This is a genomic window from Phycisphaerales bacterium, from assembly GCA_029268515.1.
Lineage (GTDB): Bacteria > Planctomycetota > Phycisphaerae > Phycisphaerales > SM1A02 > JAQWNP01.
Map to the genome: position 1 here is coordinate 115344 of JAQWNP010000010.1, position 57671 is coordinate 173014.

Annotated in this window: 50 protein-coding genes (2 of these 50 cut by a window edge); 17 read left to right on the forward strand and 33 right to left on the reverse strand. The window is 48.2% G+C overall.

Translation table 11 applies throughout. The annotated features are described in order from the left end of the window. On the forward strand, window positions 1-159 hold the final stretch of the coding sequence (msrB, locus tag P8J86_07035; protein MDG2054443.1) for a peptide-methionine (R)-S-oxide reductase MsrB. The gene continues 255 nt to the left of window position 1, outside the view; only the last 159 of its 414 coding nucleotides appear in the window; its start codon lies beyond the left edge, outside the window; the stop codon is at window positions 157-159. A 126-nt stretch (window positions 160-285) separates the two neighbouring features. Here the strand turns inward: msrB and P8J86_07040 are convergent, their stop codons facing one another. Both P8J86_07040 and P8J86_07045 read right to left on the reverse strand, forming a co-directional pair. Continuing rightward, window positions 286-891, reverse strand: coding sequence for an Hsp20/alpha crystallin family protein (locus P8J86_07040; GenBank protein ID MDG2054444.1), 606 nt, complete (start codon window positions 889-891; stop codon window positions 286-288). Between the two features lie 73 nt (window positions 892-964). Beyond that, the gene (locus tag P8J86_07045; GenBank protein ID MDG2054445.1) at window positions 965-1423 is read right to left on the reverse strand and encodes an Hsp20/alpha crystallin family protein; all 459 of its coding nucleotides are present in this window, start codon (window positions 1421-1423) and stop codon (window positions 965-967) included. A 377-nt stretch (window positions 1424-1800) separates the two neighbouring features. Between P8J86_07045 and P8J86_07050 the strand changes: the two genes are divergently transcribed. Continuing rightward, the gene (locus tag P8J86_07050; GenBank protein MDG2054446.1) at window positions 1801-2664 is read left to right on the forward strand and encodes an ABC transporter permease; all 864 of its coding nucleotides are present in this window, start codon (window positions 1801-1803) and stop codon (window positions 2662-2664) included. Window positions 2665-2694: 30 nt separating this feature from the next. After that, window positions 2695-3948, forward strand: a complete 1254-nt coding sequence (locus P8J86_07055) for an ABC transporter ATP-binding protein (protein MDG2054447.1) — start codon at window positions 2695-2697, stop codon at window positions 3946-3948. Window positions 3949-4217: 269 nt separating this feature from the next. Here P8J86_07055 and P8J86_07060 read toward each other — a convergent pair whose 3' ends face one another. The 7 genes from P8J86_07060 to P8J86_07090 form a co-directional block, all read right to left on the reverse strand. Then, complete coding sequence (locus tag P8J86_07060; protein MDG2054448.1) at window positions 4218-4712, reverse strand: Hsp20/alpha crystallin family protein; 495 nt, start codon at window positions 4710-4712, stop codon at window positions 4218-4220. Between the two features lie 49 nt (window positions 4713-4761). Beyond that, complete coding sequence (locus tag P8J86_07065; GenBank protein MDG2054449.1) at window positions 4762-5229, reverse strand: Hsp20/alpha crystallin family protein; 468 nt, start codon at window positions 5227-5229, stop codon at window positions 4762-4764. Window positions 5230-5530: 301 nt separating this feature from the next. Next, window positions 5531-8500: a serine protease gene (locus P8J86_07070; GenBank protein ID MDG2054450.1), complete on the reverse strand. Its 2970-nt coding sequence runs from the start codon at window positions 8498-8500 to the stop codon at window positions 5531-5533. 36 nt (window positions 8501-8536) lie between these two features. Then, window positions 8537-8956: a DUF1425 domain-containing protein gene (locus P8J86_07075; protein MDG2054451.1), complete on the reverse strand. Its 420-nt coding sequence runs from the start codon at window positions 8954-8956 to the stop codon at window positions 8537-8539. A gap of 62 nt (window positions 8957-9018) precedes the next feature. After that, window positions 9019-10776 carry a hypothetical protein gene (locus P8J86_07080; protein MDG2054452.1) on the reverse strand — a complete coding sequence of 586 codons (1758 nt, stop codon included), beginning with the start codon at window positions 10774-10776 and terminating at the stop codon, window positions 9019-9021. A 41-nt stretch (window positions 10777-10817) separates the two neighbouring features. Continuing rightward, window positions 10818-11390 (reverse strand): hypothetical protein, encoded by a 573-nt coding sequence (locus tag P8J86_07085; GenBank protein MDG2054453.1) that lies wholly within the window; start codon window positions 11388-11390, stop codon window positions 10818-10820. 18 nt (window positions 11391-11408) lie between these two features. Then, window positions 11409-12023, reverse strand: a complete 615-nt coding sequence (locus P8J86_07090; protein ID MDG2054454.1) for a hypothetical protein — start codon at window positions 12021-12023, stop codon at window positions 11409-11411. Between the two features lie 239 nt (window positions 12024-12262). Between P8J86_07090 and P8J86_07095 the strand changes: the two genes are divergently transcribed. Further along, on the forward strand, window positions 12263-13657 hold the full coding sequence (locus P8J86_07095) for a hypothetical protein (protein MDG2054455.1): 1395 nt from the start codon (window positions 12263-12265) through the stop codon (window positions 13655-13657). Window positions 13658-13787: 130 nt separating this feature from the next. Here P8J86_07095 and P8J86_07100 read toward each other — a convergent pair whose 3' ends face one another. The 8 genes from P8J86_07100 to ppk1 all read right to left on the reverse strand — a co-directional run bounded on the left by P8J86_07100 (window position 13788) and on the right by ppk1 (window position 23972). After that, on the reverse strand, window positions 13788-14231 hold the full coding sequence (locus P8J86_07100) for an Hsp20/alpha crystallin family protein (protein ID MDG2054456.1): 444 nt from the start codon (window positions 14229-14231) through the stop codon (window positions 13788-13790). A gap of 56 nt (window positions 14232-14287) precedes the next feature. Beyond that, entirely contained in the window at window positions 14288-14971 is a 684-nt protein-coding gene (locus P8J86_07105) for an Hsp20/alpha crystallin family protein (protein MDG2054457.1), read from the reverse strand. Window positions 14972-15243: 272 nt separating this feature from the next. After that, window positions 15244-15909: an exonuclease domain-containing protein gene (locus tag P8J86_07110; GenBank protein ID MDG2054458.1), complete on the reverse strand. Its 666-nt coding sequence runs from the start codon at window positions 15907-15909 to the stop codon at window positions 15244-15246. 23 nt (window positions 15910-15932) lie between these two features. Next, complete coding sequence (locus tag P8J86_07115; GenBank protein ID MDG2054459.1) at window positions 15933-16496, reverse strand: hypothetical protein; 564 nt, start codon at window positions 16494-16496, stop codon at window positions 15933-15935. 19 nt (window positions 16497-16515) lie between these two features. Beyond that, window positions 16516-17250: an SDR family NAD(P)-dependent oxidoreductase gene (locus tag P8J86_07120; GenBank protein ID MDG2054460.1), complete on the reverse strand. Its 735-nt coding sequence runs from the start codon at window positions 17248-17250 to the stop codon at window positions 16516-16518. 88 nt (window positions 17251-17338) lie between these two features. Beyond that, a complete protein-coding gene (locus tag P8J86_07125) occupies window positions 17339-19978 on the reverse strand; it encodes a hypothetical protein (protein MDG2054461.1) in 2640 nt (879 codons plus the stop codon). A gap of 152 nt (window positions 19979-20130) precedes the next feature. Further along, window positions 20131-21669, reverse strand: a complete 1539-nt coding sequence (locus P8J86_07130) for an MFS transporter (protein ID MDG2054462.1) — start codon at window positions 21667-21669, stop codon at window positions 20131-20133. A gap of 53 nt (window positions 21670-21722) precedes the next feature. After that, window positions 21723-23972, reverse strand: a complete 2250-nt coding sequence (ppk1, locus tag P8J86_07135) for a polyphosphate kinase 1 (protein MDG2054463.1) — start codon at window positions 23970-23972, stop codon at window positions 21723-21725. Between the two features lie 105 nt (window positions 23973-24077). Between ppk1 and P8J86_07140 the strand changes: the two genes are divergently transcribed. The 3 genes from P8J86_07140 to P8J86_07150 are packed head-to-tail and all read left to right on the forward strand — an operon-like array spanning window position 24078 to window position 27372. Further along, entirely contained in the window at window positions 24078-25463 is a 1386-nt protein-coding gene (locus tag P8J86_07140; GenBank protein ID MDG2054464.1) for an MFS transporter, read from the forward strand. A 57-nt stretch (window positions 25464-25520) separates the two neighbouring features. Next, window positions 25521-26309, forward strand: coding sequence for a sulfite exporter TauE/SafE family protein (locus tag P8J86_07145; GenBank protein MDG2054465.1), 789 nt, complete (start codon window positions 25521-25523; stop codon window positions 26307-26309). 34 nt (window positions 26310-26343) lie between these two features. Continuing rightward, complete coding sequence (locus tag P8J86_07150; GenBank protein ID MDG2054466.1) at window positions 26344-27372, forward strand: FUSC family protein; 1029 nt, start codon at window positions 26344-26346, stop codon at window positions 27370-27372. A 232-nt stretch (window positions 27373-27604) separates the two neighbouring features. Here the strand turns inward: P8J86_07150 and P8J86_07155 are convergent, their stop codons facing one another. Beyond that, a complete protein-coding gene (locus tag P8J86_07155) occupies window positions 27605-30331 on the reverse strand; it encodes a hypothetical protein (protein ID MDG2054467.1) in 2727 nt (908 codons plus the stop codon). Window positions 30332-30961: 630 nt separating this feature from the next. Beyond that, the gene (locus tag P8J86_07160; protein MDG2054468.1) at window positions 30962-31348 is read right to left on the reverse strand and encodes a hypothetical protein; all 387 of its coding nucleotides are present in this window, start codon (window positions 31346-31348) and stop codon (window positions 30962-30964) included. Window positions 31349-31488: 140 nt separating this feature from the next. On the opposite strand from P8J86_07160, the gene P8J86_07165 reads away from it, so the two are divergent. Beyond that, window positions 31489-31716 (forward strand): hypothetical protein, encoded by a 228-nt coding sequence (locus P8J86_07165; protein ID MDG2054469.1) that lies wholly within the window; start codon window positions 31489-31491, stop codon window positions 31714-31716. A gap of 72 nt (window positions 31717-31788) precedes the next feature. On the opposite strand, the gene P8J86_07170 is transcribed toward P8J86_07165, so the two are convergent. Genes P8J86_07170 through P8J86_07180 form a run of 3 tightly spaced genes read right to left on the reverse strand, consistent with a single transcriptional unit; the run spans window position 31789 to window position 34345 of the window. After that, the gene (locus P8J86_07170) at window positions 31789-32400 is read right to left on the reverse strand and encodes a hypothetical protein (protein ID MDG2054470.1); all 612 of its coding nucleotides are present in this window, start codon (window positions 32398-32400) and stop codon (window positions 31789-31791) included. Continuing rightward, entirely contained in the window at window positions 32397-33896 is a 1500-nt protein-coding gene (locus P8J86_07175; GenBank protein ID MDG2054471.1) for a WcaF family extracellular polysaccharide biosynthesis acetyltransferase, read from the reverse strand. Before P8J86_07175 ends, P8J86_07170 begins: the two co-directional genes overlap by 4 nt. Beyond that, window positions 33893-34345, reverse strand: coding sequence for a hypothetical protein (locus P8J86_07180; GenBank protein ID MDG2054472.1), 453 nt, complete (start codon window positions 34343-34345; stop codon window positions 33893-33895). The genes P8J86_07175 and P8J86_07180 overlap by 4 nt, the downstream gene beginning before the upstream one ends. 376 nt (window positions 34346-34721) lie before the next feature. Here P8J86_07180 and P8J86_07185 point away from each other — a divergent pair, with 376 nt between their 5' ends. Then, the gene (locus tag P8J86_07185) at window positions 34722-35561 is read left to right on the forward strand and encodes a hypothetical protein (GenBank protein MDG2054473.1); all 840 of its coding nucleotides are present in this window, start codon (window positions 34722-34724) and stop codon (window positions 35559-35561) included. A 14-nt stretch (window positions 35562-35575) separates the two neighbouring features. Then, window positions 35576-36481, forward strand: a complete 906-nt coding sequence (locus P8J86_07190; protein ID MDG2054474.1) for a N(4)-(beta-N-acetylglucosaminyl)-L-asparaginase — start codon at window positions 35576-35578, stop codon at window positions 36479-36481. On the opposite strand, the gene P8J86_07195 is transcribed toward P8J86_07190, so the two are convergent. Continuing rightward, window positions 36476-37561, reverse strand: a complete 1086-nt coding sequence (locus tag P8J86_07195; GenBank protein ID MDG2054475.1) for an alpha-hydroxy acid oxidase — start codon at window positions 37559-37561, stop codon at window positions 36476-36478. The two genes, P8J86_07190 and P8J86_07195, sit on opposite strands and share 6 nt — an antisense overlap. A 102-nt stretch (window positions 37562-37663) precedes the next feature. Here P8J86_07195 and P8J86_07200 point away from each other — a divergent pair, with 102 nt between their 5' ends. Continuing rightward, on the forward strand, window positions 37664-37882 hold the full coding sequence (locus P8J86_07200) for a heavy metal-associated domain-containing protein (protein MDG2054476.1): 219 nt from the start codon (window positions 37664-37666) through the stop codon (window positions 37880-37882). Between the two features lie 36 nt (window positions 37883-37918). Here the strand turns inward: P8J86_07200 and P8J86_07205 are convergent, their stop codons facing one another. Next, window positions 37919-39688: a M12 family metallo-peptidase gene (locus P8J86_07205; GenBank protein MDG2054477.1), complete on the reverse strand. Its 1770-nt coding sequence runs from the start codon at window positions 39686-39688 to the stop codon at window positions 37919-37921. A 369-nt stretch (window positions 39689-40057) separates the two neighbouring features. After that, the gene (locus P8J86_07210; protein MDG2054478.1) at window positions 40058-42010 is read right to left on the reverse strand and encodes an acetoacetate--CoA ligase; all 1953 of its coding nucleotides are present in this window, start codon (window positions 42008-42010) and stop codon (window positions 40058-40060) included. A 220-nt stretch (window positions 42011-42230) separates the two neighbouring features. On the opposite strand from P8J86_07210, the gene P8J86_07215 reads away from it, so the two are divergent. Beyond that, complete coding sequence (locus tag P8J86_07215) at window positions 42231-42815, forward strand: hypothetical protein (GenBank protein ID MDG2054479.1); 585 nt, start codon at window positions 42231-42233, stop codon at window positions 42813-42815. Between the two features lie 94 nt (window positions 42816-42909). Then, a complete protein-coding gene (locus tag P8J86_07220) occupies window positions 42910-43911 on the forward strand; it encodes an arginase family protein (protein MDG2054480.1) in 1002 nt (333 codons plus the stop codon). A 71-nt stretch (window positions 43912-43982) separates the two neighbouring features. Here the strand turns inward: P8J86_07220 and P8J86_07225 are convergent, their stop codons facing one another. The 4 genes from P8J86_07225 to P8J86_07240 all read right to left on the reverse strand — a co-directional run bounded on the left by P8J86_07225 (window position 43983) and on the right by P8J86_07240 (window position 49043). Next, window positions 43983-45110, reverse strand: coding sequence for a glycosyltransferase family 2 protein (locus tag P8J86_07225; GenBank protein ID MDG2054481.1), 1128 nt, complete (start codon window positions 45108-45110; stop codon window positions 43983-43985). Next, entirely contained in the window at window positions 45107-45865 is a 759-nt protein-coding gene (locus P8J86_07230; GenBank protein ID MDG2054482.1) for a lysophospholipid acyltransferase family protein, read from the reverse strand. The genes P8J86_07225 and P8J86_07230 overlap by 4 nt, the downstream gene beginning before the upstream one ends. Before the next feature lie 77 nt (window positions 45866-45942). Then, window positions 45943-47541, reverse strand: coding sequence for a phytoene desaturase family protein (gene crtI / locus P8J86_07235; GenBank protein ID MDG2054483.1), 1599 nt, complete (start codon window positions 47539-47541; stop codon window positions 45943-45945). After that, the gene (locus P8J86_07240; GenBank protein MDG2054484.1) at window positions 47538-49043 is read right to left on the reverse strand and encodes an aldehyde dehydrogenase family protein; all 1506 of its coding nucleotides are present in this window, start codon (window positions 49041-49043) and stop codon (window positions 47538-47540) included. Before P8J86_07240 ends, crtI (P8J86_07235) begins: the two co-directional genes overlap by 4 nt. Window positions 49044-49168: 125 nt before the next feature. Between P8J86_07240 and crtI (P8J86_07245) the strand changes: the two genes are divergently transcribed. The 3 genes from crtI (P8J86_07245) (at window position 49169) to P8J86_07255 (ending at window position 52715) form a co-directional block, all read left to right on the forward strand. Further along, a complete protein-coding gene (crtI, locus tag P8J86_07245; protein MDG2054485.1) occupies window positions 49169-50743 on the forward strand; it encodes a phytoene desaturase family protein in 1575 nt (524 codons plus the stop codon). Window positions 50744-50812: 69 nt separating this feature from the next. Continuing rightward, window positions 50813-52117, forward strand: a complete 1305-nt coding sequence (locus P8J86_07250; GenBank protein MDG2054486.1) for an MFS transporter — start codon at window positions 50813-50815, stop codon at window positions 52115-52117. Between the two features lie 19 nt (window positions 52118-52136). After that, on the forward strand, window positions 52137-52715 hold the full coding sequence (locus P8J86_07255) for an HD domain-containing protein (protein ID MDG2054487.1): 579 nt from the start codon (window positions 52137-52139) through the stop codon (window positions 52713-52715). A gap of 22 nt (window positions 52716-52737) precedes the next feature. On the opposite strand, the gene P8J86_07260 is transcribed toward P8J86_07255, so the two are convergent. Genes P8J86_07260 through gmd form a run of 3 tightly spaced genes read right to left on the reverse strand, consistent with a single transcriptional unit; the run spans window position 52738 to window position 55801 of the window. Then, window positions 52738-53493, reverse strand: coding sequence for a glycosyltransferase family 2 protein (locus P8J86_07260; protein MDG2054488.1), 756 nt, complete (start codon window positions 53491-53493; stop codon window positions 52738-52740). A 23-nt stretch (window positions 53494-53516) separates the two neighbouring features. Next, window positions 53517-54461 carry a GDP-L-fucose synthase gene (locus tag P8J86_07265; GenBank protein ID MDG2054489.1) on the reverse strand — a complete coding sequence of 315 codons (945 nt, stop codon included), beginning with the start codon at window positions 54459-54461 and terminating at the stop codon, window positions 53517-53519. A 38-nt stretch (window positions 54462-54499) separates the two neighbouring features. After that, a complete protein-coding gene (gene gmd, locus P8J86_07270; protein ID MDG2054490.1) occupies window positions 54500-55801 on the reverse strand; it encodes a GDP-mannose 4,6-dehydratase in 1302 nt (433 codons plus the stop codon). 163 nt (window positions 55802-55964) lie between these two features. Here gmd and P8J86_07275 point away from each other — a divergent pair, with 163 nt between their 5' ends. Further along, on the forward strand, window positions 55965-57113 hold the full coding sequence (locus tag P8J86_07275; GenBank protein ID MDG2054491.1) for a glycoside hydrolase family 18 protein: 1149 nt from the start codon (window positions 55965-55967) through the stop codon (window positions 57111-57113). 14 nt (window positions 57114-57127) lie between these two features. Here P8J86_07275 and P8J86_07280 read toward each other — a convergent pair whose 3' ends face one another. Next, a protein-coding gene (locus tag P8J86_07280; protein MDG2054492.1) for a metal-dependent hydrolase crosses the window boundary here: on the reverse strand, window positions 57128-57671 show its 3' portion. 167 nt of this gene lie beyond the right edge of the window; 544 of the gene's 711 nt are visible here — the last part of the coding sequence; the start codon falls outside the window, past its right edge; its stop codon occupies window positions 57128-57130.

The following is a 57671-nucleotide window of genomic DNA, read 5'->3' on the forward strand; positions in this document are numbered from 1 at the left end:
CTCTCTCATGGACAATTACGAGTAGAGGTGCTTTGCCGTGGTTGTGGGGCGCACCTAGGCCATGTATTTGAGGATGGTCCAACATCTACAGGGAAGCGCTATTGTATTAATTCGGCATCGCTAGATCTTCACGAACACGATGAAGACACTTCGTCATAGAGATCGTTCCAAAATAACAGGCTCGCTTCTCTGAACGAGAAGCGAGCCATTTGTGAGTCTTTATGACTCATGTCCTAGGTATTTCAGGACCCTGCGCCGATCCCTGATCTATTCCTAGGCTTTTCCTTACGCAACGGTGACGCTCGTCGCTTTTGTTGTCGAGCAGTCTTGCTTAGGCAGATTGATCATCAACAGGCCATTGCGAAAGTCTGCCTTGATGTCACTTGTTGCGATCTTGTGGCTAAAGTTTAACTCTCGGTAGTAGTCTGCAACGCGGTACTCTGTAAGTATTTGGCGGGCAGATTCTGGGTATTCCAGTGTGTTTACTGTTCCTTTGAGTATGAGTTGGCCGTTCTCGTAGACTAACTCGATCGAGGTTGCTGAGCATCCAGGTAGTTCGACAGTCACCTGATAATGGGCCTCGGTTTCGAAGACATTGACTGGAGCCTGAAATCTCATTGGCGATTTTTCGGGAGCTGTCACACGGTTGCTGAGTGTATTTGAGACACTACTCAGGCCTGCGCTCAGTGGTAGATGGCTCCAGCGTTGTGTGGCGTTCATCATTTGGGGACGGACTCTGCTTCGGTTTTGATTTGCATCCCAATGAGTTGTTACAGGCGTGTTCCAGTTATTGCGAGTACGGGCTGATCTATTCCAGTCAACATATGGGGTATTCCAACCTAGCCAAGTGCTTAATGGATTACGTACGGTGTTAAAATTTTGGATGGTCATTGTTCTAGTCCTTTGTTTATCCGGCAACTAGGATCTTCTGCCGTTGGTGATTCAAGTCAGACGTGTCGTTTGATTAAGCAGTGGAAACAACGTCGACATTAATAGTGTCAGGCACATTTCGTTTATAAGCGGTTATGTAAAGGATGCCATTTAGTAATATTGCTCGCATATTGTCTGGATCAACAAGATGGTTTAAATGAATGCATCGTTGGTACCGGTTGGGTAAGAGCTCTGACTGCAGACAAATTGCATCTGGGGCATCGACCTGCATGCGTGTTGCTCTTACATAGAGGTCTGTTCCAATGAGTGTGACTTCTACATTGTCAGCACAGGCGCCTGGCATCCTGACTTCACATTGAAACATTTCTTCGTTTTCATGTAAGCGTACAGGTGGATGTATGATTGAGTCAGTAGATGTGGAGCTCATGTTTGAGTGTCCTGTTTCTTGTCCTGCATCAAGCCAGGGGAGGCGTTCAAGCATTGCGGCAGTTGACGAACCTTGGCGAGCTTTTTCTTCTTTAGTCCATTCCATTGGTCTACTCCTTATAGCTGTGGGCCCCACTGGAATTCTGGGGCCGTTCTGCCATAGGCAGTCGCAACGGGTGTGCCTGGCAATAGAGGCCTCAAAAACGGTTTTATTGATGATTGCTCTGCCACTCATGCAGGGCCTATGGCAGGGGTGGTGTCAAATTGGCTGTCGACGGGCCTCTGGTGGCGGGGAGGCTCTATAAGCTCACGCTGAGTGCCCTGTATGGGACGAATAATGAGGGTTGCTCAAGGTCGGTGGATGGATCGCCGACATACCATTCAGTTGGGCAGAAGTGGCCTTCAGCTCATTTTGAGCCCGATTTATGGTTCATGAGGGATCTAAAGGAGGACATCCCAGAGGGATGTGAACATGGAATAGGTATGAGACAGCATTCTCAGGGCGAAGATGCGAGCCCAGCCATACCACTGCAAGAAATAGTGATCAAGCCCCAGAAAGGCTGGATCGGTATCAACTGGGGTGAGATGTTTCGGCAGCATGAGCTGCTTTTTTTCCTGGTAGGAAGAGATATCAAAGTTCGGTACAAGCAGACCATTTTTGGTGTGCTTTGGGCTGTCATCCAGCCACTCCTGACAATGTTGATCTTCACGGTCATCTTTAACAAGGTCGCTGGAATCAATTCAGATAGTGAGATTCCTTATCCGGTTTTCGTCTACGCAGGCTTGTTGCCGTGGCAATTTTTTAGTGCTGCTCTTACTTCAGGTTCGACAAGTTTGATTGGCCAGCAGAATCTACTGACAAAAGTCTATCTTCCACGTATGTTTCTGCCTGCGGCATCACTTGGTAGTGCCTTTGTCGATTTCTGTATCGCATTCATTATTCTTATAATTCTGATGCTCATATATGACGTGCATCCAAGTTGGTCTACTTTTGCTATTCCACTTTTGGTTCTACTGGTAATTTTGACATCTCTCGGTATCACACTGATATTCTCAGCTTTATGTGTTAGTTACCGTGATGTGCGTTACGTTGTGCCATTTGCCGTCCAGATTCTTATGTATCTCAGTCCAGTGATTTATCCAGTCAGTATTGTTCCTAAGCAGTATCAGTGGATTCTGGCATTGAATCCTATGACAGGTATCATTGATGGATTCAGGAGTAGTCTTCTGGGGGCACCCTGGAATTTTATGGCCATAGGTGTTTCGACTCTTATCGCGATTTTGCTCTTGTTATTTGGATTGTTCTTCTTCCGGCGAACAGAAAGACGATTCGCAGACATTGCTTGATTCCTGCCGCAAGGACTTGGTTGCCAGAAAATGAACAATCAGATCATCAACGTTGAAAACCTCGGCAAGATGTACCGTATTGGCGGTGAATCTGGACACCCTAGGCAGTTTCGAGAACTCATCGTCGGCATGCTGAGCGCACCTTTGCGTCGTTTACGCCGACTCAGTGAGCATGGTGGCGACCAGAGAGAGTTCTGGGCGCTTCGGAACGTGAGTTTTAAGGTCAATCAGGGCGAAGTCGTGGGCGTTGTTGGTAGCAATGGTGCTGGCAAATCCACGCTCTTAAAACTGCTCAGTCGTATCACCATGCCAACAGAAGGCGAGATTACTTATCGGGGCCGTGTTGCTTCTCTACTCGAGGTGGGCACGGGATTTCATCCTGAGCTTACGGGGCGAGAAAATATTTTCCTAAACGGCTCAATTCTTGGAATGCGCCGCGCAGAGATCAAAGATAGATTTGATGAGATTGTTAGTTTTTCAGGTGTTGAGCAATTTCTAGATACACCTGTGAAACGCTACTCATCAGGAATGTATGTGAGGTTAGCTTTCTCAGTCGCTGCCCATCTGGAGCCGGAAATTCTACTTATTGATGAGGTGCTCGCGGTTGGCGACATTGCTTTTCAGCAGCGTTGTTTGAAAAAGATGAACCAAGTATCAACAGAGGATGGGCGTACAGTCTTTTTTGTTAGTCATAATCTTGCAGCAGTTAAACAATTGTGTAGCCGCGCGATCCTACTAGAGGGTGGGAAGGTGACAATGGATGGCTCTACGCAGGATGTACTGAAAAAGTACCTGACAAGCTTAGCGGAGGGCTCCAACTCCGCATTCACCGATAATCCTAATCGTTCTGGTGCAGGTGATATTCGACTTGTTGGCGGGCGGTTACTGAATAGTGATGGAGAATCAAAGAGTCAGTTCTTAGGTGGCGATAAATTGACTATTGAATGCGATTTTCAAAATGATAATCTGCATGGTGATATGCATGTCAGTATGGAGATTTCTGACCAAACTGGTGGTGTTATCACTGAAGTATCGACGGTCTACACAGGTACGCCACTTATCAATCTAAGCAAGTCAGGCTCATTTCGTTGCATAATAGCCAAGCTTCCATTGGTTCCAGGTCAATATAGAGTCGCTATTAATGTCTGGGGTAATCAGAGGTGTCAGGACCTGGTGCCTAATGCATTCCTCTTTGATGTCATTGGTTCTCATTTTTATTCATCTTCTCGCTCACCAGATGCGGGTGTTTGCATGGTAGATCATGAGTGGATTGCGTCTAAATAAAGCGGCAGTCGTGCAGCATAAACTGAAGGAACAAGCCGCTCATTTTTATGACAGAGAACATAAATGTTGAAGATACAAAACGCACAAAGGCCTGGGTCGGACGATACCCAGGCCTTTGTATTTTTGAGTCCCCAGAAGAGTCTTGGGGACAGATGGAGGAACGCATAAGGAGAGAGAGGCTTGCGTTTTGTATTCCGTCCAGGTGAGGAAGCAGAGAAGTAAGAAGAGCTAACTCCACCAGGCCCACTTAAGGGCCTAGCAGTTTGAGGTCAAGCAACCTCTACCGTAACGTTCTTGCGGCTGAACGTTTTAAGTTTTGGTAGATGTATTGTCATGATGCCTTGGCTTGTATGAGCTTCGATTTGTTCAATCTCAATTTCCCCGCCAAGCCTAATTCGGCGACAGAATTCACCATCTTCAAACTCCTGTACTCGTGATTTCATTCCCGCGACTTTGCTTGCTGAAGAATGTTTGATTTGTCCGTGTACATGGAGCGTGTCGCCTTCGACAGTCACTTGAATGTCTTCGTCGTGAGCACCAGCAACGTCTACGAGGACGATAAAGGATGTTGCTTCTTCAAAAACATCGACTGGTGTGGCTAAGTTTATGTGCCGCTTCTGATGACGAGGATGTAGTGAGTCGGAGAGCTTATGGCAAGCATCCTTGATAACTGCAAATGTTCCATGTCGCGTGCTTTTGTGCTCGCCGCTATTGTTTTGGACGCCCTTGCATAATTCACTTTGTTTTCGCATTTCAGTAGTCATGGCGCACCTCCTTAGGCAATTTGTAGATGGTGTGCTCTTTTGTATTTGTTTAGTTAGAGCAGACTTCAATCATGTTGGAACGAGCGTTCATTTTTGGAAGCGTAATATCTAATCGCCCATTGCTCATTCGAGCAGTAACACGTTTTCGGCTGATGCAATCAGGGATTAGGATGGCACGTTCAAATGAGATATTTGCTCGTGTGTATTTTGGAGTACGAGTTTCTTCTGTATTGTCACAAGTGATCTCAATATCTAGGTTTCCTGTGATAATCAGTTCACTTTGGGTCACTTCTACACTGAGGTTTGGGTTGGCGGTGTTAGGTAGAAGAGCTTCTACATAGTAGTTTTGGGCGTCCTCGGAAACTTCAAGCACTGGAGGAGCAGCGAGTTCGCTTAGGCACCTGTCGTCTGAGGTAACGACCCGATAGCCTGGAGCCATTGCTTTGATCATTTCATCAAGATTGTGTTGGATGGTTCGGCAGCAGTTTGTTTGTTCTGTAGTCATTGTGTTTTTCATGGCAGTCGTCCTTACTTATGTTTTTCTAAAATGCCGTCTTTAGCGTTCCTGCCAGGCACTCGGTGCTTGGCTCTAGATATCCCATCCGCAAGCGGTGTGCCGTTGTGTCTGCATGATTGAGATGAAGCCAAATCGCCAGCAAAAGCCCCTAAAACGAGCTGTGTACTTGGTGGATCTGCCACTGTGGTGGTTTGGGGGATGCGGAGCCTGCCATTGTGGCTCCTGCAGCGGACGATTGGTCTAAACGCCATTTAGGCGTCTCTAAGAGCCATATATTGTGAAGTGGGGGCTCGGAAGCTGTTTAGGGCTCGGTTGTGGCGGTCGGGATTTGCCCGAGATCGCTCAGGATGGCATCCATGCTGATTGCTCCATTGATGCTCTCAAGCTGATTGGATGGGTCATCTGGATCGAAAGCACGGACTGACATGACACCAATGACTTCACCGGCTTGATTCACCATTGGGCCACCACTATTGCCGGGATACACAGTGGCATTGCATTGGATCAAACGCCCAAATGGTCCATGGGTGTCATGGATGGCACTGATGTTTCCACTGGTCACATTGAGCACCCGATGGTGCCTGGACATTTCGGAAGATGGGGCAGTGGAATCTGTCAGATCTACAGCTGCAGCCCAATACCCAGCGGCGGATGGGAATCCATACACGAATATTGGCTCACCAGGATTAACTTGGGTTGAGGTAGATAGTGGTTCGATGCCATCAAGTCCAACATCTAGAATTGCATAGTCAAGATCTTCGCTGATATGGGTGACTGTAGCTTGGGCGCTGATTCCACCGTCAAACAGGACGTCGTAGCGATAGTCGGTTGATCCATCGTTCGTGACCACGTGGCGGCTGGTGATCATTTGGCCGTTATCAAGAACCATAAACGCTGTGCCGAGACTCAAAATATCATCGGTGGCAATAACTGACGGTGAATCTGCAGGGCGTACGACGACCATCCCAACTGCATTTTGCATACGGCCATAATCCGGGACCGCCAGAAAATTAGACTGTGGCGTTGCAAAATCCGGAATTGTTGTGTTGTTGTTATTGACAATAAGTCCGTTTGAAGAATCTGCTTCTCGGATGGAAAAGACAAGCCTGCCGGGAGCCGCCGCCAGAACATTGATCTCATCGCCGGTTTCATTTTCTAGTGCACGGAGGATGGCATCTCTGACAGTCGCAAGGCTTCCAGTACAAGAGAGTGTAAGTTCTAAGCGATCTCCAGCATCAAAGGTATCTTCTCGAAAAACCTGAACAGAATCAGGTTCTACGCCTGGGCATAATGCAATTGCTTGTGTCAGTGCTTGAGCAGCTCCAGCGATGGACTGACCCAAAATTTGCACTCGCAAATAGTCTCCATCTGGAATCTGGTCAACTAAGAGGGTGAGTAGTTCCCGGTCTGAACTGACGACAATAGTGGGCTGATCTGTAAAACGGCTCACGGCAGCGAGCATCTTATCTCGGACTTGGATCAGATCTGATTCGTACGCAAGCTCAATAACCAAGACTGGTTGGCCCTCAGTCATACGCTCTTCGAGCATCCGCACAGACGCTGGTTGCACGCCTTGGATATGTGTGACATCGTCACGCAAAGTCCCAAGTGGTTTTGAGCCAAGAGGGCCTTGCAGAAGCACAACTAATCTTTCTAAAGCAGGCGCAGAGCTGATGCCCAGTACCATTCCTTCGGGGTTGACGGAGTAAACCACAATTGGTTCATTTGTTTCGTCCTGTACAAGTTGATTGATCGATTCGCGCAGATCAATTAACGTGCCAAAATATTGAAAGGTGATCGTGCGAGATGGAGGCATTCCGCTCGTTACGACTTCGTCTGTGAGTTTTACAGAAGCCTTCTCGATGCCATTCAGTTGGCTAATCTTATTGACAAGTCTAGCCAGCCCCCCCTCTGCCAAGGCGCCATGAATTGTTAGAGAAAAAGGCTCGAGTAGTGGTGCTTTCAAAAACCGAACATGTAACCGACTGTTCGTTGCTGATATCACAGTGACGCTGTCTTCAGTCAGTCGATTAAGAATCTCAACAATTTCATTCCTTAGTGTTAAAAGACTTCCACGGAATACAAAATTCATGATGTACTGAGACTGATCTTGATTTTGAGACTCTTGGGCGAGGTCAATTGAGTTGGCATCGGTTCCGGAAATCTGTCTCAATTGGTCTTTTAAATCTTGTAGTTGTTCAACGCTGAGTGATCCATCAATAACGAGTTCTATAGGTTCTGGTGATGAAGGAGGCTTGAGCGTAAGTTCAAGCCGACCATTGTGGGCAGCTCGAATCTCGGATGTCCCAAAGCCTAGTATGGCAAGTTGTGCATCAAGATCTTGATGAAGTTGTGTGACATCACCGGTGAAATCAAAGGCCATAGACACCTTCGATACATCTTCGCTGATCGGAGTGACACCTAAATTAATTGAGTGAGGCGCGACGCCAGGCACTTGGCTCAGTGCATCGCGTAGTTTTGCTGGTTGAACTTGATTTGAAGGGAGTTCTAGAACTAAACGACAGCCACGACCACTATTCGTATCAATCGCAGAGAAGTCTCGCATGATGCGATGAGCCAGTGCATTGGCATGCACGGTTGTCCAGGGAGCATTCCTTGAATTTGCACGTACTTCCCAAGCGTGTGAGCCGATGACGCGATTTCGTAAAAGATCGACCATGGTATAAGTTGCTTGAACAGGCGCGCCACGTCTTTGTGGTGTATCAAGCAAGCGAATCAAGACGACAATCTCTGCCTCTTCAGCAACCCCAATCGCTTTGGCAGCGATGATGGGGCTATCGAGTGGCAGCGATTCCAGTACTTTGAGTTCAGAGCGATCTTGCGGTGAAATAGAAATCAATGTTGACTGGCCGTGTTCACGAAAACGACCCCACCACGCTGTCCACTGGGCTTGATCAACTCTGACTTCGCCAGGCAAAATGGGTGGTGTACCGTGTAGCGTGTACATGGCTGGACCAGTTGGAATCAAATCAACGTGGCCTTGGCTTAAGAGACTTCCTTTCAGGCGGCTATCAAGATCTGCTGCTTGATCAAGTCTGTATTGATTGACCTGTGCGTCACCTGGAGGGCCAGCGACAATTGTCTGAATAAGGAATCGTGGGTGTCCCATTGCTCGGTAAGCCGCGACAAAGGTTTCATCCTTTTCATTGATGTTGGGATCCAAGAGGGGGGGTTCTGGAAGTCGCTGCCCGAGGGCTGATCCTGCCACTAAGAGTAAGCAGCAACTCGCCAAAATATTTTGCACATACATAATTGGGCTCCCTCTTAATGCTCGCGCTGATCGTCGCTATCTCGCAGGTCGGACTTCAAGACTCCAATCCTTGGCATCATTTCCGAGCGAAGTGCCTTCCATGAACATTCGCGTCAGTGCGGGTAGCTCCATGTACCTCCAGTCCCTATTGGGATTCAGTATCCGTCCTGCCGAATCAAAGAATAAAAAACGATACTGAACACTTAAATCACCTTGGTCTACCAGTACACGTATTGGCACAGCAACGGTCATCGGTGGACCTTCATCAATGTTTGCTGGGCCAAAGCCAACAAAGTCATCAAGTTTCTCTGCAACAGTGATCTGTGGGTAGTTTCGTGCAGGGAATGGATCAGTTTGTCCCGCCGGTGGGGGCATTGGTGTTGGTTGGCATCCAACAAGGCAAGCCGCTGCAATCAGTAAGAGGTACCCGGTCTGTCTTAGAGTCTTAGGGTTCATATTTGATTTGCCTTCCTCTGAGATAATGAGCGGGTGTCATTGCGCACCTACCCAAAGACTGTTTAGCCAGTCTTTTCTTCTTGGTTAGACGCCTCACGGGCGTCTTCTTTGCGGATTTGTTTGCGAAGTTCTCGCACTATTTCACTTTTGGCCTGATAAGGGGGATGCTCTTGGGCAAATATCCGAGAATAAGCAGCGGAACTCATCTCTGGTGGCACCAGAGAGCGGCCTCCTTCAAGGATATGGCGTTGGTACTCAATACCACCGCCCGCTTGCTGGAACTGAATGCGCTCCGACGTATCGAGGGCAATGCCTTCAGCGCGATAAAGCTCTTCTAGATCACCAAGCGTTAGATCAGTCAGATTGCCTGCAGCTTGGTACTCCATTAAGACCTCATTGGTCGGGCGACGAACATCCTTGCCGCCCAGGATAAAGGGAAGATCGCTGCCAGTGATTGGATCACTATATGTATCGTTCGTATAGATGAGTTGATCAGCAGTCGCCCATTCGGGTGCGACATTCTGAGAATTGAGTCGCACATAGTGCATCGTGGCGCGTTCATGTGGTGCAGGGGGGTTGATACCAAAAAGATGAAGTTTAGAGCCAGATTGCCCCGCGACTTTGAGTGATACCAACGTATCAGGATGGGTGATTTTAATTGGTGCTAAATATACGCGTTGTGGCATGATCTCACAATATCTTGTGTCAGCATGAGCTCCAGCCTTACTGACCGCGCCGGCGAGTAACAAACCGAGTCCAACATACTTTGAAGTGTCATCATCCTGAGCAAGTAGGACGCCGCCGGCAACCATCATGCCTGTGCCAACCACAGACTTCGCCACCCGAACATCTTCGAGGTTGTTCCACATATGATCTGCCGACATCTCATCTAGATTGCAGACAATTGGATAGTTTGAGTTTACGTCATCAAACTTAACTTGTAGTGGTGCCTTGTAGCCAAATTTATTCCAGGGCCTGAAGCTCGCAATTGCGTTGTCTGGTCCAGAGGCTACTTTCTGAGGGCCGAGGCCATAGTCAACAACAAGTAGTGTGTTCCATTGATCTGATTCCAATTTGCTGACCAGTTTTTTGAGTTTGGGTTTGATCTTGAGCGCTTGGCGGAATTGATCACGCGCTTCATCTTTGCGGCCGAGAACCCAGCTCGCCGCACCACTGAGCAGGTGTCCATAGACAAAGTTTGTTTTTGCTACCACGTAACCACTGTCGAGGTAGTCCTTTCCTCGGCTCCGGCCACGGCGATTTGACTCGACAGCAATATCCTCGCCACTCTTGCGGCCGCCATACTCACTTTGACCAAAATCCTTCAACATGAATAGTGATTGATTTGCCGCAGCTCTTGTATTGTCCCACTCGCCCTTTTGACCTTTTTGTACGGCTACGTAGGCATAGCTCATGGCTTGTTCAAATGGCTCACCCTTCCAGAATTTGAGGTCTTCGTTGAGGACAACAGAGCTAATGGTTTTATCTCTATTGATACCTTGTGTTCGCAGAATTTCATAGACCTCATTCGCAGTGTCTTCAGAGTCTTCACCTTTTCCGTCAGCGAGATCAATCATGACCTCACGCATGCGAGTTAGCATGTAATTTCGATCGTCTTTTTTGTCTCGACTCTTTCCATACTCTGCATCAATAGCCTCTCGGGCATCAGAATAATTGCCAGCCTTGACACTGCTCATGAGTGAATGATTAGGTTTGCTTACACAGCCAACGGGCACTGTAGCGCATAAAAAAATGACGGCAATGGTTCTAAGAACATGCCGCTGGCTCAAAAACAACATTTCATTAGTCTTGGTGCTCACGGTCACCTCCATTCATGAGCAGCAAATATAGTCAGAGCGAGTTAGTCCCAACTCAGGCCAAAAGCTTCTCTCTTAAACTCAAATTTATCAATCCAATCAAGCTCTCCTGACGCACGATCAACAATCGAATATTCGCAGTAGTAGGCATCGGTTCGCTCATTTGCGGTTGTTCGTACGACCGAAGTGTAAGTTGCGGTAAGAATATGGGTTGGGGCTCTATCGCTGGCATCGTCTAATCGCACATTATCACGGCGGCGACCCTCGCGAACTTTATCAGCGGCCCGAACAAAACGAATATTCTTTGACCTTGCGAGTTCACGAACGGGCAGTGAATCTACCACGCGCTCAACCAGGTACCACTGTTCACTTGTAGGGATCAGATCAGAGGATAGGTTTTGCACTGATTGGAGCGTGATAATCATATCTGGAGACTGAGGATTACGTTCACTTAGAAAATCACTTGAGCCCAGGCTCTTGGCCATCTCAATCGTAATCGTTTGTAGATCATCAGTGGTGAGACGGGAAGTCGATGCTTTGGGGGCGCAGCCAATGGAATATGAAAGCGGCAATATGAATGCAACAAGATGGCATATCAAACGGTTGTTGGATGTCATAGAAGATCTCTAAGCTAATTAGCGGTCATATTTGACTTCATAGTCTTCTGAAAAGACGACTTCTGCATCACGAGCGTTATCAATCGTATACTTCATGTAGTAAAGTTCTGTTGAACCTCTATAGATTCCATACATGTCGCCATTAAGGTAGTACACATATTCTGCTTCTGGGCGAACGACCTTATTGGGATCGCCACCTTCCTGAAGAGGATCGCCGTCACCAGTGAGCTCTTCTCGATTGAGCGACTCGATACGGGCTCTCTTTCGAACGAACTTGACGTTGTCTCGGAATGAGCGGTTCTTGGAAAGCATGGAGAGAATACGGTCTCGAACGTATTCGAAGTCCACAGTGCTCACGCGGCCAGCCGTCTTATTGACAATATCACCGTAGATAAGTGTGACCCGGTATCCACCCCAATCTTCTTCAGCGAGGCGGTTGATGTCTCTTACAAGTGAGGTCGCAACTTCGTCACTGGCAGAGGCCAAGTCTGCAGTGAGAGGCCCACCAGCTTTAACTTCTGCAGAGGTTGTCTGGGAGATCGGAATCCGTCCACTGGCCTGGCCCTTAGGGGCACAGGAAATGGTTAGAGAAATGGCTATTGTGGCAATTGAGAGGTGGAAAATGGGATGCATGAAGTCACTCCTGGGTGTTTGGAATGTCGGACACACAGGTCTGGTAGACTTGCGTCCATACTTAAAAAAAGTAACTTGGGGCTCTCAATAGAGCCATTTTTTGAGACGGTCCGGATCAGATTGGTCAGTATACCAGCCAGTCTGATTGACCACGGGGTAAGGGGGTAGAAGCAATCTCAGACACCTCTGAAAGTGCCTCTATAGCGCAGCCTTAGTTTTGGATATTTGGAGTTATTAAGATGTCAAATCAAGTTAGTCATGTTGATCATAACACTGAGCATTTCGACTGGAGTCCTCAGGTTGGCGCTGAAGCAATTGTTTCACGTCTTCTGGACTTGTTTATGCAAAAATCTAAGTCAAGTGAGGATTTTGCTAAACGCATGCGGCGTGAGTCTGGAACACGATTCCGTGATTGGGTCGACTTTATTGAAGTTTCTCAAGATTCAGATCTGGCCAGTGAGTTAGAAGCGAATGGTTTTACGTGCATTCCATCTCGCGAGAGTGAGCAGGTCTGGGTGCATGAAGAAGGATTGTTTCCTGAGATCGTGCTATCTGGTCGCACCAATATGCGGGTGGGTATAAAAGTCGATTCAGTGGCGAATTTTCTTTGTACATGGCGAATGAAGACAGATCACGTTATTGATGGTGAGCCCTTTTCATTGATTCGGCGTTCAATGATCTTTTCTGATCCTGGGGCCGAACTCTGGGTTATTGAGCGATATGGATCGCGGTCATTTGATATACCTGAGTATGATCCAGTAAAGGCCATCAAAGGTGTTTCGCATCTGGAATCAATGCGCCGACGTCCTCGTGATTTTCAAGAGGATGGTCATGCATGGGCCATCTTGAATGCGATGGTTGACGCCGCAATTGCTGATATTGGCGTCCATCAAACATGTGCCTATTTCTTCTTGGCTGAGCGGGAATATTGGGAGTCTCGAAACAATGCGGCTCAATTTCAAAAGAAGAGGCAAGACTTATTAGGATTGGGTTGGGCCAACCATGATCACCACACCTTCCGATCGTCTCGAGTTGGTTTTCCTAAGCTCGTTGCGCTATTAGAAAAACTTGGATTTAAGTGTCGAGAGCGTTTCTATGCAGGTGAGCAGGCTGGCTGGGGTGCTCAAGTTCTCGAGCAAAAAGAATGTCATTTCACCGTTTTTGCAGATGTTGATATGTCTCCGGAGGAGGTTGCGGGAGATTTCGCTCATCAGGAATTCAAGCCACGTGACTACTTGGGGACAGTTGGTTTATGGGTTGGGCTACATGGGGAGTCAATTCTCCAGGCCGGTATGCACCATCTAGAGTGTCAGTTCGACTTTGAAGCACTACGTGATCAGATGGAAGCAGCTGGATTTGCTTGTATGGATCCATTTACCGACTGGGACTATCTCAAGCAGCAGTTTACGGTTGGAGAGCGCTGGGAGGTCTGTGAAAGTCGAGTCAATCGACTGGTGGAGAATGACATGATTACTGGTCCGCAAGCAACGCAGTTTCTGAGTCAGGGAGCGATCGGATCGCATCTTGAGAATCTGGAACGGCATGGTGGTTACAAGGGATTCAACCAATCAGGTGTCAGCGATATTATTTCTAGAACGGATCCGCGTGCCCAATCTGGCTTGCGTGGCGGCTAGAGAAAGATTGTTTCAGCCTTGTTAAAAAAAAGGGGCCTCGCACCGTTTGGTACGAGGTCCCTTGTGATCTTCATCAATCCTTGAGCCTGCAGTGTGTCGGCGTTTGGTCCACCGACGCCCCTGACTCGAGTCAGGCGACTTGAACATTCACCGCTTCGCTCTGATGCGAACCTACTTGCTGCTTGAGTAGTCGAATGGCGAGGATTCCGTCACAGAATTGAGCTGTGATTCCACTTGTCTGAAGGTCTCCGCCAAGGCGGATTTTCCGACTGAAGTGTCCGACACCATATTCCTGAACAAGCACTGGGGTATTTTCAACATATAAGTTTCGAGGTTCGACCGGTGCGCTAATGTATAGATGTCCTTCTTCAATTGTGACATCGATGCCCTCATGGGCGGCGCCCGGAAGATCGACGATTACGAAGAACTCACTGGGTGTCTCGAAGAGATCTATCGGAGCTTCGAAGACCAGTGGTGATTTACCGGTGGTCATCAGGCTCAATCCGTCGTCATTCATTTGCTGACCGACGTTGGCAGTGCTTCCGCTGTTCGAGATTTTCACATTGATGTTCATCTCATTGTCTCCTGAGCTGTAGCTTCATGCTGTGGGAGTGGAGTGTTCAAAAAATCTTACGCATGGACACGGACCATGACAGGCTGAACTGTGCCCTGAGTCATACCGTTCAACATGCCTTGGCCTAAGAAGCCTTGTGCATTGGCGAAAGGTACGGCTGTTCGGCCATGTGTCATTGGACATTGACGTGCGACTGTATTCATGCCCAGGCCATGAATGCCATGGTTTCGATCGTAAACGGCATTGGTTATTGGCATTGTTTGTAGGCCGTTGTTCATCATGCCAGTGTTCCAGCTGGTGTTCATACCAGTGAAGGCATCAATTTTTGGAAGAACCACGAGGAGTACGCCGTTGTTAAGAGTGGCGACGATTTCATTGGAGAGAACAGGGCAAGGGAGCAAAATCGTTCGCTCAAAGCGGAGTGTTCCTCGTTCGCTGTGTACAACAGTTGCTGTCGTTGGTACAGGGAGAATTCCGAAGCCGCGAATGATGAGCTCGTTGCCAATGGTTTGGATTTCGATGTTGCTGGCTGGTACACCTGGGAGTTCGATCTCACAGTACAGGCAAGCAACGTCTTCACAGAGGTTGATCGCGGGAACGGTGGTGTCAGTCAGGTTGCTGAAGTTGGTTGTGCGAAGCATTGTGTTCGTGGGCATCACACTGCTGTCAAAGAGACGGTCAACTTCGTTACGGACGCGGGACGTTGGGTTTACTGTTGGGAATAGAGTGCGAGTAGTCATCACACACCTCCAAAATAAAGAGAAAAGGTTTCCGTTGGCTGGTCTTTACATTGGCCAGCCGCATTCACAGGTCCCGAGTCGCAAAGAGTGTGCCCATTGACTTGTGTCGATTTAGGGGGCGAGGGATGGGGGGGATGCTGCCAGAGTGCGTCGTGAGCTGTCAGGCAAGATGCCAAAGTGGCAACCTCAGCAGTACCACCCCCTTTAAGAAGGAGGCTGGCTGGATGACAGCGCATGCGGAAAGAGGCGTTTAGCTAATGCAGATCAGGTTTTTACTGGCTGGGAGTACTGGCTTCAGCCTTAAGGCGTCGTTTAAGCTCAATGAGCATCGGAGATCCCGCCATGGGCGTTTTTGACCGAGGCTTGCTCTGACCCCTCAGCGGTGTGGAGGCGAGTAGCTCAGACATATACGGGCGGCCAGTCACTTGATCGTGATGGGACAAGAGCGTTCCCAGAGCGAGGGCATCATCGAGCGCTCGATGAGATCGGGCCCGACTAATCCGGTGAACCCCTAGAAGATGATCAAGCCGAGCTGATGCAAATCCCTTGGCTCGCCATTTGATGCCTCGCACAGAGCAGAGCCATCGGCCGTGAGCTGCTTGGGGCAGTGTGCGTTTGAGCATGCTGCGATCGAATCCTGCATTATGCGCAATCAGTACTTCGCTCGCTTCGATCAAGGTGACGATACGATTTTCATCGAGCTGCTTCCCACGTAATTCAGTGAGCGAGATGCCGTGTGTTTGAGCTGCCGCTGGATGCATGGGACAGTTCGGCTCACGAAGGCCGCTGTACTGTTCACTGATATTGAGTACCTGGCCGCTGGACGATGAAACTTCAAGCTGGACTAAGCCGACCTCGATGACTTCATCGTCACGACTGATGCCAGTGGTCTCGGTGTCAATGATTGTGACGCGTATTGTTGGATCAGCTTGATCCATATTGGTCCAGTCATTCGTTCTAGTCAGGTGGCTTGTGGTTCTTCAGCATCTTGCTTTTTATCAAGCAGATCAATGATGAGTATGACAAGAACGATCAGGCTGACAGCGCACATGATTGAGATCAGTGTTGCTGCATACCACTTATGTGAGGCACCATCGGTATAGGCAGTCCATCCAGCAATTGTTCGCCATGCGAACGCTACTGAAAAGAGTAGTGTGGAGGCGATTGCAGTGACCACTGCCCATCGTTGTCGAGAAACGATCAAAAATCCCCATAGCAATGAGAGGCCTCCGGCAATGCCACCAGAAAGCAATGCTGTCTTAGCTTTGGCGTTATAGGCGATCTCGCCAAACTCCTTGACCGAAGCGTTTGCCGCTTGAGGAGTGGCATCAGCTGATTCAACTGCCGCCACCTCTGCTTGGGATTGCTGGGTTTGATCTTCAAGTGGGGTGCCAGCTGGAATGTAACTAACCGCAGCGATGGCGATTGCCCAAAGGAAGAGGCCGTAACAAATCATGATGATGCCTGTGAATGGTCGCATGACCTCAGGGTAGGGCGCACGCCAAACATTGCAAGTGGGAGGCATTGGGCAGGTACTTTAAGGATCAGAACTCTAAGTTTGGATCTCTGATATCGGCAAAGTCGCCGCTCGGCAGCTGACCCATCGGTCCAGTGAGCATATGGAATATATGCCTGGCAGCATCTTCAGGATTTGGCATATTGGGGGTTCCATAGGCGGCACGAAGTCTCCCAAAACTGGGGAAGGCCTGATCTTGGTCAAGATCCCGAATCGTCGATTGCATACTGGTATCAATCAAGCCGGGGGCGAGTGACAAGAAATGCGTGTCTGGATGCTCATTCGCAAAGAGCTTAATCAGCATGACAAAGGTTGCCTTAGAAAGTGCATATCCAGCCCAGCCACTGTGCCCACCGACTGCAGCACCTGATGAAATAGCAAGTACAGAGTTGATACGAATTGGTAAATCAAACAAGGTGTTAAGAAGGATCTTGTTCGACCAAACATTCACGTTCATTGTCTGTTTAAGATCTGAAGTATCGACCTCTGACATATGAGCAAGCTTACCCAGAATCCCAGCATTTAGAACAACCAAATCAATATGATCAATTGTACGAAGCGCGGTTCGTGTGCTTGTTGCGATGGAATCAAGTTCCCCGAAATCAACATGGGTAAACTTTAGGCTGTTGCCGTTCATGAGATCCTTCGGCTCGGTTCGCCCCAGTGCGATCACCTCATATCCTTGTTCAATAGCAACTGTCGCAATGCCATGGCCTAGCCCACGGTTGCAACCAGTAATCAGTAGCCGCTTTTTTTCTGTCATGTACGAATGATTCTATAGAAATAAAGAGAGGTGAAATTGATTGATTTGATCTAGCTGAGTTAGTTCATGTTAGTCACAACAAAAAGAGCTACTCAAGCGTAGAACCAAAGTTGATCAGTAAAAGTGAAAAGTCATCCAAGTCAACAAAGCAGTTGTTATCAAAGTCAGCTGTGCAATCAAAGTCCAATTGGCATGGCTCACTGCAAGCGCCCCACTGGATGAGTAGTATGCTGAAGTCATCAAAGTCGACTTTGCCGTCTCCATTTGCATCACCATCTAGTTTTGGATAGCTCGGTAAAGCGCTCCGTATATTCCAGGCTAATATTTCTGGCGGCGCATCATCAAGTGGACTCATTGATTCCAGATGAAGCTCAATGAGTTCTAGTGGAAGGTGCTGGATGATTTCAAACTGAATCGGTAGCTCAGCTTGTTGTCCTGGTTTTAGCACAACTTTGCCATAGACTGGCTTGCCTGCTTCTTGGCCATTGAGGCGAACCGCTGGGTTGGGTTGTCCCTTGGGGTCATAGGCAATAAATCGATAGGGGAAGACCTCTGTGTTGTCCTCATGATGGTTTCCGACGATCACTTCATCGTCAATCACTACGCCAACAGCAGGCGTTGCAGGCTTGGGTTCCTTTTCGAAACAGAACCAGCCACGATGAACCAACTTGCCTTCACAGCTATTGACGGCCCCGGTGTCTAGGTTTAATACCGTCATTTGCCAACATGCAGTATCGCCAAGGCTATTGAGATCTTGTGGTCGGTCAATTTCCACAATGATGTCTTCACATTGTTGTGCTGCCACCATAATCGGCAAGGGCCCAGCGGGCGTGAATGTTGTTGGACCATTGGACCCACATCCAGCACCAGCAGGGAGTCCTTGGAAGTCAACAAGGTAGAGGTGGTCGGTGACGCTGTCGTTGCAGAGTGTGATGGTGACTGTTTTTGATGTATTGCTATAACAAAACGGTGTGACAGGAGGGAGGCCACATTGATCTTTACACTTACCTGCACAGCCGGCATTTGCTAAGCCGGCCACCTCAGTGGGATTCAGCACTCGATTAAATATTTCTACCTCATCGATGCGGCCCATGAATTTAGGAATAGTCCCAGCGGTATAAGGCAGCATTGCGTGGCCGATTAATGTCGGCTCGGTATTTGCCAGTGACCCCAACTCTTCAGTTGGATCATAGGTTGTGGGGTGGGCAACACCATCAACATAGAAGGTGACGCCATTGGAATTGTCGCGGTCTACGGTAACGGCTACATGGTGCCATCCCATGGTTCCGACAAGGGGGCCCGAGCAACAAATAGATGTAAAGGGAGACGAGCCAAGCCCATCGCCAAGTTCAAGGCCCAAATGTGCATCGTGGACAAAGAAGTAATAGCCAACATGTCCGGGGCTACGATCATCGACAATCGGGTTTTCTTTGCTGGTGTAACTATCCATATAGATCCACGCATCGATAGAGAAGTCTTGCTTTGCTTGGATATCAATGTCATGAAAGGCTCTTACGGCACTATCAACACCATTAAATCTGTAGCTCTCGCTGACTTTGCCAACCTGACCTTGGGTGGCATTGAAGGGAATGCCGTCGTAAGCATTAATCATTTCCGCAGCGATACCAGACGCTAAGAGTGGATCATCGTCTAGGGGCCACCAAGCGATCATGTCATCTGGGGGATCGACACATGGGCCGCAGCATTCAGCGGTTTCGCAGCTGGAGCCATTTCCAAGGTACGTGCTCTGATCCAGGCTAAAACAGATCTCTTCACTGACAGTCACGCAGGTAAAGTCATCAAGAACTGCGTCGAAGTAACAGCAAGCACCTTGGGCGTCACAAACCGTGTTCTCACACGTGGACCCGATACCAGCAAACACAGAGGAGGGCAGTTCTGCGCACTGGCTCTCTGAAATAATTGACTGTGACCAAAACAAATCGCCTGGATTGATGTAGCAGCAGCAACCAATGGCAGGACATGTTGCATTTGCGCACGAAATGCCATCACCTAGATAGGTTGATTGAGGTTTTAAGAGGCACTCACCTTGGGTCATTTCAGCACAAGCCCAGTTGGTATTGGTAGGGCCTCGCACGGCTTCAGCATCACCTACCCAATAGCAGCAGGCACCGGTTGGCGGTGCTTGCACAGCGTGTAGCCTGGCCATGAAGTTATTCGTTACAAAACCAAATGACATGGTGTTCCAGCCTGGATAGGCTGTGCCATTAGCGTTGTACCACCAGGTAAAGTTACCACTACTTCCGACAGTGGGGGGGTTGGCATAGGCGAGTCCCATGGTGGGGCTCCAGCCGCCAAGTCCTAACACATTTGTGAATTGGATCGTGAATGTGACATCATCGGGCACGACGATATCCGGAACGCTGAACGAGACTGGAGTACTGCCAACAGGTAGGCTGACGTTCGCGGTTGTTTGTTGCCAAAGTAGCGCACTGGGAGCAGCGCCCAGGCCGCCGGCCCAAAGCTGGGCAGTTATATCAGCAGTAACGATGGAGTCGCCATGATTCCAAGCCATGGCATCGAACTGCTGAATCTGGCGTTCGGTGCCCGCCAAGCTGAGTGTGTCTCCCCAAACAGCACCACCTTGGTTTAGAAAGTGGTTACTTGGGTTGGTCATGTTGTCGTAAACAACAGTCTGAGCGCTGGTTATGCCAGCCCAGACAAACGAGGAGACGATGACGGCAACGATCGATCGGAGAGTACATTTCAACGGTTTGTCCTCCACTCCGTTGTTAGCACTAGCAGCGCGCCCCTGACAGTGCCTGAAGGTACTCATTGAAAGGGGAATGGTTGGTATAAGCAAGGCAGAACTATAGGAATTAGGTCAGATGTGCCCTCATGCTAAGGAGAGGGCTGTTGAGGCTATTCCGCTTGGCGGGGTGTTGCATGGTGTAACACGGGTTTCGCGGTGGCTTGGCTGTCGCTGTCTGACTGATCTTCCTGGGAATGACCATGGGTTTCTCGAATGAAAAATGAGATGACCAGTGCAATTCCTAGGCACACTGGAATCAAAAGCATTGCGATCTTCCAGCTACTGATGGGTATCTTCGTCAACTGTGAGTCTGCACCGTTTGCTGAGCCCGAGACAGCGCTCCAGATTTCACTGACACGCCAGAGATCTGTATTTGGCGCCAGCGACCAGCTTGCAGCCATGGCTGTGTCATAGGAAATGGCCGTTGCACTCAGTGGTGGAAGCTGATCGGTGTTCGTTGAAACGGCGCTCAGTAGTTCGCCAAAGCCCCACATCATGAAGGCGCCAAGCATCATGACAATAAAGTTAGTGAATGCGACTGCAGTTGCACGGAAGCGACCAGGGCAAACTTCTATCGCATGTGCGAATTGGATGACCTGTGTGCCAGCAAATATGCCTAGTACAAAGAGCACTGCAAAGGTGCCGATGACCATCAAATTGACACCAAAGAAGATAATAGCGATGACGCTAATTGCTGAGCCAATAATTCCAATCTGAGCAGGCATACGGCGGCGGTGTATTTTGTCAGATATGAATCCAGCGCAAGGGCCACCAATAATGAAACCAATAAAGAATGCAACCATGCCGCTGGCGGCAACTTTGGGTGTAATGTCAAGTAGATTGATCAGGAACGAAGTTCCCCAAAGGGAGGCTAGCACTGAGATCGGTAGCCAAAGTGCACCAGCAACGAGGCCAATCATCCAGATTTGAGGATTCAAAGCTACTTTACGTAAGCCGACGAATAACTCACGAAAACTATGTGGTCCTTGCAGGAACAATACAGTGAACCACTCAGGCCTTCGCGGAATGATCACATAGATGAGGACTGCTATCACCGTTGAGAGGCAGGCGCAGACAAAGGCGACGTTTCGCCATCCAATCTCATCTTGGAAAAATACCATTGGGGTTTGGGCAATAATTCCACCAACACTTCCAAGTGCCACAGTCATGCCCACCAAGAGACCCATTCTCGCAGGTGAGAACCAAACACTGCAGACATAGATGGCACCAACAAATGCGAAGGCGGATCCCACGCCAATGAAGGCACGAGCAAAACCGAGTGTTGTGAGATCATGAGCGAGGCCCATGAGGAGGCAGCCAATGGCACATAAAATGCAGGCTATCGGCAGCAGGTACTTTGAGCCATATCGATCAAGCAAGCCGCCAACAACAAGCTGCATGGGTGCGTACGCCCATAAGTACATTGCCCAAGTAAAGCTCATATCTGCTGAGGTTGCCTTAAATTCTCCTTGGAGTTCCGCTTCAATCGTGCTCCCCATGTCACGCAAGAAGAACTCGAAGAAGTAAAAAAGCGCGCCAATAAACCAGAAAAGCCAAGCGCGCATTGAGCCACGGTGATGCTCTGCAAGCGCATGAAGCTCTGCAATTTTCGCGTGGTGGTGCTTGGTTGGTTTTTTTTGGTGCGACATAGGGGGATCCGCAGTGCAAGTGGGGGGCTTTAGTCGCTAAGAGGATATCTACTTTATGCCCTTGGGTGTTTGGCTGGATTAGATGTTATTTTATCTTCAGGCATTCGCTTGGATGCATTTGTCGCCGCCAGGGCATCTTCGCATAATACTTCGAAGGATCCAATTGCTCCAAGCGTTCTATCCTGATGCTCGTCAGCTGGGGTTCGTTTCTTATAGACGCCGTCATCCTGCATTTCCCATGAGTCACGGCGATCGGCTGCTGAGACCTCAAGAATGCGTAGAAGACGTTGGCGTGCGGCCTGGTCTTCAACCGGGGTGATGATCTCAACTCGGTTGGTTAGGTTGCGTGACATCCAGTCAGCCGAGCCGATGAACCAGTGACCATCCAATGGTGCCTTTTGGCCATTGCTGAAGTGAAAAATTCTGGTGTGCTCTAAGAAGCGGCCAATAATTGAGAGTACCTGGATGTTCTCGGATACGCCCGGAATTCCAGCTCGTAGGCAGCAGAATCCTCGAACAATCAAAGTGATCTTAACGCCAGCTTGTGATGCCTCATAAAGCCGTCTAATGATCCCCATGTCTTCTAATTGGTTCATCTTTGCAATGATTCGAGCTGGTCGCCCAGCCTTCGCATGAGCAATTTCGGCATCAATGAGTTCATAGAATTCATGTCGCATCGTGACTGGTGCAACGAGGATCTTTTGGTAATGCCGGTTCAGGGATCTTCCAGTTAAGTAGTTAAAAATACTGACAATATCATCCGTGATTTTAGCATCACATGTCAGAAGTCCAAGATCGGTATAAAGCTGGGCAGTACCTGGGTGGTAGTTCCCTGTGCCAACATGCGCGTAGCACTGAAGTCCATCTTGTTCTCGGCGTACAACCAATGAACACTTACTGTGGATTTTTAGGCCCACGACACCGTATGCAACATGAACACCGTTCTTTTCAAGATGTCTCGCAAGATGAACATTCTTGTCTTCATCAAACCGAGCCCTTAGTTCAACCAAGCATGCAACTTGTTTTCCATCTTGCGCAGCTTTAATCAAACTATCTATAAATGGTGAGTCAGCGGAGGTTCGATAGAGTGTCTGTTTAATAGCTAATACATGCGGGTCACTGGCTGCTGCCGCAATGAAGCGTTCAATGGATGCAGTAAACGACTCGTACGGATGGTTGACCAGAATGTCTCGCTCACGAATAGTGGCAAAGATATTGTCGTCCTCACTTCTGAGCCGTGGTGGTAGCGTGGGGCGCCACTGATTTTCCTTTAGGTCCGGGCGATCGATGGAATACAGTTCGCCTAGTGTCTCTTCGGATGGTCCGTCATAGATGTAGACATCACTATTCTCAAGTTCAAGCTCCTCTTGAAGGAGCTTCATGATTGAGTCTGACGGATGGGATCTCGTTTCAAGTCGGACAGGCTCTGCCAATCGCCGAATGCGCAGTGAAGCCTCAACTGATTCAAGAAGATCTTCAACCTCATCATCACCCATATCGAGGCCAACCCCACGGGTGACGCGGAAAGACATGATGTCTGCAACCTCAAGACCTGGGAAAACAAGTGATAGATTGTGTTGAATAACCTCTTCGATAGTAATCAGTCGTGCTTCTTTGAAATCCTTGATTTCGCCGATTTGTCCATCACTACGAATAGCGATCAAGCGGGGTAGTGAATCGGGAACCTTCAGTCGAGCGAAGAGTCTTTCACTACGTCCAGACTGGGATAGAAGCACGCCAAGATTATGTGAGAGATTTGAAATGAAAGGGAATCGGTGTCCCGGATCGACAGCGAGTGGCGTGAGAATGGGGAAGACGTTGGCATGGCACCAGGTGCTCACACGGTTGCGCTCACCTATCTCAAGCTGCTCATAAGAGATCAGGTGTATTCCTTCGCTAACTAACTTTGGTCGAAGTTGTTCAGACCAACACCGTTCTTGATTTCGTTGGAGTTGCTCAATGATTGGCCTGACAGCTTCAATTTGTTCCCGAACGGTAAGGCCGTCATGAGAGACACGATCTACATCTGTCTCAAGCCGTTTTCTCAAAAGCGCCATTCGCTTCATAAAAAACTCATTGAGGTTTGATAAACTGATAGAAAGAAATTTGAGGCGCTCAAGTAATGGTGTTGAAGCGTCGACTGCCTCAGCGAGCACTCGCTCATTAAATCGAAGCCAAGAGAGATCACGTCCGAGATATAAATCTGGACTGTCTAGCGATTTGTTATGCTCCAGATTTGCAGCGGTCTCTTGGCGAGCATCTCGGACCGCTTTTGGGTTGGCAGCATCTTGATATGAGTCCATGCGTTTTTTTTACATCCCTTCTGGTAGAGCAGAAATTATACTCTCCAGCTATGCTTTTCCGGGGCCTCTTGTACTGAAGCGAAGTGATGAAGTGAGGAATGCCCATTGAGCGATAGTCCATCAAACTCTGTAGAAGGGGCACTGGTTCTAGCTCGACTGGATCGTATCCCAATATGGCCCTATCGAAGGTCATTATTGGTCATTGTTGGTTTCGGGTTCTTTTTCTGTTTTTTTGACATCATCACAATCGGTGCCGTGATTCCCGTGCTCAAAACGCAGTGGGACGTATCAGATTCACTACTCGCCTGGACGATAACGGCGAGCTTAGTCGGTTATGTCATCGGTGAATTTATTGTTGGTCGTATCGCTGATCGCTTTGGGCGGCGACTGGCATTGTATATCTCTGTTACGTTCTTCTCTGTCGGGTCGATCTTATCTGCGACCAGTCCAAGTCTTTGGTGGTTGGTGGGATGGCGGTTGATGTCTGGGATGGGAATTGGTGCTGAGCTCTCCAGTACCACAACCTATTTGGGTGAAATGGCGCCAAGGAAGATTCGTGGGCATGTGACGGCGATTGGCGTTGGGTGTGGTTTTCTTGGATTTGCAGTGGTTCCATTTATTTCAATGGCCTTGATCCCTAACTTTGACTGGGGATGGAGAGCGATTTTCATTATCGGTGGCATCATTGGAATTTTTATTTTTATCATGCGTCGCAGAATGCCAGAGACGCCGCGATGGCTTGTTGCTCACGGTAGGGTAGAGGAAGCAGAAAAAATTATTGCCGCTGCAGAAATCCTTGCCGAGAAGAGACTCAAGAAAAAATTGCCCAAGCCGTTGGAAAAACGGCCGACGTTGGTTGCGAATAAGCACTGGCTGAATTTATTGAAGCCACCGTATTTGATATGGGTCATTTTATTTAGTGGAATTTGGAGCGCGTACTACATTGGTAATTATGCATGGTTGACACTGACGCCTCAGCTATACCAAAATCACGGCATTTCATTACCAGCTGCGTTTTTTGTGCAGGGATGTACTTCACTTGGTTTCGTGTTTGGAGCAATTCTAGCAGTGTTTCTAGGTGATCGAATCGAGCGGAAGTGGCTCGCATCCATCATTGCTTTGTTGTGGTGCGTTTGTCTTCTGTTGGTTGGATGGTTCCCATCTATATGGATCATCATGGTATGCGGATTTGCGGCCAGTACATCGATTGCTATTTTTATTCCTATCGTCTACACCTATACGGCGGAAACATTCCCAGTATGGGGACGAGCAACAGGCATTTCAATGACTGACGGTATCGGTCACATTACAGCAGCGTTTTGCGGTCAGATTATCTTTGGAATAAGTGCAATTTATGAGTCATCAGGTTACTCATTTCAGGCAGCATTTACGGTGATGGCAATCAGTGGTTTGCTGACGGTTTTCCTGCTTTTGTTTGGGCCATGTAAAACAGGTCAATCTTTAGATGATGCAGGCTCGCTTGTCTCGTAGTGGGATCTATGCCATTAAGTTTGCACCTCATCGTAACTGGGTCTAGTCTGCATACACATGCTTATTGAGATATTTGGATACTTGGCTCTTGGAATTGTGGCAGGCCTACTTGGTGGAATTCTGGGTATTGGTGGTTCAGTTGTTCTGATTCCTGTATTGAACCTGATTTTCGGTTTCGGCTTCCATCTGTCACAAGCTGCTGCCATGACTGTCAATCCATTTATTGCAGCTCCTGCAGCATGGGAGCACGGCCGAGCTGGATACATTAATTGGCCAATATTCTGGAGATGTTTGCCCAGCGGAATCTTGTTCATCATTTCTGCTGCGATCTTAAGCAATTACATTCCTGCTATTTATCTTCAGTTCATTTTTGGTCTTTTTCTTGTCTGGGTGTTTATTGATGGCCTGGTCAAGTTAGTTCGGAAACGAACGGAAGTTCAGAAAAACGTTCGCGATGCAAATTGGTGGCGATGTTCATTAGTTGGTGGGATTACGGGCGCTTTTTCAGGTCTGTTGGGTATCGGTGGTGGTCTTGCAACGGTGCCACTTCTGCAGAAGTTGTGCGGCCTTTCACTGAAAACAGCTATTGGCACCTCATCTGCGATCATGATTCTGACGACGACCTGTGGGGCGTTAGCAAAGAACATAAGTCTCAGTGAAAAGATTGCTGATGGTTCGACCGTCAATGGCCTCACCTCTATAAGTATTGCGGTGTGGCTCATTCCGACAGGCATTATTGGTGCACTCATTGGTGCACATCTATGCCACATACTTCCAAATCGAACGGTGCGATCGCTCTTTCTGATATTAGTCGCAATAGCGGCAGTCAAGATGTTAGTGCCTTAATATGATGGATCGGTATAGATACGAATCAAAGATCTTGAGTCAATTTCGTCTGCTTAATGCAGCAAAGACATCACTCGCTATTGCGATTGGTCTTTTACTGACTTGGGCGCTATCAGATACCGTTGCGAAAGCGCAATGGATTGTCATAAGTAGCGTTGTTGTGATGGCAACATTGCCTAATGTTGGGGGTGTTCTACAAAAGGCTGCCTTGCGTGTTGGTGGAACAATCTTGGCGGGTGTCGTTGCTATCGTTCTCGTGCTCATCCTCGGAGGACATCCAATTGCGGTTGGAGCGGCATTGGTCATCATCTGCGGTTTCTTTGTTTACTTGGGAGGCAATCCTAAAATTGGTTATCTGGGTTCTCTGGCAGCGATCACGCTCATCATCATGGTCGATGTTTTCGAGCCTCACTTAGAACAGGTTTTTTGGCGTGGCATCAACATCGTTATTGGCGTGTCTATTGCATTACTCGTAACCCGATTTGTCTTTCCGATTCGGGCTCGCCTTCAGTTGCGACTTAGTATGGCTGAGACTGTTGAGCAGTTTGGAAAACTTGTGCGAACTCTTGAGCCTATTAGAGAGGAAAAGACATCGCCTTGTGATGAAGTAGAAGACTCCATTGTTCAAGGTATCTTAATGCAGCGAGGTCTACTTCCACTGGCTGCAACGGAAAGCCGAGGCTTTCGTTCGAATCGAGCTGCTTACGAAGACGTTATTCTGGCAGAGAGAATGGTGCTGCGTGTAACTCAGGTCATTCGTTATGCAATGGGGCACTCCGAAGATGGCGCAGCAATGATTCGTTCGCTGGAACAGATCTCACCATTACGTGAAGACATTTCGATTCGACTTGAAGAGCTTTCCAATGGCCTGCGAAAATCTAAGCAGATATCAAAAGGAATAGCTCAGTCGGAAAGTGAAGCCCAATTGAAACAAGACCTAAGAGAATTGATGAGCGAAGTAAGTGATCGTACTTTCCTTAGCCCGCCAACCTTTGTTTTTGCAATGGAGTATTTGCGCAGAGAAGTGAACCATCTGCACGAAGCCATTAATAAGATGCTTTAGTCTTTCGATTTTCTAGAACAGTCAAAAAGAAGATCGATGGAGCGCTTTTTAGCGCTCCATCGATCGGTCTGAAGAAGTGGAGCCGAGATGAGGTGCATAAGCGATGCTTATGCGATGGCAACAAGGAGTCATCTTGCCGCTGTAGAAGAACGCGAGGATTGCACTTGGCAGGGGCAAAAAAAAGCAGAACCCAAATAATGGGTTCTGCTGGGTTTTATTGAGCGTTTTGGATTCAGAATCCAATAAGGAATATGGTCAGATCCTGGTGATCGACTATTCCATCACCATTAATATCGGTGGCAGCGGTATCACTACCCCATTCACTGATCATTTTGATGAAGTCTTGAGCAGCGACGGTGCCATCACCATCGAGATCCAAATTCTGCCTCGTAGTTGGTCTTTTATCACCAGGTTCGTCAGCTGCCACCAGGCTATCTAACTCAACACTGGCGCTGCGATCTTCACAGCCAAATGGTGTGAGACGATAGATCCGGCCAGCATTATTGATGGCTTCCGTAGAATATTTTCGAGCATTTGACAATACATAAGAAAGCCCAACGTCAGTATCTAAGAAAGCGACAGCAAAGCCTGATTCAGCTTTCTCTTGGGCTGGAGCAAATGACTTGATTCCACTGCCATCGATACCAGAACGAATATAGGTCTTTCCTTGCTTTGTAGAATTCTTCGTGTAGCGAGGAGATCCGGCGACCACATCGAATATGCCGTCGCAATTAAAGTCTCCATTGCCAGCAAGCGAACTGCCGAGTCGCTCATCTGCCTTGCTGCCTCTCATCGACCACATGAGCTCGCCATTTTTTCCACTAAACATGCTGATCAGTCCCAGCTTCTTCTTATTGCTATTACTGGGGTGGTCGTATCTTGGACTGCCGACAACAAAGTCATCTTTGCTGTCACTATCTACTTTGCCTGCCCATGCGATGGTGGCGCCAAGTTGTGCCTTCTTCACGGTTCCGTAGATCGTATAGATTTCATCGAAACTGCCGCCTTTGAAGGCATAGACAGCGCCGCCTTTAGATTCAATTTCATCGTTGTAGGGTGCACCTACAAGAAGGTCTGATGGCCCACTGCTATCAAGCTTTTTGGCAACAGCGACAGCCTGACCAAACCGATCGCCTGAATTTTCTCCTTTGAGGACTTTCGCGATGGAGCCATCTCCGCCTTGGATCACGTAAACCTTACCTGTCTTTGAAGTCGAATAAGGAGCGCCTACAGCGAAGTCATCAACGCCATCATCAGTCAGATCAAGTCCGCCAGAAAGTGAGCTTCCAAAACGGTCGCCAGCTTTCTTGCCAAGGATCGTTTTTAGGGTTGAAAAGTCGGTGCCGGATATGACGTAAACACCGCCACAATCTTCCTTGCCTGTTTGGTCGTATCGGGGGGCACCAATGAGAAAGTCATTTGTTCCATCGCTGTTGTAATCACCCGCACAGCCAACAGCGCCGCCAGCCTGATCCCCAGCATTTTTCCCTAGGAAATCCCATAAGGTCTCGCTGCATTGGCCAGAAATGACTTTGGCAGCACCTGCATCTGCACCGTTTGAGTCGCTTAAGGGTGAGCCAACCAAAAGATCGTCATAACCATCGCCATCAATGTCACCAATATTTGCGATTGAGCGGCCGTACTGTTCATTTGCGACAGTGCCGTCAAGGTCTCCACGGTAGCAGAGTGTATTCAATTCATAGTAATAAGCGGCCCCGGAGTTCGTGCCGTTTATGTCATCATATTCGTTTCCAATGATGACCTGATTACCATCAATCGCTGGGCGGCCGAATAAATCGTCGCTTGTTGCATCTGATGGTTCGAGACGACTAACGACTACCCAATTGTCGTTGACATCCGTTAGCACATAGCTAATCCCAGAATCTTCTCCATTGTCGTCCTTGCCACGAGCTGCGATCAAGGTTGTTGTGTCATCAGATTTGATGTAACCGCCAAAACCATCACCGGCATCTGAGTCACTAGGGATAATGATCTGGTTAAGTGACCAGTCTCCTTGGCCAGATTTTCTATATGCAAAGACGGCACCAGAGTCACTTTTGCCATCTGAATCACGACTATTCGCACCAATCAAGATTGAGGAATCACCTGAGATCGAGATGGCACGGCCAAAGCGATCTCCACTAGAACCATTGCTGTCACTCAATTTGTCCTTTAATTGCCAAGATTCGCCACCAGTGATGAGTGATGTCTTTTCATAGACATAAGCAGCGCCATTTTGAGAGCCTTGAATATCATGAGATGGCGATCCAATCACAATAAGGTCATCTGAAAGATCGAGATCTCTCGAGTAGTAATCAAAAAAGCCTCCATCATCTGGTTCGAGTTTGAACGCCTGCTCCCAGCCGTTTTTGCCGTCTAATTCGAAAATATAAGCGGCGCCAGTGGAGCCATTACAGCCTTCTGCGCCAACCAGGAGTTGATCCGAATCAACAGCTAAGCTCACGCCAAAAAGATCATTGGCAGCGCCATCGTTGGCAATCAAAGTGCCTTCAAGTTGCCACTGGAAAGAGTCGTCTAATGCATAAACGTATACGCTGCCTGCGTCCTGGCCATTGGCGTTGTCGTCAAATGGAGCTGAAGCGAAAAGATAGTAAACACCACCAGATTCACCAATTGCCACAGCGAAGCCCAAGCGATCAGCCCCGGATCCGTCTGGCGCAGTAATAAACTGGCTTTCTTCCCATTCACCACTCAGGCTCTGTTCGAAAAAGTAAACAGCGCCTGCATCAAATCCTTCAGTGTTATCTCGGCTAGCAGCACTAACCAGGTAACCATCTTTCAAGGAAATGCTGCCACCAAAGTATTCTTCAGAACTACCTTGCGTAGGCACGATTTTCTGGTTTTCTACATAGCTATCAACCGCAAAGGTGGGTAAAGCCACAGTTCCGATTGCTACAGTCATTGCAGTTGTAATTAGGTGCATATCTCTTGTCTTCATTACTCTCTCATCTTCATTTCTTGTTCTGTATTCAAACAATTAGATCAAGACTTCTCTGATCCATTTTCAAATTGTGCATTCAACGAATCTTGATTCAGCCATGTGGCAAGCTATCTGCTGCACATGTTTGAGTTTCTTTCACGATTGACTCCATCGGCAAATTCTCGATTTCTAGCTCCCTAAAATGTGGCCACTTCCTAGGCAAGAGGCTGGGTGTTCAATCACGGTGGGAGCGGTCGTTTTTATTTGCAAACAGTGTTGGAGATGTCTCAGTGCACCTGATTCCCTGTTTTTCTTCCCTGCCACAAACAATGAGCAATAGTCCTGAGCGAGGGCTAGCTCTGAGATCGAATTAGAGCCTGACCCACCGGCAGCTTCTCGCACCTTCAGACTCTTGAAACCTGTAACCCTAATGTTACGGACAACTTGAGTGTACGCATAAGAGATTCTTTGGAAAGTAATAAGACGAAGACAGGTATCTTTTTTGGGTTGGGATGCAGCATTATCATGACAGAGTGAATAGCTAAAACCCCATTAGGGGCCCTAGAAGAGCATCTCTCTTGGCAGCACCCCATCTTGAAGCGACGATTTGCTGCCCGAGGCCCTTTTTTACAGGCATTGGAGCGGTTTCTATCGGACTCGGTTGAGGCTCTCTATCTTGGCCGCTTCAGTCGCACCATGGGGATACATCAGTCGGTAGGTCTGGATTTTGCGGTTGCGGAAGGGAGATATGAGCTGCCACGATTTGAGGCGGTGGACTTCGATCCCGCCGCCCACCAGTGCGTTGATCGTTTGTTCGGACAGATCGTCGGCGAAGACGACTTGTCTGCGGTAACCGGACTTGGCCAGCGACACATAAAACGGCGCGATGTCGATACTGCGTACGCGACCGAGGACTAAGTCGCGATGCGTGCTTGCCATGGTGAACTTTGATCTAATGCGAGTGAACGCTTCGTACTGAACTGGATGATAATCGGCGCAACCAGACCAAGCCTTGATCTGTTCTTCGGCTTCCACAGGTCAAAGGCAGGTACCTTTTTTAGTTCATTGTTGGGTATCATTAGGGCAGAGTGAAACGCTGATTTGCTGCACCAGATCCTTTTTCGTAGGCGTTGGAGCGGGTTCTATTAGATCCGATTGAATGGAGTGAAGCCTAAATGCAATGCAATATTGATGCTCGCGGTCGAGCCTACCGCCTCATGAGCGGACTTTTCGTAGTGGTGATCGCCATCATCTTTGCTGTGCTTAGCAGTCTTGGCGTGACAGGGCCGCTTTGGGGCTGGATTGTCACGGTCTGCTGTCTTGGAGGCGGTATCTTTATGATCTTTGAGGGCTGGGCTGGATGGTGCGCGGTGCGAGCGATGGGTGTGCGAACAAAGTTTTAGAGGTGCGCGAACTTGCTACCGAAGTCGGGGCATCATTCCTGACATATCTTGGTGGAGCGATTCGTTTCTACTTCACGAGTGCGACTTGGGATCCGTGTGCTCAGAGCGTTTTTTAAAAGCACGAGCTGGTTCACCGAGACAGATGTAATCGGATGGTAGATCGGAAAAGGCGCTTGATCTCGCGGCTAAAATAACACTGCTCCCAATGTTCACGCCTGGTCCTACAAATGTATCTGTGGCAAGCCAGCTTTGGTCGCCAACTTTGATTCCACTGCGTTTGATGCGCATGTCCTCTCTTTCATAGAGGTGGGTACCAGCACATAAATGTGCGTATTGGCTAATCCGAACCTGACTTCCGATATCGATCAGCCCCATGCAATTTAGGATGACGCCGCGCGCTATTATGGACTGTGTACCAATATGTAGATTCCACGGAAAGTCAATTTTCACACTGGGATCGATAACAACTTTTGCACCAATTTTGGCACCAAAAATACGTAAGAGCGTGCATCGCCATTTATTGCCCAAGGCAAAACTTGGGCGGAATAAAAAGTACCGCATCATCCACCATGCCAGGCCCTTGAGCCGCTCTCCTAATGGCATTGGCAAGAAAACTCGCAATCTAGGCGATGACACAACGGTGTGTTTGAGTGAGGATCTGTTCTCGTGCTCTGGAACAGTCATTTAAGAATTCGTTCCTTGAGCGGTTTTGCAGGGTTTCCAACACACACTTGGCTACTGGGAAGATCCTTATAGACGCTTGATCGAGCGCCAACAACACTGAGGTCGCCAATAACGACGCCTGGCCCCACAAAGGAATCAGCGCCTATCCAGACATCTTGGCCAATAGAGATTGGTGTACGTTGTAGTCGGAAGGTGTGATCTTGGTAATCATGCGTGCCGGCGCAGAGGTGGGCATATTGGCTGATGATTGAACGTTTTCCAATCTTGATCATTCCAAGGCTATAGAGAATTGCATGATCGCCAATCGTTGCATCTTCTTCAATATCCAACATCCAGGGAACTTCGATGTGAACGGTGGGGCGGATCGCAACACCTTTTGCAATCTTCCCCCCAAAACACCTCAATATAAATGATCTAAAGCGATACCAGTTATGAAAGCTGATACGGAAAAGAGGGCGGCCGATGACAATCCAGATGGTACGGAGAATCTTATCCCGCAGGGTCCAAGGGCTTGCTTCTGGCTGCATTTGTAACTTGCTAGCTACTGGAACATCGACAGCCGTTGGTGAGGTGTGAAGACTCGGTAGTGTGCCCTCGGGGTGAGCCAGCCCACCAACTGCTTCAACGGAAGGTTCGATGCGGACCGGTCGGCCTTCCCAAGTAATGTGATCTTCTTGATTTTTAAGGGAACGAATTTTCCAGGAAACAAGGTCATCGTACATTGCAATAAAGCGGCAGAATGCAAGACCAGCTCGCCCATCAAGTATTCCAAGTCGAAAGAAATACATATATAAAAAACGCCAGATGCCAGGGACTGGTAGTTTTGGGAAGAGCTTGCGTTTGAGCCATCGTCTTCGGCGCGTTGATTTCGTTAACGCAACGGACTCGTCATTACGAATGCCAGCCTTGAGTTCTGATAGTAGTGCCTGCGCTTCTAGTGATGAATAGCGGTTGTGCTTCGCCATGTAATGCCCAAGCCCACGACGATCATTATGAAGCATTGGTTGCTTAAGGTAGCCCAGTGGTCCATTAATGATGACATGTTCGTGTACTGGGCGCTTTTCGTAACGACCCATGCCGCGCTTGAATAACCTCATATTCCAGCTTGGGTAGTAGCCACAGTGTCGGATCGGCTTGTCTAAGAAGTAAGTGAGTCGATTGAGGAAAAAGCCATTTTCTTTGATCTGATCGACAGGCTGTACGGTGATGGCTTGTATCTGTTTTCGGAGTGGGTTTGTAATGACTTCATCAGCATCAATGATTAACACCCAATCAGATTCGAACTTAATATTGTCTAAACCCCAGTTTTTCTGCGCGGCATATCCTGGCCAGTCGTTATGAATAAAATGAGCACCAAAGGAGTGCGTAATTTCTTCAGTTTCATCAGTTGAACCACTATCAATGACAAAAATCTTATTCGTCCACCCACTGAGTGACTTTAGGCAGAAGGGTAGATTAAGCGCTTCATTGAACGTGATAATCATCACGTCGATCATTCGGTTTTTCCTCTCAGATCATCAGGGTCAAGTTTGCGATCACGGATGACAGCTGCCGGCGTACCTACAGCAATCTTCCAACTGGGAAGGTCTTTGAAGACTGAGGAACGTGCCCCAACCACAGTTCCGTCTCCAATAGTGATACCGGGTCCAACAAAGACATCTGCAGCAATCCAACAATGGTCCCCGATTGTGATGGGTGCGGGTACAAGCGGGTGCTTGGCATCTTCAAAATCGTGGCTGGCGCCACAAAGGAATGTGTATTGACTAATAGTCGAGCATGTTCCAATAGTGATACGTTTGACACAGTACACCTCTACATCGTCACCGATGCAGGCGTGGGCTGCCATGGTGAGGTGAGATGGCAACCAGATGCGGGCACGTGGGTATACACGAGCAGTTCTGTGTAGATCAGCACCAAAAATGCGGAGAAGTAAGTTTCGCCACAAGTGGCAGCACCTCGGAGATGTTCTGAACAAGGTGAGCCACACCAAACCCCATATCATGCGAGCGAGCCTATTGCCCATGCTGTGAGTGCTTTCATTCTCGTGTGCTGGCCGCATCCCTGAATTCAAGGTGTTTTCTCCTGGCTCGGCCTGCGCCGCTTCAGCGGCATCGGCGCAGTTTGGTGCCTCACTGCACAATCGCGAGACAATGCTGTCAAGCGTGCAGTGGGGCGACACGAATCATCCACTGTAGTGGCACCGATCGTGTCTATAAACTGGCCAAGGCTATATTGTAGCATGGCATCTCCGATTTAAGCCCAGGCACTATCTGTCGGGCGGATGTCGCTGGAAAGTCGTACTGAGGAAAGAGCATTAAATCATGATGGCAAAGGGGATTCTCGCACTGGCTATGTTGACTAGTTTAGTCGGCTGTTTTGGCGTCCCAGTTAACCCATCTTTTCCAGTTACTTATGATCTAGCGACTGCTGATCTGAAACGGATGCGGCAAGATCAGAAACGAACACAGCGACCGGTTGTTGTTTCTGCAGGGTATTTCGACATGGGCTTTGCAAGTGGCGACTTGGCCCAGCGTCTGAAAAAATTGACTCACAAAGATTCGCAGATCATTGCGGTGACCTACATTCGTACTAAGACACTGGAAGAAGCAGCAGAGTTTCTTATAAAGAGTGTGCAAAATGCTTTTCCAAGTGAGGATCCAGATGTGACAGTGCCCGTTGATGTCATCGGCATATCGATGGGTGGTCTTGTTGCTCGTCGGGCGACTGATGAACGGGGGTTATCTGGGCGTCGTTTAAATGCTATTAACATATATACGATTGTCACGCCTCATCGAGGCGCCAATCTAGCTGGGCAGAATGCGTCTGATATTCGGGTTCAACAAATGTCTGCTGGTTCTGACTTTCTTGAAGAATTAGCGCCACCAGATCAGGCGAACTATGAGAATCTCTATCCATATGCGAGACTCGATGATCTTATTGTCGGTACGTCGAATACGGCGCCATGGGGGATGGAGCCTTGGTGGGTCCCTAACATGCCGTTTGAATCGGCACATGTATTTGCGTATCGAGATCGACGAATCATAGTTGACATTGTGCGACGTCTCCGTAGAGAGGTACCTTGGTCAATTGAACCTGCTATGCCGCCACCAGGTCAGTCGGTAGAGACTCACGTAGACAGCAAGAGCTCAAACAGTTCATAGGAGTCGAGTTACTCATGCCCAAGCCTCGAATTGTTTCAACATGGACATTTGGTCTTCCAGCCAATCGTGTTGGCTGGAATGTTCTCAAAGAGGGTGGATCCAGCTTAGATGCTGCCGAGGCAGTTTGTCGGTCTTGTGAACTTGATCTGGAGGCTGATTCTGTTGGTCTTGGCGGTCTTCCTGATAGTGATGGTGAGGTAACACTAGATGGCTGTGTCATGCTTGGGCCAGATCAGCATGGGGCGGTTGCCGCGCTGGGGCATTGTCCACATGCGGCATCAGTTGCTCGGCTGGTGATGGAGCGTTCCCGTCATTCCTTGCTGGTCGGCCGTGGGGCCGACCAGTTTGCTCAGAAGCATGGCCATCAAAAGAGAGAACTCCTCACAGAGGAAGTTCATGAACGCTGGTTAGAGTGGAAGCGAACTGGTGGTAAGGCTGTTTGTGGAACGGGCTCTGGACATCGTGCTGGACAATTACCTATTGATGACACCATTGGTGTATTGGCTATTGATGAAGAAGGTACGCTGGCTGGTGCTTGCACCTCTAGTGGAGCAGCATACAAAGAGCCTGGTCGAGTTGGAGACTCACCATTAATTGGCCATGGCCTGTATGTTGATCCACAAGTCGGCGCCGCGGTCGCAACTGGAACCGGTGAGCTGGTGATGAGTGTATGTGGTTCTTTTTTAGCTGTTGAAGAATTGCGACGGGGTGAAAGTCCAGAGGCATCTATCAAGATTGTGCTTGAGAGAATCATGCAGAGGCTGGATGTGAAACCTGAGCATCAAGTAGCCATGTTAATCTTACTGCCTGATGGTTCATGGTCCCAAGGTGCGATCAGGGATGGTTATGTCACAGCTGAGATAGATCACACAGGGGAGACATTATGTCGCCCATCTCTTGTGTTGCTGCCTTCTTCATAGATTGGGCGGTAGTTGTAGTAGATCAGCATCAATGTCAGCAACCGACGGGCATCCACACAGAGCCATTGCTGTCTCAATCTCTTCGCGAAGAAGTGCAAGTACCTGGCCAACGCCATCGGCACCATCGACGGTGAGACCCCAGAGTATTGGCCTGCCAACCATCACGGCTTTTGCTCCCAACGCAATCGCTTTAATGACATCGGTGCCTCTGCGAATTCCACCATCAACCAAGACCTCGATCTGATCTCCAACGGCTTGAGATACCGGTGCAATTCTCGTGACAGTTGGGGCAGCTGTGTCGAGCTGTCGGCCTCCGTGATTTGAGATAATGACGCCCTGAAGGCCTGAATCTACAGCTCTAAGCGCATCGTCGGTTCGAAGAACGCCTTTTAAAAAGATAGGCAGATCCGTAAGTTTTTGAACATCGCGGATAGTCTGCCATGTGTTGGAAGATGACAAGTATTTGTTGAGATTCGCCCCAAGCCCAGAAGCATGGCCAGATTGGGTATCGACATTAGACATCTCGCCAGTGAGATTTGCCAGGCTCATGCCTTCAGGCAATGCAAATTGATTTCTTGAATCGGCTTCGCGCACATCCCAAACAGGTGCGTCAACTGTGATCACAATTGCGGAACAACCAGCTTTCGTGGCCCGCTCAATGAGCTTCGCGGTATCCTTCATCTGCTTATAGATGTAAAGTTGAAACCAGATCGGACCCGTTGCAGCCGCCGTCACTTCCTCGACTGGCACTGTCGAGAGAGTGCTGAGAATCATAATGCTTCCAGCCTGACCTACCGCCCGCGCAGTAGCGATCTCGCCTTCTGGATGCGCCATTTTTTGCATTGCCGTTGGCGCTACGATGAGCGGCATCGAGATGGGGTTGTTGAGAATTGTCGTTTGTGAGTTACGCTTTGAAACATCGACAAGAATATGTGGCAGTAGAGAAATCTCTTCCCAAGCAGAACGATTATTGCGCAAAGAAATCTGATCGCGTGCACCGCTTGAGTAATACCCAAGGGCTGACTTGTCTAAGAGTTCTGCGGCACGTTGCTCATAATCAAATAGATTCAGTAGTGGCATGGTAAGATCTCAGGCGTTGTTTATTGGCGATCCAATTCTGCGTAAAAGTTATTGTTTTTCGACCGATGATACAACGAAGCTACTTTTATGGAGGAGCCTGGTATGAACAAGAATGTCTATATGAAAGTCCAAGGAATGGGATGCCAAAACTGTGAGACTGCTGTAAGCAAGGCTGTCAAGGAAGCTTGCGATGGCGCAACAGATGTAGAAGTAGATCATAGATCTGGTTCTGTTAGCTACTGTTGTCCAGATCGGAGTCGAACACCACAGGTACTCGAAGCAATTATCGCCGTTGGATATGAAGCCTCGTTGGTGGACTAGGCTTGGTGGAAGCAGGGGGTTGGCTTTTTATTTTTGCTACTTCGAGTATGTGGTCACAGCGATGCGATCAATCTCAATTTCAAAAGTAGGACTGTTTTTTTTGTAAGCCAAGAATCTTACTTTTATTTTGTCAGAACTAGATAGGTATTTTGTGCGGCTGCCAATATCAAGAATTTGAATACGATTGAAGCCTGAGTCCAAAGTAACCTTTGCAAGTTCTTTCCACTTACTATTCTTATTGTCATATAAATAGCACTTGCCAGTGAGGTCGGACGTATCGACGTTCAGTTCCACTGAGACATCAATTCGATCAAGATTGTCAGCAGCTACGTTGCTTTTTAGACGAAGATAGACTTGGATTTTTTGCTTGTTTCCGTAGAGCTTCGAATCAATTATCGAGTATTTACCATCGACGTGTTTTACCTTTGATTTTCCGCCGCTAATTTTATCGCCTTTTTGGATGTCGTAGTCTTCATATGTTGATTCGCTGCCGTAGTTGCTGTCGTTTCCGCAATCACAGTCACCATAGTCGCAGTCGTACAGTGGGCAGTCGAAGAACATTGGTACGCCCTCAAAGTCAAAAGAGCCGTCGTCACAGAATCCATCACCAAGAAAAGTTTCTGGAATGCAGTTTCCAATACAATCAAGGATTTGCCCGTCAGGACAATCTGAGGGTTCATTACCTGTGTTGTCCTGGCTAAGACAGGAAAGACTGTCTCGGAATGATTCAATTTCTGGAATCGTTTTGGTTGGATGGAATGTATTGGTACAGGTCAGGCCAGCATTCATAGTGTTATCGTCGCAGTTGCAGTGATTAGCACTCCAGGTATGTCCCAATTCGTGGGCAGATAAGTCGGTAATGCACGAGAAATTACTGGTGAAGTTTGATTGCACGAGTAGGTAGCTAAAGTCTGAGCAGATCACACCAACAAATGCGAGGCCAATGGTGCTTCCATTGAGATCACGGCCCGTAAAGAGCTTGGCAACATCACGATTGATGTCACTATTTTCATCTTTCCAGTGTTCTCGAAACTGATTGAGTAATTTTGAGGCCTCGGACTTGGTGTACGGATCATCGGCGTCTGTCTGAACAATAATGGTTGTTATTTCATGGGTGATACCGACTTCGGCTTCAAACTGATCGTTTACAGCATTAATGATGTTGTTAATCTGATCTTCAACAGCAGAGACGCTGCCAAATTCCTGAAAGAACTCGTAGTCTGCTTCACAGGCAATTTTACAAACTTGCAATGCGCCTGATGAGGCGGGAGAGGTAGGGGGCGTTGAGTTTCCACTTAATGATCTATAAGTCGCAGGCAAAAAATTATTTGCTAAGACCGCATTGCCACATTGGCCACCACAATCGCTTACATCTTTGTCATTGTAGATGACGTAGTCGGTTGAAGACGCACTTGGTATACGGCTTTTGATAGGCTCCATCCAGTAGATGTCACCCTGTGCAAATTCAACGCGGAGGTGGAGCCCATCAGGTAACAAGGAACCAGCTACTCGACTACCGGGCATGCCTACAAGTGTGCCTCGAATACTCCGATTAACTCCAGGAGGGAGGTACGTACGCTTTCCATTGGAATCCTCAGTAATGATCTGGTAGTTCTGCGAGCGTGCTGTTACGGGGTGAAGATCAGCGATGTAGGGGGTGCCTTCGATTGGTAATAAACTGAGAAATGGTTCACCTGAAGAAGCTGTGTTGTTGATTGAAACTAGTACGCCTGTTGGGGCCGCATATTCCTCTTGCACCAGATACTGCAGTTCTGTGAAATTCCGGTTGCGGTCTTTTTCGGTCACTTGTGCTAAGACAGGCGCACTTACAGAAGTGGCGAGTACGAAAGTGAAAGCATGATGTGATAAAAAGTTGATTTTGGTTCTCCGCAGGAGGCGAGCTGGTGGGTCTAATTAAGATCATCGTCTGCTAAGCGGGAAGGCCTTAAGCAAACCTCGAAGAGGTCTTCAATAACTGGGTATTCGGCGGTGTGGGTAGGAATCATGAGATTGTGGTTTCCAGGGCTTTCCAGTGGCAGGTATTGTGGTACGGATCAGATAAATCCATCTTCTCCTTAATACGACCGATGGGCGCAAGTGATCTCATTGATTGCTCAGAAGGGGCTTAAAAACAGTCTTAGAGCCCATAATATGATCTTGAAGCCATCGGGATGTTCAAGAAACCATGAGTTCACTGCGATCCCGAAACTGCTCGAGCGCCTCTGGATTGGCCATGGCAGCGGTGTTTGGGACGGGTTTGCCTTCCAGTACATCTCGAACGGCAAGCTCACAGATCTTGCCACTGCGAGTCCTAGGAATATCAGTCACGCTGCAGATCACTGAAGGTACATGCCGTGGACTTGTGTTCTGGCGAATTCTTCGCTTGATCTTTTGGATCAGATCTGGGGTGAGATCATGTTCTGTTGCGAGTCTTACAAAAAGGACAATTCGCTGGTCACTATCAATCCGTTGCCCAACAACAAGAGCCTCGGTTACTTCTTCAAAATGCTCGACTTGACGGTAGATTTCTGCAGTTCCAATACGCACCCCACCTGGATTTAGAGTGGCATCAGAGCGACCAAAAATAATCATTCCATCGTTTTCGGTATGGAGTGCCCAGTCACCATGTCGCCAAATACCTGGAAACATGTCGAAGTATGCCTGATGGTAGCGAGATCCATCTTCATCATTGAAAAAACCCAAGGGCATACATGGAATTGCACCTGTGCAAACCAACTCGCCAGGTTGTTCGATGACTGGAAGGCCATTGTCATCAAATACTTCAATGGGCAGTCCAAGGCCACGACACTGAATTTCTCCACGTCGTACTGGACGAATTGGGCAGCCAAGCACGAAGCATGAAACGATATCTGTTCCACCAGATATAGATGACAGCATGAGATCTTTCTTGAATGCGCTATACACGTAGTCAAAAGCTTCTGGAACCAATGGTGAACCGGTTGAGAGAATTGCTCTTAGTGAATCCAGAGAATGGGTACGAGATGGCTGAATGCCTGCATTCTTTAACGCATCGATGTACTTTGCTGATGTTCCAAAAACGGTGATCTTAAGCTGATCAATAAGATCAATCAGAACCTGCGGGTTCGGGAAGAATGGGTTCCCCTCAAAAAGAACGATGGGACAGCCGGTTGAGAGGCCAGAGGCGAGCCAGTTCCACATCATCCATCCAGTTGTTGTGAAGTAAAACAACACATCATCTTCACGAAGATCAGTGTGAAGTTGTTGTTCCTTAAGGTGAGTGAGGAGTGTGCCGCCTGCTCCGTGAACGATGCACTTGGGCATTCCTGTTGTTCCGGATGAATAGAGGATGTAAAGCGGATGATTGAAAGGTAGTTTTGGAAAGACAGGGTCAGTCGAATCTGACTCTTCAAGGCATGTGGACCAGTCTACTGATCCGGGCAAATCACTGAGGTCTAATGCGAGCTCGGTTTGATGTATCACGATCACATTTTTCAAGGAGGGTAGGCCATTTGTTACAGATCTAATCTTGCTCGATAGATCAATAGTCTTACCTTTGTAAGAACAGTCGGCCACTGTGATAAGCACGGCTGGTTCGATTTGTCCAAATCGGTCCAAAATTCCGTCAGCTCCGAAGTCTGGAGAGCAGCTCGACCAAATAGCGCCCAATGAACTTACTGAAAGGAGCGCGATAATTGACTCGGCGGTATTTGAGACTATTGCGGCAACACGATCACCTTTTTTGACACCCCTTCGTACGAGTGCTGTTTGAAATTTTGCAACCTGAGATCGTAATTCAGAAAATGAAAGTGTCGATTTGGCCCCATCTTCAGCGCAAGCATAAATTGCTACTGCATTATCTTTTCGTCTTAGTAAATTTTCAGCATAGTTAAGCGTGGCGTCAGGAAAGAACGTAGCCCCAGGCATTTGGTCGTCTTCGGTCAATATTCGATGACCCATTTCTCCGATTACGTCAGTAAATTGCCAGCAAGTCCTCCAAAAATCATGGGGATCTGACACAGACCATTGGTAAAGATCGTCGTACGAAGTTAGCTTCACTCCGCATTTATCATGAGCCATTTTCATGAAAGCCATCATTTGGCTTTGGTCGATTTGTTCTGTGGTTGGTTGCCAGAGAATCTCCGACATGAGTAACTCCTTCATACGGTTACGATCTCATTCCAGCCATTGGGGCTTGCTTTAGGTATCTTAGAGGAGGCGGTAGGTTGTTGATCGCTAGCCTAGAGCAAGAACTATCGGACACGATCACGAGATTCTATTTGGGCGACCTAAAACGAGGGTTTTGCCCTACAATTGGCCGCAGAAATTAGGCCAGATCCCAAGTAGACCACTAGCATGGCAGATGAAGATGATTAGCCCATTACAGGTGCCTCAGTGCATAAATAACATCGCTTCGATGAGTGATCCCTGTGATGTGATACCAGATCTCATTATCGATGAGTGGCTCATTAGTGCTGCTCTTGCAGTATCCCCTGGTTGCTTGCATTCAAGCCAGGCAGTTGGAAACATTGTTTCTTCTCTGGGTCTTATTGGGGAAGGCGTGATTATTGAGCGAGCATTACTTTCGATGCAGCTCGTGGCTTCATGTCGGGAAATGTTGGCCAATGCGGCGAACGTAGAAGAATCAGGCATTTATGCCTGGCAAATGGTATCTATTGATTGCTTCCAGTCGAATAACGAAGCAACAAGAATGGTTATTCAGGCAGATGCATTGCATCGTGCATTTCGATCTTTGGAAGTTCTTGATCCGACAGTTTGCTTGATTGCTGAAGCAGCAATGCTTGGTGGTATGACGATCGAAGAAATTGCGATCGCTATTGATAAGTCTTGCTACTTTGTTGATATTCAACTGAACTACGCACGCCGGCTTATTATTGATTCTGTTAAAGAGTTCGTAAATGATCCAAACTCACTCGAAGAGTCTCGGGTGTAGCGATCGTGCGGTATTAAAGAAGAGTTCAGCAACAAAAAGTCTCTTAAGCTGAAACCACTAATTGTCTGCGACTCATTCGATGAGGATAGTAGTTGTGCCTTTGGACCAAAGTTATACAGGTGATTCTGAAAGATTGGACAAGCAATCTAATGAGTTGCCATCGAAAATAAATAACCAAAGCGATACACTGCGCCGTGTTTCGGGTGATCTAGATCACAGTAAGAAAGAAATTGCGTTAATTACGGCTGATATTGGTTGGGGCTCTGCTAATGCTGCAGCGGAGGGCGCACCGCAGGCCTTGCTTGATGCAGGGCTTGCAGAAAAAATTGATGCAGAAGTCATTCGAGTACCAGTGTCACCCAAGATGGGTCAGGCATCTCCAACATATGAAGAAACAGAGCAAATTATTGCATCGCACATTTGCCAAGTTTCTGATGCGGTGGAGCGTGCAGTGCGTGAGGGGTACTTCCCAGTTGTTATTGGCGGGGACCATACTTCTGCAATCGGCTTTCATGCTGGACTTGGTAGGGCATATGGCTCACTTGGGATCATGTGGATCGATACGCATCCTGATTTAAACACGTTAGAAACAAGTCCTTCTGCAAGAATTCATGGCATGGTGCTGGCTATCTTGCTGGGCAGGGGTAGTGATCTCATGCTTGGGACTTCGAGTGATTGCCTCACTAAAGACACGCAAGTTGCGATGGTTGGAACGCGTGATATTGATCATGGCGAGATGGATTGGCTCAACGAGGGCAACATTAATTGCATGACAATGGACTATGTCAGGCGTAATGGTCTTCATGGCTCTTTGTCAGAAGCTGTTAAGACGGTATGCCAAGGCACGAAGGGGTTTGGCCTGACTATTGATCTAGATGCGATTGATCCAGAAGATGTTCCGTTTGTGGCAACACCTGTGCAGGGTGGCATTCGATTGCATGAACTGCTTGAAGAACTTCATGTGCTGCCAAGTCATGAAAAAATGATGGGGCTAGAGGTGACTGAGTACACTCCACGAAGCAGTGAAGATTACCAGGCCGCTTGCGAAGTAGTTTCTAGCATTATCAAAGCAGCGACTGCCTCAGATAATGCCTAGCATCTTGCGATCAAGATAAAAGTATAAGAGCACACGTGTATGTAGAGCGAGTCTCAAGAGAGGCAGCTCAGTTAAGTGGTGTGAATGCGCCCTCGCCATTGTCGCGTGCCGTGCCGGCGCAAGTAATAACTGTGCCACTGAATAAAAGTCATACATGTAATTCCGAAAGGGTGGGTGAAAATGCCCAAAGGTCTTTGGCGGTATCGCCATGCCAACGCGGTGCGCTGAACAATATTACAACCGACGGCTATGGCAGCCAGAAAGAAGGGAGGTTGATCAACTTGCCAGGTGGCCAGATAGACCACCAACATAACCCACGGCAGTATGTGAGCAATGAGGTGTATCAGTGTTATAAAAATAAGCAAAGGTACCGAACCAAGCCCTTCGTACGCGTTCTTTGCAAAGCCGTTCCAAGAAGTAGCAAGATCGTTATACATACGACAAGAGCAAAGATCTGTGCCGTCAACAAGATCAGTCATGTAACCAGAAGAACGAACAGCCTTGGGCATTTGAATGCCATCATGCATTGAGTCTGGAAAAGCTCTGTGACCATCAGAGGCATCATATGCCTCACGAGTCACACACAAAAACTGCCCACATCCAGCAGCAGTTGATTCAGTTCTTGTTCGCCGCATTACAAATAAAGGTAAATAGCTGAGTAGGAGAAAATGAATCAAAGGTACAAGTAGTATTTCGCCAATGGATTTCGTGATTTGTCGTGGGAACGCAGAAACGAGATCACACCCACGTTGCTGACAAAAAAGCAAAGTACGGTGAACACAATCTGGAGCGAAACGGACATCTGCATCTGTGAAGAGTAGCCATGCCCCCTTCGCTTGTTGTGCCATTTGTCCGCAGGCAAACTGTTTGCCATTCCAGCCGTCCTCAAGTTGTGATGTGGTCACTTGCTTGACTCTTGGATCCAAATCTTGGTAACGGCGCAGAATATTTGGTGTTTCGTCATCACTTTCATCGTCGTAGACGAGTATTTCAATATTCCCATAGGTCTGCGATAAAAGACTATCGAGGCAGACTGGTAGGTTGAACTCTTCATTACGCGCGGGAACACAAACAGAGACGAGTGGTTCCTCTCGGGGCTCACCTTTGGTTGGTGCTGCGGTGAGCAGTGTCATATTCCATAAGCACAAAAGCAGGGTGAAGCCAGCAATAATAGCGCTAATGAGTAGGAGAGCGGTCATTTTTTCGAGTCATCCTTTGAGTTTTGATGAATGCTGATATCTCCGTGCTGGCCTCTGAGTCGAAGTAGCCAGTCATAGAGTAGAGACGTCTTAGCACGCGCTTGCCCCAATGGCTGAATAAATGCACTGGCGTCACGACTAACAACTAGCTTGGAAAGTGCATCAAGGTTTTCCTGCATCGTATTGCGCATTGCTCGATACCAACCTGAAGTAGATAGATCTTCAGCAACACATGGCTGGAATCTAAGAAAGAGTTCCGGCTTCTGATCCTGCCAAAAGTTGTATTCCATACCAACACAAAATACGGACGCTTGTGGGTTACGAGCTGCTAGTGCAGCGGCCCCTGGTCGCAGTCGTATCTTATCTCTTACATCAGTAAATTGGCCCTGTGGTGTTATCCATAGCAAGGTATTGGGGGTTGAATGAAAAACCTCTTGAATATAGGCCTCCATTTTGGCCGGTGTTTCTGGGTGATCTGGATCAATGCCGAAGAGGCCCACCTTTCGGAATATCCTAAAGCGGCGTAATTGGGAGATTTCCATTGGGGCGCAATGTGTGCGTTCGCGAAGATAAAATCCAGAGATGAACATAATGGTTATGGGATCCCACCAACTTGGATGATTCATCAGAAGAATAGTGGGTTCTGTCTGCTCTTGGATTTTTTTGATGGTAGGTGTTGAGCTTGGATCAACGTGCACCGCATGGAAATTACGGCGAATTTTCCGAACAGCATATCGCTCAAAGAATCTGGTCATCGTGCGTGAAAATGCAGCTGGAAGAAAAGGGCAGCTTTCGGAATCAGATGACTTTGGCGGTTCTAGGTTGTCGGCTGTCAATGGCTCACCGTTGCATAGGTCGGTGTTGTTGATGGGGCAGGCGCGTCAGCGTCGGGATCCAAGCCTAGGTCTTCACATAGACAACGTGCTGCAGTCACACCACTCATGAGAACCATTGGTACACCAGGCCCCGGGTTCGCACTTCCCCCAGTGAGGTAGAGATTGCTGTAGGCCTTACTTCGGTTCTTTGGTTTAAAACCACCACGAAGCCGTCCGTGTGATGCAAGTCCATAGATAGCACCACCCTCGGCGTTATATCGAGATTCGATATCGTTGGGTGTGAGATGCTTGTGTACACGGACATGCTGTTCAATGTCAGGCATCCTTCCACAATTCTTCAGCTTTTCCATGACGGTTGGAAGATAGCTCTCCAGAATGCCACCGGGCCCTTCCCAACGATGGCCATCTTGTAGAGGTGCTGTATGAATCAGTACATATAAGGCCTCGCATCCCTCAGGCGCTTGATCGGGATCGCTGCGAGATGGAACTGCGAGATAAAGGGTTGGATCTTCTGCCGGCACACCACGATTGTAGATGTCGTTGAACTCTCGTTTAGAATCCTTACTAAAGACAAAATTATGATGAGCAAGGTGATCGTACTGTTTGTCAAGACCAAGAAAGAGTACTAAGCCACTGCATGCTGGCTTGTAGTTTTTAGCAATTGAACGGCTCTCACGTTTTGCCTCAGGTGTTTCCATGAGATCCCGGTAGGTACGTTGGACATCACAGTTTGAGACAATCGAATCTGCGCTGAGCTGAGACCCATCGTCAAGGGTGACGCCAGTGACTCTCTTGCCGTCGGTATTAATAGATTGAACGCCATTGCCTGTGAGTAATGTGGCACCAAATTCTTCGGCGAGTTTAACCAGCGATCGTGCAACCGATCGGGTGCCGCCCTTGGCATACCAGCATCCTTCATCAACTTGAATTGAGGCGATCACTGAGAGTATGGCAGGTGCTAAGAATGGGCTAGATCCCACGTATTGCATGAAGTGCTCAACCATCTGCTGTAGATGCGGCTCCTTAATATGTCGATGCACAGTGCTTCCGACAGTACTGTGCATACGCATCGCCATGACGTCTTTGAGCAACTTGATGTCTGTCGGTGGGGTATGGCGCATGACATCACGAATGCCACCAATGTCCTTGTAGTAGAAGACACGATTGCTCAAACGATTCATGCGCCGGGAGAACGCTAAGAAATCCTGGTAGCCTTCGGCTGGTTTTGCTCTATCAAATTGTGCGTTGAGCGACTCCGCCATTACGGTGTCGCCTTCTTTTAAATCCAGCACGGTGCCATCTTCATAAAAGGCTCGCCATTGAGGGTCGAGTCGGATGAGATCAATGTAGTCTTCGGTCTTTCGTCCACAACGGGTAATGATGCCGCGCAGCACATCAGGTTTGGTCAGAATGGTGGGGCCCATATCAAATGAATAACCTTGCTCGGTGAGCACATTCATCTTCCCGCCAAGGTGGGTGTTTCTTTCAACCAGTGTTACCTGTATGCCGCGCCTGGCGAGTTCAACTGTTGTCGCCAGGCCTGCGAGCCCACCACCAATGACAATTACATCGGCATGGGATTCATGCTGTGTCATATTCGTTGCCTTAATTGTTTTGCTTGAGGTTGATCTTTGTATTGTTCAGGATCTTGTCTGTTGGTCGAAGGTTGTACGGCGTCAGGATTCCTGGTGGCATCTTCTAGAGACCATGCTGCTGTAGGGGGGTGATCTAAGCTTCGCCGTCCTCGTCGTCCGTAGGTCCACAGCACGAGTGAGCGGAGTCTACTGAAACCACTGACGGTCATTTTACTTTCTGATGGCCGGCTCCAGCCAGGTGATGTTGAGACCTGAAGGGGTCTTGTCATTTCCAGCAATCCCATTGCACCTTGCGAAGCGCCCCAGCCACTCGCTCCCTGGCCAAGAATGCTGGTCGCAGGGTGGGCAGCTGGTCGGACCACATCATTAAAATGAACGGTGCCACTGCCCATTAGGGGCATCAAATCACGGGCGCGGCGTGGGTGCTGTGTGAATATAGAGGTCGCGAGGTGTTGATCGCACTGGTGGTGAATCTCAAGAGCTTGCGCCATCGAGTCAACGGGAATCAATGCGAGGGCTGGTCCAAAGTGCTCTCCAGCAACCAGTGCGGCCTCTGGTGGGCAATTCGCGATCACAATGGGGCGAATCCAGCCATCGCGAGGCACTTCGAGTGTGCCCGAAAGACTAACACCGCCTTCTGCAATGGCTTGGCAGGCAAGGTGATAGATAAATTCTGCTTGGCCTTTAGAGATCAGTCGTCGAGGTTGGGCACTTGCAGCTAATCGCGACATCGACTTAAGAAGCGCGCTGTAAACAGGCCGAAATACGAGCGCTCGACGTGGTGCCATGCAGGTCTGGCCTCCGTTAAGCTCAACAGCCTCCCAGATGGCCTGGGCAGCAAGGTTGGGATCAGCATCCGGTAGCACAAACGCAGAGTCGCGACCACTCAGCTCCAGCGTCGATTTGGTGAGCATATTGGCCGCTACTGAGGCAATCTCGCGTCCAACCTCAGTTGAACCAGTGAAGACAATATGGTCGAAGGCCTGCTCGCGTAGCATCTCTTTGCCAGCCTCTCGAGTTGCTGGTTTTGATTGCAGCAACGATCGAGGCACACCAGCTTGCCAGAAAGCAGCCAGCAGGGCAGCTTGGCTGCGTGGGGCATGCTCAGATGGCTTGACTGTGACTCGGTTGCCTCCAAGCAGAGCCTGGAGAATTTGGATTCCCAAGAGCTGAATTGGATAATTCCATGTCGCAATAATCGCCACATGACCCAGTGGTACCCTGTAAACCCAGTGTTTTTGGCCAAGTTGCCACCAAGCATTTTGCCTCACACGCCTTGGACGCAGAAGCTTTTTCGCATGCTTTTCATGCCAACGACAAGCGGCCAAGAGCGGCATCAGATCGGCAGTGAGCACTTCTTGTTGGGATTTGGCTAATTCTTCCCGAAGTACTCGATTAATTGCCTCTTCCTGGTGGATGATGACCTTTCTCAGACGGCGAATCCAGATAAGCCGCTCACGAATAGGTGCTATGGAGGTGGAATGGTTCGTATTGGAAGGCATAGACAAGATTCCCTGATTCGATGCCGAGCGACAGGTCGGCCCAACCCTTTGAATACAAGGTGGTGAATCCCAAATAGGGTCATTAGAAGAGGAGTATGATACTAAGTAAGGAGCGTTAAAGGTCAATGAGTCAACAATCCAACATTGCCGTAATCGGAGCAGGCCCAGGAGGTCTAGCCGCAGCTATGCTGCTCGCTGCTAGTGGCTGTGACGTCACTATCTTTGAGGCTCAGGCTCGTGCTGGAGGCCGTTCTCGCCGCCTTGCCATCGATGATTTTCAATTTGATATTGGTGCCACTTTTTTCATGATGCCCTATGTCATGGACGAGATATTCCGCGCGGCTAATCGCCATCTCGTTAACGAAGTCGAAATGACACGGCTAGATCCCATGTATCGCCTCGTTTTCAATAGCGGTAATTCGGTCGATCTAGAAGTTGATGCGCTACCCGATCAGGTCCAGATGATGCGCCAACTGGATGCCATTTGTCCTGGTGATGGTCAGGCTTTCGAACGTTTCATGCAAGACAACCGTCTAAAGTTGGCGTCGATGGATCCTATTTTACGTCGGCCCATTCGATCGATGCGTGACTTGTTTGATAGGAAGGCGCTGGGAGCACTGAAACACCTTCATCCTGGGCGAACGATGTACAAGCATCTGTCAAAGTATTTTGCGGATCCGCGGATTCGTCTAGCGATGGGTTTTCAGAGTAAGTACTTGGGCATGAGTATTTATGAATGTCCAAGTCTTTTCTCCATTCTGCCCTTCATTGAATATGAATATGGTGTTTGGCATCCGCAAGGCGGAATTGCATCAACGATGGATGCGATGGCACGGATCTCAACCGAAATGGGAGTCAAAATACATCTCAATTCGCCTGTCGAGCAAATCCTATTCAATGGGCGTAGGGCGACTGGTGTCTGTGTTGATGGTGTGAACCATGAGTTTGATCAGGTTGTTGTTAATGCTGATGCAACTTGGGCAATGAAGAATCTCATTCCTGGCTCACTTCGAAAACGTTATTCCGATGAGAAGATTGATCGGATGGGCTACTCCTGCAGTACTTATATGCTCTATCTCGGTATACGTGGTGAGCTACCGCTGCCACACCATACAATTTGTTTTAGTGAGAAGTACCAAGAGAATCTGGCAGATATCACCCATCACGGTCGACTCAGCGAAGAACCGTCTATGTACTTCTGTAATCCATCCTGTACAGATCCCTCAATGGCCCCAGTGGGGTGCGCATCGCTCTACTGCTTAGTGCCCACGCCAAATACAAAAAGTGGGATTAATTGGAAAGCAGAAGCACCAAGGCTAAGGCGACAGGTTATCGATCAGTTGGGACGTCGTTTAGGCATTTCAGATATTGAATCTCGCATTATTGCAGAGCATCAAATCACGCCCGCCGATTGGCAGGCTCAAAACATTAACCATGGCGCGACCTTCAATCTGGCACACTCTCTGAAGCAAATGCTTGGCAGAAGGCCCCAGCATCGCTTGCAAGATGTTGATGGTGTTTGGCTTGTGGGTGGTGGGACTCATCCGGGCTCAGGGCTTCCCGTCATTCTTCTGAGTTCGCAAATTACCACTGATCTCATTTGCAAAGAAGTGGGAATCCCTTGGGCCGGATCAGGAAGTTCAATCAACTCCAGCACTTCTTCTGCGAGTCAGTTACAAGACCTACTGGTTCCAAGCTAGTATTGAGTTTCACAAGAGAGCGTCGTTGCACTTTTTCAGGCATGAATGGACTGTGGCAGGAACCACTTCATGGGTAATCAGAACAAGCGTTGGAATGAGGCGCTTGAACATGGTCCGGGGCACCACTTAAAGTGGTTGTTCTGGGCCATTCCAACCTTCTTTTTCTTTTTTGAGTTCTTTATTCGCGTGGCGCCTGGTGTTATTAATCAGGACCTGCAGAAGGAATTTGATATCACCCCTGGTGATGTTGGTTGGATGTTGGCTATCTACTATTACGCCTATGCGCCTCTCCAACTCTTTGTTGGTGTAATGATTGACAGATTTGGGCCTCGTGGATTTCTTGCTGGTGCCAGTCTGTTTTGTGGTATTGGGCTTGTTGTCTTTGGAATTGCTTCGACTCTATTCATGTTGAGTATGGGCCGGGCATTAATGGGTGGTGGATCGGCGTTTGCATATGTCGGTGCGGTTTGCGTCGCATCAATGTGGTTTCGACCACATCATTTGGGGTACATCATTGGGCTCACTGCGATGGTGGGCGTATCAGGCGCGATTGTGGCTCAGTACGCATTGCCAGGTCTGTTTGGTTTATTCTCATGGCAGATAATTATGTTTGCGTTGGCATTAATTGCAGTCATTACGGCTGTTTTATTGTGGTACTTCGTCCCTGATCGCCCTCATTTCTTGCTTGAGCAGCAAGCCCATAGTGAGAAGCCGACTCACTTTCTTTCCGGGCTCAAAACAGTTCTTCGTAACCCGCAGACATGGTTGTTGAGTATTACCAATGCGCTGGTGTATCTGCCTTTGGCTACGATTGGCGCTACCTGGGGCGTACGTGAGCTCACAACAGTTATGGATCAGCCAAGCACAGTTATTGGGCCAGTCATTGCCACTCTTTATGTTGGGTTCTGCCTTGGGTGTCCCTTGCTCGGGTATTTATCCGATCGAATGCACAACCGTAAGATTTTTATTGTCTTAGGTGCTTTTCTGTCAACAATTCTTGCATTCATATATCCATTTCTTGGTCCCGGATCCTATCCATTTTTGTTTGCATACTTTCTCGTGTGGGGGATCGTGATTAGTACGTTCGTGATCAGCTTTACATCTTGTTTAGAACTTAATGAGAGGCATATGGGTGGTTCAGCTGTCGCCTTTGTGAATTTCGTGGCAATGATTGTGGCCGCCTGCTTTATCTGGTGTTTTGGAATCATTGTCGACTGGGAAGCGATGCGCGAACATCAGTCACTAAATGAGCTTCCTGCTGATTTTAGATTTGGACTTATTGTCATGGCGTTTGTTATGCTTCCCGCGCCCATTTTGTCTTTATTCATTCGCGAATCGCATGCACATCGTGTTTGTAAAGTAGCGGCGACCTAAAGAAGAGTGGAGAGCTACGATGATTTCAGTTGCTGAAGCACGAGCACTGATGGAGCAGTGGGTTGAGAATCCTGCTCTTCGAGTTCATATGGAGTCAGTGGCCTGCTGTATGCAGTCATATGCGACGGAGTCTTCTCCAGATGATGTGGATCGTTGGATTATTGCTGGCCTCCTACATGACTTTGATTATGAAAAGCATCCGACACCAGAAGAACATCCATTTGTCGGCGTCGCGTACCTAAAAGAACGTGGCGATGTTGATGAGGAGATTATTGAAGCAATTTTAGGGCACGCCGATTACAGCGGTGTTGCTCGTGTGACACCTATGGCAAAGACTCTCTTTGCAGTTGATGAGCTAGCCGGTTTTATTGTCGCCTGTTGTAAAGTTCGTCCAAATGGAATCAGCGATCTAACAACGAGGTCAGTTAAGAAGAAACTAAAAGATGCCCGTTTTGCAGCAGCAGTAAGTCGTGAAGACATCCAGGAAGGTATTTTAGAACTTGAGGTCGATGCCACATCCCATATGCAGTCTTGTATCGATGCACTTCGAGCGGAAAGTGATCGCTTGGGATTAAGCCCGAATGAGGGATGCTCTTGAACCGATGGAGTTTATTGCGAGTTTATCCCTTGCGAAAGAACTGAGGGACCTTTGATAAGTTCTTTCCGGGCAGTGCCAAGAGTCTTGGAACACCATTGTTTTTCATTGCTCTGCAATCTTCGCGAGATTTTTGAAGAATGTTCTTGATACTGCGATTGCTGGCTCCGCCGAGGCGCATTTTTACCAGTACATTTGGGATGTAAGCTACTGAGACGCGGTGCTTCCAGAGATATCGCAAAAGCGAATCATAGTCGGCCGCAATCTTGAATTGAAGATCAAAACTACCTAGTTCACGGTAGCGTTCTGTTTTCATGTAGAAGGTCGGGTGAGGTGGCATCCAACCGTATCGCATTTTCTTGCGTTGAAACGGATTGCTTTTCCAGTGGCGAATGAGCTTTTCTTGATTGTCTTTGGATACATAGTCCAGATCGCCGTAGATCGCATCTACATTATTTGTAGTGAAGGCATCAGCAATTTGACGCAGCGCATCTTTGTGTGCGTAGATGTCGTCTGAATGAAGAAAGCCAACAACATCTCCACTCGCATTGGCAATGCCTTTGTTTAATGCGTCATAGATTCCCTTGTCAGGTTCGCTAATAATTCGATCGACATGCCCGCCGTCACGTTGGACGATATCGAGAGTGTTATCAGTGGAGGCGCCATCAATCACTAGATATTCAATATTCTCATAGCTTTGGCTTTGGACGGAACGGAGCGTATCCGCCACAGTCTTTTCGCTGTTCCAAGTGGCAGTAATGATGCTTATCTTAATAGTCACGCTATTGAGTTCTTTGCCGGTATCTAAGCACGGTATTGATCTTGGTTCTCTAAGAACCACTGGTAACTCTGTCGAAGGCCGGCCTCTAAGGAAATGGAGTGTTCCCAGCCAAGAGCCTTGAGGCGTGATGAGTCCATGAGCTTGCGTGGTGTTCCATCGGGCTTACTTGTGTCGAATGAAATAGTCCCAGGATATTCCACCACTCGTGCAATCGTTTCCACCAGCTCACGAATAGAACAATCTTGCCCAGTACCTACATTAATATGGCTTAACATTGGCTGTGTATGAGCTTGATATTGATCGTCGCCAAGATTCATAATGTGGATACAGGCGGCGGCCATATCGTCCACATGCAAAAATTCACGCATGGGTTTTCCTGATCCCCATGCAACGACTTCATCTAATTTATTGACTTTTGCCTCGTGAAATCTGCGAAGAAGCGCAGGAATAACATGAGCATTCTCTGGATGAAAATTGTCATTGGGGCCATAGAGATTGGTAGGCATTGCGGAGCGATAGTTTCGTCCGTATTGCCGATTATAAGATTCACATAGTTTGATACCAGCAATCTTTGCAACGGCATAAGGCTCATTCGTCGGCTCTAAGATCCCTTGCAGCAGTGACTCTTCTCTCATGGGCTGGTCTGCAAACTTTGGATAGATACAAGATGAGCCTAAGAAAAGAAGGTCATTTACATGATTCTCGTGTGCAAAATTAATGATGTTGCATTCAATGACGAGGTTGTCATAAATAAACTGGGCCGGGTAAGTATTGTTGGCGTGGATGCCGCCAACCTTGGCGGCGGCAAGATAGACCTGATCAATTGTTTCGCTGTGAAAAAACTCTTTGACAGCATCTTGATTGAGTAGATCGAGCTGTTTTCGATCACGAGTTATGACTTCGACACGATCGTCGTTTGCCAGTTGCCGGACGATGGCTGAGCCAACCATTCCCTTGTGACCGGCCACAAAAACTCTTTTTGGATTACTGATGTTAAACCCTCTTCTCATTCACTGGCAATATTGATCTGGTGTCCATGGGCTTTGAGTAGAGCATGTTGTTTTGCTTTGTCCAGATCTACAGCGACCATTTCGGCACACATTTCTTGGACGGTGATTTCTGGTTCCCAACCAAGTCTCTCTCTGGCCTTAGTCGGGTCGCCCAAAAGCGTCTCAACTTCAGTGGGCCGGAAATACTTGGGATCTACGCGAACGATAATGTCGCCAACCTTGATGCCAGGTGCATGATTACCAGAAAGAGCGGCAACAGTTCCAATTTCATTTGTGCCTTCGCCAGTGAATTCCAGTTCAATGCCCAGCTCTTGTGCGGTCATTCGCACAAAGTCCCGTACAGAAATTTGTTTTCCGGTTGCAATCACAAAATCTTCAGGCTTGTCCTGTTGAAGCATCATCCATTGCATGCGTACATAATCTTTGGCGTGGCCCCAATCCCTTAATGCAGCAATATTTCCGAGGTAAAGGCAATGATCTAATCCTTGCGCAATATTAGCGAGGCCACGAGTAATTTTTCGGGTTACAAAGGTCTCGCCTCGGCGTGGCGATTCATGATTAAACAGAATGCCATTGCAGGCGTAGATGCCATAGGCTTCACGATAGTTGATCGTGATCCAGTAGGCGTAGAGCTTTGCAACGCCGTATGGTGATCGGGGGTAAAACGGTGTTGTTTCTTTTTGGGGTGTTTCTAAGACTTTTCCGAAAAGCTCAGACGTAGATGCTTGGTAGTAGCGTGTCTTTTTTTCCAAGCCCAAGAAACGTATTGCTTCAAGAAGTCTTAGAGAGCCTAAGGCATCTACGTCAGAGGTGTACTCTGGTGATTCAAAAGAAACGGCGACATGTGATTGTGCGCCCAAATTGTAGACTTCGTCAGGTTGTACTTCGCTCATGATGCGATTCAGATTCGATGCATCAGTGAGATCGCCATAGTGGAGAAAAAAAGTGGGTGAGGCTTCGTGGCGATCTTGGTAAATGTGATCAACGCGTTCTGTGTTAAAACTCGATGAACGGCGCTTAATGCCATGAACCTCGTAATCTTTTTCGAGAAGAAACTCTGCGAGGTATGAGCCATCTTGGCCAGTAATACCTGTTATTAGCGCTACTTTTCTTTGCATTTTTAGTCTTTGTGATTGGTCTATTTTGATGAAGAGAATCGTGGTGTCTATTTCTTGAATGCAGCTGTGTGACTTGCTGCCGTATCTAAACTTGCCCGCTTCAAGCCCAGATAGTTCACACAACACAAAAGATCTTGGATGCGATTGCTGGGAACTGAGCCGTTGGAATAAGACTAGCATAACTGGCAAGGCCCCTAATACGGAAGGCCTTCAGACTCCATTTGTGTCCAAGAATGAGGGCCCCCTATGAAAGGCGTGAAAATGAGCTCAAGAAAAGCTAACCTGAGCGTAAGATCAGCGGAAGGTTGAGCTGCCAGGGGCGGTGAGAATGAGGTTTGGTTGAATGAGACAGATCTGGTTCAAATTAGCATTTGCGTCAATGCTAGTCGCACCTCTCATGCAGTGCAGTGATCAGTCGGCTGCTCCCAACGATGAACATCAAGAATCGAGTACAGCTGAATGGAAGCCACGGATCATTCAGGGATTCTATCCATACTATGCACAGGTAGAATTTCCGCCAAATGCAAATGACTTCCATGGTTTCACCCATATTGGCAACGCTTTTATAGGCGCAACTGCGCAAGGCAAGTTGAAAATTCCAGAGGGCTTCGAGAGTGCGCACCTTGTTAAGGCTGCCCGAGATGCTGGAGCAAAGCCCCTGATTGCAATAGGGGGCGGTGGACAAACGAGGCAGACGGTTGAATTTGCAGCGATGGCTGGCAAAGCAGAGGCACGAGCAGAATTCATCGCTCAATTAAGACACTTTATATCTCGCTATGGTTATCAAGGTGTACAGATTGATTGGGAGTTCCCAGTGGGTCGGTCGGGGCGTCGAGATCTTGTGCTCTTGATGACAGACCTGCGCAAGGGGCTTGGGCCAAAAATTCAAATTGATCTTCTGCTGCCTGGAATGATCTCATCTGCCTCATGGCTTGATCTGGACAAAGTTGATTCCAGCGTTGATTACTACTATCTCATGATGTACGACTTTCATGGCCCTTGGAGCCAGTTGAGCGGTAGTAATGCTCCACTGAGTGCTGGGCCTTGTGATGGTGTTGCAAATATTACGAGCCAGATAAAAGCGTTTATTGACAAAGGGATGTCGCGACAGAAGATTGTTATTGGATTGCCATTTTATGGAGTAGGTTTCGATACGAATGGTCTTTGTAAGCCGTTCAAAAAGAGTAGTCATAAGACCTATCGAGAGCTGGCTAGTCTCTCTGATTCGGTGTGGGAACAACAATGGCAGCCTCAAGAGCAAGTCCCATATATGACCAAAAGAGATGGAACATTCTTATGGTCATTTGATAATCAAAAATCTCTCTCCTTAAAAGTAGAGGCGGTCCGTCAATTTGATCTTGCAGGTGTGTTCATCTGGGAACTGACACAGGACATCGCTGATGGAGAACATCTACTGCTTCCAGGAATACTGGAATCACTGGGTGTAAAAGACCAACGAACCAACTTGGCAACAGCGAGCGGGCAGCACTAAACCGTGGGATGTGTTTAGGCAATCAAAGCGGGATCAATATCCCAAACCTCACCAGGCTTCATACGTTGGGTATGGACACCATTGGGTGCGAAATCATTTGGGTCCTGCTCAATCGGCGGCCATGTGTTGTAGTGAATTGGAACAGCGCACTTTGGCTTGATCAGATCAACCGCTCGCATCGCGAGGGCTGGATCCATTGTAAAACGACCACCAATTGGTACGAGTGCAATCTCTGGTTGGTAGATGTCGTGAAGTAGTGCCATATCTCCGAAGACATCAGTGTCACCACAGTGGTAGATCGTAACTCCATCAATGTTAATCATTAGTCCATTGGGCATGCCCATGTACACGGCTTCATTTGGGCCTGCGGACAATCCAGCGTAACTTGATGAATGAAATGCCTGGGTGAATGCGACCCAGCCAAAGTCGGTCTGAATGCGGCCTCCTGTATTGGCAGGTTCAACCTTTTGGACGCCCTTTGACTCCATGAAAGAGGCAATTTCAAAAGTGGCAATAATGCATGCGTCGTTCGCTTTGGCCAGTTCGACTGAATCGCCG

Excerpts from the sequence above, each read along its gene's own strand:
- P8J86_07060 (MDG2054448.1), bottom strand. The coding sequence starts at position 4,712 with ATGACTACTGAAATGCGAAAACAAAGTGAATTATGCAAGGGCGTCCAA.
- ppk1 (MDG2054463.1), bottom strand. The coding sequence starts at position 23,972 with ATGGACTCATATCAAGATGCTGCCAACCCAAAAGCGGTCCGAGATGCT.
- P8J86_07250 (MDG2054486.1), top strand. The coding sequence starts at position 50,813 with ATGGGTAATCAGAACAAGCGTTGGAATGAGGCGCTTGAACATGGTCCG.
- P8J86_07040 (MDG2054444.1), bottom strand. The coding sequence starts at position 891 with ATGACCATCCAAAATTTTAACACCGTACGTAATCCATTAAGCACTTGG.
- P8J86_07045 (MDG2054445.1), bottom strand. The coding sequence starts at position 1,423 with ATGGAATGGACTAAAGAAGAAAAAGCTCGCCAAGGTTCGTCAACTGCC.
- gmd (MDG2054490.1), bottom strand. The coding sequence starts at position 55,801 with ATGCTAGTCTTATTCCAACGGCTCAGTTCCCAGCAATCGCATCCAAGA.
- P8J86_07190 (MDG2054474.1), top strand. The coding sequence starts at position 35,576 with ATGCCCAAGCCTCGAATTGTTTCAACATGGACATTTGGTCTTCCAGCC.
- P8J86_07240 (MDG2054484.1), bottom strand. The coding sequence starts at position 49,043 with ATGCCTTCCAATACGAACCATTCCACCTCCATAGCACCTATTCGTGAG.
- P8J86_07105 (MDG2054457.1), bottom strand. The coding sequence starts at position 14,971 with ATGACTACTCGCACTCTATTCCCAACAGTAAACCCAACGTCCCGCGTC.
- P8J86_07085 (MDG2054453.1), bottom strand. The coding sequence starts at position 11,390 with ATGACATCCAACAACCGTTTGATATGCCATCTTGTTGCATTCATATTG.
- P8J86_07110 (MDG2054458.1), bottom strand. The coding sequence starts at position 15,909 with ATGGATCAAGCTGATCCAACAATACGCGTCACAATCATTGACACCGAG.
- P8J86_07065 (MDG2054449.1), bottom strand. The coding sequence starts at position 5,229 with ATGAAAAACACAATGACTACAGAACAAACAAACTGCTGCCGAACCATC.
- P8J86_07275 (MDG2054491.1), top strand. The coding sequence starts at position 55,965 with ATGAGACAGATCTGGTTCAAATTAGCATTTGCGTCAATGCTAGTCGCA.
- P8J86_07050 (MDG2054446.1), top strand. The coding sequence starts at position 1,801 with ATGAGACAGCATTCTCAGGGCGAAGATGCGAGCCCAGCCATACCACTG.
- P8J86_07145 (MDG2054465.1), top strand. The coding sequence starts at position 25,521 with ATGCTTATTGAGATATTTGGATACTTGGCTCTTGGAATTGTGGCAGGC.
- P8J86_07070 (MDG2054450.1), bottom strand. The coding sequence starts at position 8,500 with ATGTATGTGCAAAATATTTTGGCGAGTTGCTGCTTACTCTTAGTGGCA.
- P8J86_07165 (MDG2054469.1), top strand. The coding sequence starts at position 31,489 with ATGCAATGCAATATTGATGCTCGCGGTCGAGCCTACCGCCTCATGAGC.
- P8J86_07185 (MDG2054473.1), top strand. The coding sequence starts at position 34,722 with ATGATGGCAAAGGGGATTCTCGCACTGGCTATGTTGACTAGTTTAGTC.
- P8J86_07090 (MDG2054454.1), bottom strand. The coding sequence starts at position 12,023 with ATGCATCCCATTTTCCACCTCTCAATTGCCACAATAGCCATTTCTCTA.
- P8J86_07210 (MDG2054478.1), bottom strand. The coding sequence starts at position 42,010 with ATGTCGGAGATTCTCTGGCAACCAACCACAGAACAAATCGACCAAAGC.
- crtI (MDG2054483.1), bottom strand. The coding sequence starts at position 47,541 with ATGACACAGCATGAATCCCATGCCGATGTAATTGTCATTGGTGGTGGG.
- P8J86_07255 (MDG2054487.1), top strand. The coding sequence starts at position 52,137 with ATGATTTCAGTTGCTGAAGCACGAGCACTGATGGAGCAGTGGGTTGAG.
- P8J86_07075 (MDG2054451.1), bottom strand. The coding sequence starts at position 8,956 with ATGAACCCTAAGACTCTAAGACAGACCGGGTACCTCTTACTGATTGCA.
- P8J86_07200 (MDG2054476.1), top strand. The coding sequence starts at position 37,664 with ATGAACAAGAATGTCTATATGAAAGTCCAAGGAATGGGATGCCAAAAC.
- P8J86_07215 (MDG2054479.1), top strand. The coding sequence starts at position 42,231 with ATGATTAGCCCATTACAGGTGCCTCAGTGCATAAATAACATCGCTTCG.
- P8J86_07115 (MDG2054459.1), bottom strand. The coding sequence starts at position 16,496 with ATGCCTCCCACTTGCAATGTTTGGCGTGCGCCCTACCCTGAGGTCATG.
- P8J86_07155 (MDG2054467.1), bottom strand. The coding sequence starts at position 30,331 with ATGAAGACAAGAGATATGCACCTAATTACAACTGCAATGACTGTAGCA.
- P8J86_07100 (MDG2054456.1), bottom strand. The coding sequence starts at position 14,231 with ATGAACATCAATGTGAAAATCTCGAACAGCGGAAGCACTGCCAACGTC.
- P8J86_07095 (MDG2054455.1), top strand. The coding sequence starts at position 12,263 with ATGTCAAATCAAGTTAGTCATGTTGATCATAACACTGAGCATTTCGAC.
- P8J86_07225 (MDG2054481.1), bottom strand. The coding sequence starts at position 45,110 with ATGACCGCTCTCCTACTCATTAGCGCTATTATTGCTGGCTTCACCCTG.
- P8J86_07170 (MDG2054470.1), bottom strand. The coding sequence starts at position 32,400 with ATGACTGTTCCAGAGCACGAGAACAGATCCTCACTCAAACACACCGTT.
- crtI (MDG2054485.1), top strand. The coding sequence starts at position 49,169 with ATGAGTCAACAATCCAACATTGCCGTAATCGGAGCAGGCCCAGGAGGT.
- P8J86_07130 (MDG2054462.1), bottom strand. The coding sequence starts at position 21,669 with ATGTCGCACCAAAAAAAACCAACCAAGCACCACCACGCGAAAATTGCA.
- P8J86_07175 (MDG2054471.1), bottom strand. The coding sequence starts at position 33,896 with ATGATCGACGTGATGATTATCACGTTCAATGAAGCGCTTAATCTACCC.
- P8J86_07195 (MDG2054475.1), bottom strand. The coding sequence starts at position 37,561 with ATGCCACTACTGAATCTATTTGATTATGAGCAACGTGCCGCAGAACTC.
- P8J86_07230 (MDG2054482.1), bottom strand. The coding sequence starts at position 45,865 with ATGACCAGATTCTTTGAGCGATATGCTGTTCGGAAAATTCGCCGTAAT.
- P8J86_07120 (MDG2054460.1), bottom strand. The coding sequence starts at position 17,250 with ATGACAGAAAAAAAGCGGCTACTGATTACTGGTTGCAACCGTGGGCTA.
- P8J86_07055 (MDG2054447.1), top strand. The coding sequence starts at position 2,695 with ATGAACAATCAGATCATCAACGTTGAAAACCTCGGCAAGATGTACCGT.